Source organism: Polyangium jinanense, assembly GCF_028435265.1.
In the GTDB taxonomy this organism is placed as follows: domain Bacteria; phylum Myxococcota_A; class Polyangia; order Polyangiales; family Polyangiaceae; genus Polyangium; species Polyangium jinanense.
Genome location: NZ_JAGTJK010000005.1, coordinates 57,672 through 114,824, shown reverse-complemented (window position 1 = coordinate 114,824; position 57,153 = coordinate 57,672). Strand labels below are relative to the sequence as shown.

General features: G+C 67.9%; 49 protein-coding genes and 1 pseudogene (2 of these 50 running past the window's edge). 24 read left to right on the top strand and 26 right to left on the bottom strand.

The features are described 5' to 3' along the window. Together KEG38_RS13515 and KEG38_RS13510 are read left to right on the top strand one after the other, a co-directional pair. Window positions 1-595, top strand: the 3' end of a protein-coding gene (locus KEG38_RS13515; RefSeq protein WP_272419836.1) for a DUF1552 domain-containing protein. It extends 761 nt beyond the left edge of the window; the window shows 595 of its 1,356 coding nt (coding positions 762-1,356); its start codon lies off the left edge, out of view; the stop codon is at window positions 593-595. Between the two features lie 29 nt (window positions 596-624). Continuing rightward, window positions 625-1,623 (top strand): hypothetical protein, encoded by a 999-nt coding sequence (locus KEG38_RS13510; RefSeq protein ID WP_272419835.1) that lies wholly within the window; start codon window positions 625-627, stop codon window positions 1,621-1,623. 3 nt (window positions 1,624-1,626) lie between these two features. Here KEG38_RS13510 and KEG38_RS13505 read toward each other — a convergent pair whose 3' ends face one another. Together KEG38_RS13505 and KEG38_RS13500 are read right to left on the bottom strand one after the other, a co-directional pair. Beyond that, on the bottom strand, window positions 1,627-2,661 hold the full coding sequence (locus tag KEG38_RS13505; RefSeq protein WP_272419834.1) for a CapA family protein: 1,035 nt from the start codon (window positions 2,659-2,661) through the stop codon (window positions 1,627-1,629). A gap of 52 nt (window positions 2,662-2,713) precedes the next feature. Further along, window positions 2,714-3,781, bottom strand: a complete 1,068-nt coding sequence (locus KEG38_RS13500) for a hypothetical protein (protein ID WP_272419833.1) — start codon at window positions 3,779-3,781, stop codon at window positions 2,714-2,716. Between the two features lie 149 nt (window positions 3,782-3,930). Between KEG38_RS13500 and KEG38_RS13495 the strand changes: the two genes are divergently transcribed. Beyond that, a complete protein-coding gene (locus KEG38_RS13495; protein ID WP_272419832.1) occupies window positions 3,931-5,172 on the top strand; it encodes a hypothetical protein in 1,242 nt (413 codons plus the stop codon). 51 nt (window positions 5,173-5,223) lie between these two features. On the opposite strand, the gene KEG38_RS13490 is transcribed toward KEG38_RS13495, so the two are convergent. Then, a complete protein-coding gene (locus KEG38_RS13490) occupies window positions 5,224-5,772 on the bottom strand; it encodes an NUDIX hydrolase (protein ID WP_272419831.1) in 549 nt (182 codons plus the stop codon). Between the two features lie 407 nt (window positions 5,773-6,179). On the opposite strand from KEG38_RS13490, the gene KEG38_RS13485 reads away from it, so the two are divergent. The 4 genes from KEG38_RS13485 to KEG38_RS13470 all read left to right on the top strand — a co-directional run bounded on the left by KEG38_RS13485 (window position 6,180) and on the right by KEG38_RS13470 (window position 13,507). Further along, a complete protein-coding gene (locus tag KEG38_RS13485; protein ID WP_272419830.1) occupies window positions 6,180-7,385 on the top strand; it encodes a matrixin family metalloprotease in 1,206 nt (401 codons plus the stop codon). Between the two features lie 181 nt (window positions 7,386-7,566). Next, window positions 7,567-11,451, top strand: coding sequence for a hypothetical protein (locus tag KEG38_RS13480; RefSeq protein ID WP_272419829.1), 3,885 nt, complete (start codon window positions 7,567-7,569; stop codon window positions 11,449-11,451). Window positions 11,452-11,517: 66 nt separating this feature from the next. Then, on the top strand, window positions 11,518-12,270 hold the full coding sequence (locus KEG38_RS13475) for a hypothetical protein (RefSeq protein ID WP_272419828.1): 753 nt from the start codon (window positions 11,518-11,520) through the stop codon (window positions 12,268-12,270). Between the two features lie 28 nt (window positions 12,271-12,298). After that, complete coding sequence (locus KEG38_RS13470; protein ID WP_272419827.1) at window positions 12,299-13,507, top strand: acyltransferase family protein; 1,209 nt, start codon at window positions 12,299-12,301, stop codon at window positions 13,505-13,507. Between the two features lie 157 nt (window positions 13,508-13,664). Here KEG38_RS13470 and KEG38_RS13465 read toward each other — a convergent pair whose 3' ends face one another. Beyond that, a complete protein-coding gene (locus tag KEG38_RS13465) occupies window positions 13,665-15,473 on the bottom strand; it encodes a hypothetical protein (protein WP_272419826.1) in 1,809 nt (602 codons plus the stop codon). Window positions 15,474-15,533: 60 nt separating this feature from the next. Here KEG38_RS13465 and KEG38_RS13460 point away from each other — a divergent pair, with 60 nt between their 5' ends. Next, a complete protein-coding gene (locus KEG38_RS13460; protein ID WP_272419825.1) occupies window positions 15,534-15,926 on the top strand; it encodes a hypothetical protein in 393 nt (130 codons plus the stop codon). Window positions 15,927-15,979: 53 nt separating this feature from the next. Here the strand turns inward: KEG38_RS13460 and KEG38_RS13455 are convergent, their stop codons facing one another. The 4 genes from KEG38_RS13455 to KEG38_RS13440 all read right to left on the bottom strand — a co-directional run bounded on the left by KEG38_RS13455 (window position 15,980) and on the right by KEG38_RS13440 (window position 20,984). After that, entirely contained in the window at window positions 15,980-16,768 is a 789-nt protein-coding gene (locus KEG38_RS13455; protein WP_272419824.1) for a hypothetical protein, read from the bottom strand. After that, window positions 16,765-18,237: an alkaline phosphatase family protein gene (locus KEG38_RS13450; protein ID WP_272419823.1), complete on the bottom strand. Its 1,473-nt coding sequence runs from the start codon at window positions 18,235-18,237 to the stop codon at window positions 16,765-16,767. The genes KEG38_RS13455 and KEG38_RS13450 overlap by 4 nt, the downstream gene beginning before the upstream one ends. Before the next feature lie 200 nt (window positions 18,238-18,437). Then, window positions 18,438-19,562, bottom strand: a complete 1,125-nt coding sequence (gene glf, locus KEG38_RS13445) for a UDP-galactopyranose mutase (protein ID WP_272419822.1) — start codon at window positions 19,560-19,562, stop codon at window positions 18,438-18,440. 57 nt (window positions 19,563-19,619) lie between these two features. Beyond that, window positions 19,620-20,984 (bottom strand): erythromycin esterase family protein, encoded by a 1,365-nt coding sequence (locus KEG38_RS13440; RefSeq protein ID WP_272419821.1) that lies wholly within the window; start codon window positions 20,982-20,984, stop codon window positions 19,620-19,622. 192 nt (window positions 20,985-21,176) lie between these two features. Here KEG38_RS13440 and KEG38_RS13435 point away from each other — a divergent pair, with 192 nt between their 5' ends. Then, on the top strand, window positions 21,177-21,587 hold the full coding sequence (locus KEG38_RS13435) for a helix-turn-helix domain-containing protein (protein ID WP_308216882.1): 411 nt from the start codon (window positions 21,177-21,179) through the stop codon (window positions 21,585-21,587). Between the two features lie 401 nt (window positions 21,588-21,988). Here the strand turns inward: KEG38_RS13435 and KEG38_RS13430 are convergent, their stop codons facing one another. Beyond that, window positions 21,989-22,711 (bottom strand): SecDF P1 head subdomain-containing protein, encoded by a 723-nt coding sequence (locus KEG38_RS13430; RefSeq protein ID WP_272419819.1) that lies wholly within the window; start codon window positions 22,709-22,711, stop codon window positions 21,989-21,991. A gap of 95 nt (window positions 22,712-22,806) precedes the next feature. Between KEG38_RS13430 and KEG38_RS13425 the strand changes: the two genes are divergently transcribed. Together KEG38_RS13425 and KEG38_RS13420 are read left to right on the top strand one after the other, a co-directional pair. Next, window positions 22,807-23,667 (top strand): MBL fold metallo-hydrolase, encoded by an 861-nt coding sequence (locus KEG38_RS13425; RefSeq protein WP_272419818.1) that lies wholly within the window; start codon window positions 22,807-22,809, stop codon window positions 23,665-23,667. 171 nt (window positions 23,668-23,838) lie between these two features. After that, on the top strand, window positions 23,839-24,138 hold the full coding sequence (locus KEG38_RS13420) for a KTSC domain-containing protein (protein ID WP_272419817.1): 300 nt from the start codon (window positions 23,839-23,841) through the stop codon (window positions 24,136-24,138). A gap of 25 nt (window positions 24,139-24,163) precedes the next feature. Here KEG38_RS13420 and KEG38_RS13415 read toward each other — a convergent pair whose 3' ends face one another. Together KEG38_RS13415 and KEG38_RS13410 are read right to left on the bottom strand one after the other, a co-directional pair. Continuing rightward, the gene (locus tag KEG38_RS13415; RefSeq protein WP_272419816.1) at window positions 24,164-25,732 is read right to left on the bottom strand and encodes a hypothetical protein; all 1,569 of its coding nucleotides are present in this window, start codon (window positions 25,730-25,732) and stop codon (window positions 24,164-24,166) included. A 267-nt stretch (window positions 25,733-25,999) separates the two neighbouring features. Further along, a complete protein-coding gene (locus KEG38_RS13410) occupies window positions 26,000-28,984 on the bottom strand; it encodes a Kelch repeat-containing protein (protein ID WP_272419815.1) in 2,985 nt (994 codons plus the stop codon). 209 nt (window positions 28,985-29,193) lie between these two features. On the opposite strand from KEG38_RS13410, the gene KEG38_RS13405 reads away from it, so the two are divergent. Next, entirely contained in the window at window positions 29,194-31,014 is a 1,821-nt protein-coding gene (locus tag KEG38_RS13405; protein ID WP_272419814.1) for a right-handed parallel beta-helix repeat-containing protein, read from the top strand. A gap of 101 nt (window positions 31,015-31,115) precedes the next feature. Next, window positions 31,116-33,113, top strand: a complete 1,998-nt coding sequence (locus KEG38_RS13400) for a T9SS type B sorting domain-containing protein (RefSeq protein WP_272419813.1) — start codon at window positions 31,116-31,118, stop codon at window positions 33,111-33,113. A gap of 7 nt (window positions 33,114-33,120) precedes the next feature. Here KEG38_RS13400 and KEG38_RS13395 read toward each other — a convergent pair whose 3' ends face one another. After that, entirely contained in the window at window positions 33,121-34,203 is a 1,083-nt protein-coding gene (locus KEG38_RS13395) for a DHH family phosphoesterase (protein ID WP_272419812.1), read from the bottom strand. A gap of 76 nt (window positions 34,204-34,279) precedes the next feature. On the opposite strand from KEG38_RS13395, the gene uvsE reads away from it, so the two are divergent. The 5 genes and pseudogenes from uvsE to KEG38_RS56410 form a co-directional block, all read left to right on the top strand. Further along, the gene (gene uvsE, locus KEG38_RS13390; RefSeq protein ID WP_272419811.1) at window positions 34,280-35,209 is read left to right on the top strand and encodes a UV DNA damage repair endonuclease UvsE; all 930 of its coding nucleotides are present in this window, start codon (window positions 34,280-34,282) and stop codon (window positions 35,207-35,209) included. A 67-nt stretch (window positions 35,210-35,276) separates the two neighbouring features. Continuing rightward, entirely contained in the window at window positions 35,277-36,620 is a 1,344-nt protein-coding gene (locus KEG38_RS13385; RefSeq protein WP_272419810.1) for an NHL repeat-containing protein, read from the top strand. Window positions 36,621-36,724: 104 nt separating this feature from the next. Beyond that, window positions 36,725-38,092, top strand: a complete 1,368-nt coding sequence (locus KEG38_RS13380; RefSeq protein ID WP_272419809.1) for a hypothetical protein — start codon at window positions 36,725-36,727, stop codon at window positions 38,090-38,092. A gap of 48 nt (window positions 38,093-38,140) precedes the next feature. Then, window positions 38,141-39,517 carry a hypothetical protein gene (locus tag KEG38_RS13375; RefSeq protein ID WP_272419808.1) on the top strand — a complete coding sequence of 459 codons (1,377 nt, stop codon included), beginning with the start codon at window positions 38,141-38,143 and terminating at the stop codon, window positions 39,515-39,517. Between the two features lie 165 nt (window positions 39,518-39,682). Continuing rightward, window positions 39,683-39,970: pseudogene (locus KEG38_RS56410) on the top strand (DUF8740 domain-containing protein); the annotation flags it as partial. Here KEG38_RS56410 and KEG38_RS13370 read toward each other — a convergent pair. Further along, a complete protein-coding gene (locus KEG38_RS13370) occupies window positions 39,922-40,125 on the bottom strand; it encodes a hypothetical protein (RefSeq protein ID WP_272419807.1) in 204 nt (67 codons plus the stop codon). The pseudogene KEG38_RS56410 and the gene KEG38_RS13370 sit on opposite strands and share 49 nt — an antisense overlap. Before the next feature lie 1,102 nt (window positions 40,126-41,227). Between KEG38_RS13370 and KEG38_RS56405 the strand changes: the two genes are divergently transcribed. The 5 genes from KEG38_RS56405 (at window position 41,228) to KEG38_RS56400 (ending at window position 45,585) form a co-directional block, all read left to right on the top strand. After that, window positions 41,228-42,679, top strand: a complete 1,452-nt coding sequence (locus KEG38_RS56405; protein ID WP_272419806.1) for a hypothetical protein — start codon at window positions 41,228-41,230, stop codon at window positions 42,677-42,679. Further along, a complete protein-coding gene (locus KEG38_RS13360) occupies window positions 42,672-43,145 on the top strand; it encodes a hypothetical protein (RefSeq protein ID WP_272419805.1) in 474 nt (157 codons plus the stop codon). Before KEG38_RS56405 ends, KEG38_RS13360 begins: the two co-directional genes overlap by 8 nt. A gap of 58 nt (window positions 43,146-43,203) precedes the next feature. Beyond that, window positions 43,204-44,385, top strand: a complete 1,182-nt coding sequence (locus tag KEG38_RS13355) for a tetratricopeptide repeat protein (RefSeq protein ID WP_272419804.1) — start codon at window positions 43,204-43,206, stop codon at window positions 44,383-44,385. A gap of 121 nt (window positions 44,386-44,506) precedes the next feature. Then, entirely contained in the window at window positions 44,507-44,857 is a 351-nt protein-coding gene (locus tag KEG38_RS13350; RefSeq protein WP_272419803.1) for a VOC family protein, read from the top strand. 47 nt (window positions 44,858-44,904) lie between these two features. After that, window positions 44,905-45,585, top strand: a complete 681-nt coding sequence (locus KEG38_RS56400; protein WP_465251810.1) for a deiodinase-like protein — start codon at window positions 44,905-44,907, stop codon at window positions 45,583-45,585. Here KEG38_RS56400 and KEG38_RS13335 read toward each other — a convergent pair. The 5 genes from KEG38_RS13335 to KEG38_RS13315 form a co-directional block, all read right to left on the bottom strand. Next, entirely contained in the window at window positions 45,474-45,938 is a 465-nt protein-coding gene (locus tag KEG38_RS13335; RefSeq protein WP_272419800.1) for a response regulator, read from the bottom strand. The two genes, KEG38_RS56400 and KEG38_RS13335, sit on opposite strands and share 112 nt — an antisense overlap. Continuing rightward, on the bottom strand, window positions 45,935-47,212 hold the full coding sequence (locus KEG38_RS13330) for a GAF domain-containing sensor histidine kinase (RefSeq protein ID WP_272419799.1): 1,278 nt from the start codon (window positions 47,210-47,212) through the stop codon (window positions 45,935-45,937). Before KEG38_RS13330 ends, KEG38_RS13335 begins: the two co-directional genes overlap by 4 nt. A gap of 68 nt (window positions 47,213-47,280) precedes the next feature. Continuing rightward, window positions 47,281-48,780 (bottom strand): M14 family metallopeptidase, encoded by a 1,500-nt coding sequence (locus tag KEG38_RS13325; protein ID WP_272419798.1) that lies wholly within the window; start codon window positions 48,778-48,780, stop codon window positions 47,281-47,283. Window positions 48,781-48,846: 66 nt separating this feature from the next. Further along, a complete protein-coding gene (locus KEG38_RS13320) occupies window positions 48,847-48,969 on the bottom strand; it encodes a hypothetical protein (protein ID WP_272419797.1) in 123 nt (40 codons plus the stop codon). A 127-nt stretch (window positions 48,970-49,096) separates the two neighbouring features. Further along, window positions 49,097-49,423, bottom strand: coding sequence for a hypothetical protein (locus KEG38_RS13315; RefSeq protein ID WP_272419796.1), 327 nt, complete (start codon window positions 49,421-49,423; stop codon window positions 49,097-49,099). Window positions 49,424-49,549: 126 nt separating this feature from the next. Here KEG38_RS13315 and KEG38_RS13310 point away from each other — a divergent pair, with 126 nt between their 5' ends. Then, window positions 49,550-50,410 (top strand): phytanoyl-CoA dioxygenase family protein, encoded by an 861-nt coding sequence (locus KEG38_RS13310; RefSeq protein ID WP_272419795.1) that lies wholly within the window; start codon window positions 49,550-49,552, stop codon window positions 50,408-50,410. On the opposite strand, the gene KEG38_RS13305 is transcribed toward KEG38_RS13310, so the two are convergent. From KEG38_RS13305 to KEG38_RS13270, 8 genes are all read right to left on the bottom strand, one after another. Further along, the gene (locus KEG38_RS13305; protein ID WP_272419794.1) at window positions 50,392-51,612 is read right to left on the bottom strand and encodes a trans-sulfuration enzyme family protein; all 1,221 of its coding nucleotides are present in this window, start codon (window positions 51,610-51,612) and stop codon (window positions 50,392-50,394) included. The two genes, KEG38_RS13310 and KEG38_RS13305, sit on opposite strands and share 19 nt — an antisense overlap. Window positions 51,613-51,676: 64 nt before the next feature. Continuing rightward, window positions 51,677-52,903 carry a single stranded DNA-binding domain-containing protein gene (locus KEG38_RS13300; RefSeq protein WP_272419793.1) on the bottom strand — a complete coding sequence of 409 codons (1,227 nt, stop codon included), beginning with the start codon at window positions 52,901-52,903 and terminating at the stop codon, window positions 51,677-51,679. A gap of 93 nt (window positions 52,904-52,996) precedes the next feature. Continuing rightward, window positions 52,997-53,575, bottom strand: coding sequence for a hypothetical protein (locus KEG38_RS13295; RefSeq protein WP_272419792.1), 579 nt, complete (start codon window positions 53,573-53,575; stop codon window positions 52,997-52,999). Continuing rightward, complete coding sequence (locus KEG38_RS13290) at window positions 53,575-54,207, bottom strand: hypothetical protein (protein WP_272419791.1); 633 nt, start codon at window positions 54,205-54,207, stop codon at window positions 53,575-53,577. The genes KEG38_RS13295 and KEG38_RS13290 overlap by 1 nt, the downstream gene beginning before the upstream one ends. Window positions 54,208-54,251: 44 nt before the next feature. After that, on the bottom strand, window positions 54,252-55,085 hold the full coding sequence (locus KEG38_RS13285; protein ID WP_272419790.1) for an SIR2 family NAD-dependent protein deacylase: 834 nt from the start codon (window positions 55,083-55,085) through the stop codon (window positions 54,252-54,254). A 117-nt stretch (window positions 55,086-55,202) separates the two neighbouring features. Further along, entirely contained in the window at window positions 55,203-55,487 is a 285-nt protein-coding gene (locus tag KEG38_RS13280; RefSeq protein ID WP_272419789.1) for a helix-turn-helix domain-containing protein, read from the bottom strand. A 109-nt stretch (window positions 55,488-55,596) separates the two neighbouring features. Further along, window positions 55,597-56,736 (bottom strand): formylglycine-generating enzyme family protein, encoded by a 1,140-nt coding sequence (locus tag KEG38_RS13275; RefSeq protein ID WP_272419788.1) that lies wholly within the window; start codon window positions 56,734-56,736, stop codon window positions 55,597-55,599. Further along, window positions 56,733-57,153 carry the end of a radical SAM protein gene (locus KEG38_RS13270; RefSeq protein ID WP_272419787.1) on the bottom strand. The gene runs 899 nt beyond the window's last position, so 421 of the gene's 1,320 nt are visible here — the last part of the coding sequence; the start codon falls outside the window, past its right edge — the gene reads right to left on this strand; it ends in the stop codon at window positions 56,733-56,735. Before KEG38_RS13270 ends, KEG38_RS13275 begins: the two co-directional genes overlap by 4 nt.

The following is a 57,153-nucleotide window of genomic DNA, read 5'->3' as shown; positions in this document are numbered from 1 at the left end:
CGAACACCTGAATGCCGTCAAGAACCGCCTCGACTTCTCGGGCGAGGCTTGCGCGCCCCCGGGCAAACCCGCGCCGAACGAAGACCTCATTGCGAAGACCGAAATCATGGGCTCGCTCCTCGCCTCGGCGCTCGCCTGCAACATGACGCGCGTCTTCTCGTTCATGCTGAGCTCCCCCGCGACGACCCACGTCTTCTCGAACCTCGGCGTGCCCAACGATTTTCACGCCACGGTCCACGAGGGCACCTGGGAGCACGCGCGCGCGGGCATCCAGTATCAAATGCAGGCCTTCGCGGCGTTCCTCGGCCGGCTCCAGGCCGTCGTCGAGCCGACGGGCGGCACACTGCTCGATCGCGCGCTCGTCTTTGGCCTCTCCGAATACGGCGAAGGCTATCAGCACAGCGTCGCCGAGATGCCCTGCGTCCTCGCGGGCGGCGCCAATGGTAAGATTCGCCGCAACGTCCACGTCCGCGATCCCGGCGGCAATTACAGCAAGGCCCACGTCACCATGCTGCGCGGCGTCGGCCTGGAGACGCCGAGCTTCGGCTGGAACGGCGGCGAAACCTCCGAAGCCTTCGGCGACATCCTCGTGTGAGGCGCGTGCCATTGCGTTCCCATCACCCCTTGTCTCTCCAAACCCTCGGCGCCGCGGCGTCGCTCCTCGCGTGCTCGCTCCTCGTCCCGCGGTTGGCGGTCGCCGCCCAGCCCACGGGATACCTCGACAACGCGGGATGCGATTCCATCGCGGGCTGGGCCCAGGATCCCGACGTCCCGAACCAGCCCATCGACGTCCACGTCTATTACGGCGTCCCCGCGGGCACGCCTGGCGCGCCTGCCATTGCCGTCCGCGCGAACGTCCACCGCGACGATCTCTGCGCTGCGATCGGCTCGTGCGAGCACGGCTTCTTCGCCCCCTCCCCGCTCGCGCTGCACGACGGCAATGCTCGCGACGTCTACGCCTATGGCATCGACACCGGCGGCGAGGGCAATCCGGTGCTCGGCAACAGCCCCCGCACGCTCCAGTGCCCGCCCGCCGCGCAATCCGGCGTGCGCCGCAAGGTCGTCGGCGCCCCCACGTACGACGCCTGGCGATTCTCTTCGTTCTGGGACCTCTTGCCCCTGCCCGCCGCGGACGCCGACCTCCTTCCGGAGGGCCCGGATATCCCTGACAAACCCGAGCTCATCCAGGCCGACGACGGCACTGGACAAACCTGGCTCGTCGACGGCGGCGTGCGCCGGCTCGTCTCGCCGGGCGTCGCGGCGACCTGGCGCTTCGACCTCGGCAAGGCTTCCGTGCGCCCCGCGGCCGAGGTGGTTGCCCTCGTCGAGGGAACGCCGCTGCGCCCGCGGCCCGTGCTTTTTCTTCGTGGCGCGCTTTATCTCGTGGACGACCCGCAACCCGTCGTCCCCGGCGGCGCGAGCTCCTCGTCGTCGGGCGCCGGCGGCGCGGGCGGCGGCTGGGGCGAGGGCGGCGAAGGCGGCGCGGGCGGCGAATCGACACCGGACAAACCTTCCAGCGGCGCATGCACGATGGGCGCGCCCGGCGGCGCCGATGCCTCCGGGTTTTTCCTGCCCGTCCTCGGCGCCCTCGCATTCGCCGCGCGGCGCAGACGGCGAACGTAACGCCTACTCTCCGGCCATCGGCGGCAACGGCCGCGGACCCGGCGGATCGAGCGACGGCTCCTCGCTCGGCTCCCCCACGAAACGAGGCGCGCCGCGATCGTCGATCGCAACCCGCAAGAATCGATGTCCGGTGATCCCCTTCCGGGTCACGTCGAGCTCCACGAGCGTCCCCGTACGGCTCCCCGGCCGCGTCATCCCCGAAAACACGAAATTCCCGATCCCGTGCGCGATGAGCCGCCCGCGATATCGCTCCGCCGGCTGCACCACGTGCGCGTGCGCTGCGATGACCGCGTCCGCGCCGGCGTCGATGAGCGCGCGGCTCGCCTCGCGCTGATACTTCGAGGGCGTGAGCGCGTATTCGATCCCCCAGTGCACGAATACAATCACCACGTCGGCGCGCTCCCGCGCCCGCTCCACGTCCTGCCGCGACCGGGGCGCACCTCGATCCACGTGACCGATCAGCGCGATTCGCACCCCGGCGACCTCACGCACCACGAATGCTTCGCGCGCGGGGCTCGCCTGCGTCGTCCCGAAATGGCCCAAACCCGCGGAATCGAGGCGCTCGAGCATCTCGAAATACCCCGCCTCCGACATGTCGAGCGTGTGGTTGTTCGCCACCGACACCATATCGAAGCCCGCATCCAGAAGCAGACGCGGCGCCGAAAGCGGCGCCACCAGCGGCTCGGGGATCGCGGCCTCCCCCTGCGACGTGACCACGCATTCGAGGTTCCCCACGAGAAGATCGTACGACCGCAGCCGCTCGGCCACGTGCGCGAAAGGAAACCCCGACTCCTCACCTTTCTTGATCACCGCCGCGACCCCACCCGCCATCGACACGTCGCCCACGAAAGCGACGGTCGCGCGCGGCATGTCCGCTGCGGGCGGCGTTTCGAGGGAAACGGGCGGCGGCGCGGGCCGCGGCATCGCGCTCGCGAGGGGAACGGGACGACCCGGCGCCCCCGACGCGCCGCTCGAAAACCACGCCGCCGCGAGCACGAGCCCGAGGAGCGTCAGAGCCGAGGCGCGGCGCGCTTGCATTCAGGGGAAAGCCTACACCATCCCCCCGGTCGCGCGAAACATTCTGGAGCGCTCACACCGCGAGGACGTCCCGCAGATCGAGCCCCGGGATCACCTCCGCGTGCTCGTGCACGAGCCGCCGAACGCCCTCGGCCAGCACCTCCTCGATCTTGCTGCGCACGAGCCCCGGGACGATCGAGGCCTCGGACGCCGGATCCTTGGCCGCGAGCGCGATCCCCGCGTCGAGCGCCACCTCGTACCCGGCGAAACGCACGACCCCCGCGACCACGCGCACCAGCGATTCGAGCCCCGCGACTTCCTCGAGCGTCCCGCGCAACCTGAGCCGCGACAGCGTCACGGCCCCGCCGCGATCGATACGAATGCACCCGAGCTCCACGAGGGGGCTCCCGCCTTGAACGACCGAGAGCGCCTCGCTCGTGATCGTGATCGATTGCAGGTTCGCGGCGCGGACGCGCTCCGCGTTCGAGCTCCCGGCGGCGATCCGCGCGAGGTTTCCGCTCCCCTTGATTTCCACGTGGATCGCCCCGCCGGCCGCGACCGAGAGCCCCGTCCCGTTCTGTTCGTGCACGAACGGCTCGCGCAGCGCGAGCGTCGCCTCGGCCGCGGGATCGCCGAGATCCGCGACCGATACGTCCGACGCGCCGCTCGAAGGCGTTTTGCGGAAATTGTCGGCGATCGCTTCGAGCGTCGCGAGCGCGGCCTCGTCCCGCATCGGATCGTAACCTGGACTCGCCATCTTCGTGCCGGAGAGGCCCGCGGCGATGATCTCCACGATCTGCTTTTTGGCCTCGCCCGTGAAATCCAGGAGCCCCTCGCCGGGGCCATCGATCGGCGAGACCCACGCCTCGATGCGCGCGTCCGTAAACCGCACGTCCGCGCCCCCGAACAGCATGTTCTTCGCGGGCCACAATGCGTCGACCACGACCGGCGGATCACAGCGCAAGGTCAGCCGATCCTGCGCGATCTTGAGCCGCACGCGGCTCGCGAGCTCGGTCCGGAGCTCGCGGATCCACGTCCGGCTGAGGTTCTTGCCGCGGGGCAGCGTGAAGGACAAACCAATGTCACGCAGCTCCACCACCGGGGGAAGCTGCCCGAGCAGTGCACTCGTCGGGTCCGACATGTCGCCCCTCCCCATGCCCACGTACGATGTCGCGAGACCGATGAACTTTTTACCGCGACCGGGCACCGATGGCAAGCACCGTCTCGGGCAACAATTCTTCACGTTCCGGGAGTTGACTTTGTGACCGCCGGTCACTAACACGGACAGCCATGAATCTTCGCAACTTCTTATTGAGGACCGCCATCTCGTCCCTCACCCTCGCCGTGCCGGCCCTCGTGGGCTGTGGCGGCTCGGAGCCCGCGGAGCCCGCGGAGCCCGGGCAGGAAGAGCTGCTCGCGCCCCCGGAAGCGGGCAAGGGCGTCCAGTTCAAGATGGTGACGAAGCTCGACCCCGGCACCGAGGGCGAGCATTGCATGTTCGTGAAGGCGCCCGCCGAGGGGCTCTACGTGAACCGTGACGAGGTGCGTTTCACGAAGGGCAGCCACCACTTCCTGCTCTACCAGACGACCTACGAAGACATTCCGACCAAGAAAGACGACGGCACGGTCGTCGACACGAGCGGCGTGTTCGACTGCTCCGACGGCGCCACGAATGGCTGGGCCGTGGAGAAGCTCATCGGGGGCTCGCAGAACGGCGAGGGCGAGGCCTTCTTGAAGTTCCCCGAGGGGGTGGCCATGAAGGTGCGCCCCGGCGCGGTGCTCCTCATGAACGCGCATTACATCAACGCCACGATGAACGTCATCGAGCCCGAGGTCCGGATCAACCTCTACTCGGTCCCCGAGGCGGAGGTGACGACGGAGGGCGACGTCCTCTTCCTCTACAACCCCTTCATCCACGTCGCTCCCATGGGCGAGGGTCGCGCGCGCATGCGCTGTCCGGTGCACAAGGACATCACGATCGTGAACATCCAGTCCCACATGCACGCGCGTGGCGTCGACTATTCCGCGTCGCTCGTGGGGCAGGCGGAGCCCTTCTACACGAACACCGAGTGGGAAAAGGTCCCGGTCAAGGATTTCGGCGCGGGGCTCGAGGTCAAGGCCGGCTCGTGGTTCGATTATCATTGCGACTACTCGAACGGCGAGATGCGCGACGTCTACCAGGGGCCGCGCTCGACCGACGAGATGTGCATGCTCATCGGCTCGTATTACCCGGCCGAAGCGGCGACCGCGAACTGCCTCGCCGAGCCCTCCGTCCCCGGCCAGCCGAACTACCTCGGCGCCGAGTGGGTGGGCAATGGCAAGGCGACGTGCGCCGAGTCGTTCTCGTGCGTGCAGCAGGCCATCGGCTCGGGCACGGGCGGCATCGAGGCCTGGATGCCGTGCGTGACGAACTCCGACGAAGCGGTCGCGAAAGAGCTCTCGGACGCCTTGCGTTGCTTCATCAGGCTCGGCCCGGGCCAGAATCCGGCGGAGGTCTGCAAGACCGAGTTCGAAACCTGCCTCGCGAAGTGACCCTCCCCTGCCGGATCACGCTCCCCCGGGCGTGATCCGGCTCCCTTCCCCTCAATCGAGCGACAAGAGCCCGCGCCGCACCGCGAGCAGAATCGCGCCCACGTGCACGCCGTGGATGATCTGCCCCCGCTCGATCGCGGGCACGATCTCCTTCGGCTCCATCAGCGCCACGTGAATGTTCTCCGAGGGATCCATCCGTTGCTCGGAGACCTGTCGCGCGCCCGCGGCGAAAAAGAAATGGGCGCGGTTCGTGTGCCGGCTCGGCTCCGTGTTCGTCGAAAGGAGCGGCAGCCACGTCTCGGCGACGAACCCCGTCTCCTCCTCGAGCTCGCGCCGCGCAGCCTGCTCGGCCGTCTCGCCTGCGTCGATCACGCCTGCGGGTAGCTCCCGGCTCACGCGCGCGGCGCCGTGCCGGTACTGATCGACGAACACCACCTGCCCTTCCTCCGTCACCGCGAGCACCGAGGCCCAGTCGGGCGACTCGATCACGTGAAACTCGTCGATCTCGCCGCCGTGCGGCAGGGCGATGCGTTGCTCGTGCACGGTGAGCCATCGACGCGCGACGATCGGACGGCTCTGCATCACGGACCAGGGCTTCATGCGCCCTTCCCTAGCCTCCCTCCGCGGCCCCTGCAAGCTCGCCCTCGCCCACGGCGGCTTCACCCGAGGACGAGCACGCTACATGCACGATTGCATTGCGAGTACGACGCCGCCCGTTCACGCAATGCCTCCGCTCTCCCCACGGGTTTGTCAAGACAGGCACCACGCACCGCCAAGCATCGCGGTGCACCGGACAACGATCTTGCTTCATTCTACGTGTTTTCACGGATCTACGCGATTGCGACGAACCATGGGGTACCCAATGGAATCTCGTTGGCGTCAGCACGCTGACCGATGGAATCGTGCGCTTGGATTGACGCACGAGCGCGCGTCCTGCTTCCTTGCGTCTTCCACATTCAATGCCCCGATGGCTCGACCCCGGGTGCGGGGGCCATGGAGGAATTACGATGAGCGCTGGTACGAAGAAGCTCGGCCTCGTGGGCCGATCCGTGGTTGCTTTCGTCCTCGTCTCCGGCGCGCTCGGCGCCGGGTGCGCGGGAGCGCCGGGCGGCGACGAAGCCGTGGCCGATACGTATGAGAGCTTCGAGGCTTTCGAGGCCGTTACGTATCGTGAGCCCGACACGGGCATCTACATCGTCGATGGCGACACGCCGGTCGACGACATCAAGAAGCTGGAGGAGTTTTACGAGACGTACGTCCAGAAGGGCGCGCTCATCGTCCACCGCGCGGGCGGCCAGGACGCGAAGTGGAACGACACCCAGAAGCTCGACCTCACCTACTGCGTGAGCACGACCTTCGGCAATCGGTACGACGCCGCGGTCCAGGCCATCAAGGACGCGACGACCGCCTGGGAGGCCGTGGCAAACGTGAAATACAAGCACGTGGCCGCCCAGGATGGGAGCTGCAACGCGCAGAACAGTAACGTCCTCTTCGACGTGCGTCCCACGAATTCGAACGGCCAGTACCTCGCGCGCGCGTTCTTCCCCGGCGACAGCCGCAGCAGCCGCAACGTCCTCATCGACAGCGGCGCGTTCGGCAACAACGGGCCGACGACGCTCACCGGGATCCTGCGGCACGAGCTCGGCCACACCCTCGGCTTCCGCCACGAGCACACCCGCCCCGAGGCCGGCACGTGCTTCGAGGACAACGAGTGGCGTGCGCTCACCCCCTACGACGCCAAGTCCGTCATGCATTACCCGCAATGCAATGGAAAGGGCGACCAGACGCTGTCGCTCACCGACATGGACAAGCAGGGCGTGGTTGCCCTGTATGGCGCGCCCGGCGGCGCGCCGGCCCCGGAGCCCGGCGATCCCAGCGACCCCGGCAATCCCCCGGCTCCGGGCGGCGGCACGCCGTCCACGAAGAGCTTCAACGGCACCGTGAACAAGGCGCAGGTCGTGCAGCTCGCCCCGGTCTCCGTGGTCGAAGGGACGACGTTCGACGTCACGATGACCGGCAAGGGCGACCCCGATCTTTACGTGCATTTCGGCGCGCAGCCCGCGCCCGGCCAATGGACTTGCCGCCCGTACAAGACCGGCCCGAACGAGTCCTGCAGCCTGACCGTTCCGCCCGGCGAAACCGAGGCGTTCATCGCGGTGCGTGGATACAACTGGGGCCAGTATCAGATCTCCGTGACCTACACGGCTCCCTGATCGACGAGCCTTTGCGGCTCCGCGCGGCGCCCCTCCCGCCGCGCGGAGCTGCCGCTTTTCCTGGCGCCTCTTCCGCGCCGGTCTCGCCTCGCGGAATTATGGACGAAGCGGTTGAACGGAAACCAACGTTTCCGTACCATCCCGCCCGCACGTCCCATCTCTCCCCGTTCGAGGCGAATTCATGAAACGCTCGGGATCATTCTGGACCCTTGCCGGGGTCCTTTTCCTCGTCACGTTCTCCGCCGGCTGCGGCGACGACAGCCCGCCGACCCCGCCCACCGTGGACGCCGGCACCGACGCAGGCGGCGAATGCCCGCCCGCGCAGCACCCCGATGGACTCGGCGGCTGCACCTCCGATCCATGCACGCCGAACCCGTGCACCGATCCTCTTCGCACGCAGTGCAAAGACGAGGGCGGCGTGGCCACGTGCCAGTGTGACCCGGGCCATCACGACGAAAGTGGCGCGTGTGTCCCGGATACGACCTGCACGCCCACCACCTGCGGCGGACACGGATCCTGCGACACGACGAGCGGCACGCCGGTCTGCACCTGCGATCCCGGCTTCGCGGGAGATCATTGCGAGGACTGCGACACGCAAGGCGGATACATCCCCGACGGCCAGGGCGGCTGCACGGATACCCCTTGCGAGCCAAACCCCTGCTCCTCGGACAAACCCGCGTGTTCCGTGGAAGGCGGCATGATCGTGTGCGGCTGCGGCGCCGGGACCCACGAGGAAAATGGGTTCTGCGTGCCCGACGCGACGTGCATGCCCACGACCTGCGGCGGACACGGCACCTGCATCGACACGGGGAGCGGCAACCTGAGCTGCACCTGTGATCCGGGCTGGGCTCCGCCGAACTGCGGGACGTGCGACGACGCGATGGGGTACCACCCCGACGGCGCGGGCGGCTGCACGCAGGATCCTTGCTTGCCGAACCCCTGCAAAGACCCGCACCAGACCGTCTGCAGCGCGCCGAACGGAATGCCGGTGTGCGGCTGCGACCCCGGATATCACGACGAGGGCGGCACCTGCGTCGTCGACGAGGTCTGTGCGCCCGCGAGCTGCAGCGGGCACGGCACCTGCTCGGATGCGGACGGCATCGTCGTTTGCACGTGTGATGCGGGCTATGTCGGCGACGCGTGCGCGGACTGCGACACGAATGCCGGATATCACCCCGACGGCATGGGCGGCTGCACGCAAGACCCCTGCTTGCCGAACCCGTGCGTCGAGCCTCACGAGACCGTGTGCACGCCGAACGGCTCGCTCGCGGTATGCTCCTGCGATCCCGGCTATCACGACGACGGCCAGGGCGGCTGCACCGACGATCCTTGCAAGCCGAACCCGTGCCTCGCGCTGAACCAGGCGTGCAAGAACAACGGCGGCGTCGCCGAATGCTACACGCCCCCCTGCGACGACGGAAACCCCTGCACCACCGACACCGTCGTCAATGGCGCGTGCACCCACACGACGCTGCCGAACGGCGCGGCTTGCTCCACCACGCTCTGCTTGACGGGACAAACCTGCCAGGCCGGCACCTGCACGGGCGGCACGACCGTGACGTGCAACGACGCGAACCCCTGCACCGTGGACACCTGCAACGCGCTCACGGGCTGTGCGAACACGGTCGACAACACGATCATCCCCGACGACGGCATTGTCTGCACCACCGACGTCTGCCAGAACGGCGCGCCCAAGCACACGGCGACGAACGCCCTCTGCAACGACAACCTCTATTGCACGGGCACCGAGAGCTGCGCGCCCTCGAACCCGAGCGCGGACGCGAACGGCTGCATCCATACGAACGTCCCCGTCGCGCCGCCCGCGCCCGGCCCCTGCGCCTCCTACGGCGCGTGCAATGAGGCCACGCAGAGCTTCCCGCTGATCCCGAAACCTGCGGGGAGCTCCTGCAACGACGGCATCGCCTGCACACAAGGTGACACCTGCGACGCCGCCGGCCTCTGCAAGGGCGCGACGACCGCGAGCTGCGCGGGGAACCTCGATTGCGCGACGACCACGCCGATGCCCGGCGGCATCGACGTCCCGGTCGGCACCGTCTCCGGCACGATCACGCTCGCGGGCCAGCCGCTCCCCGCGACGAGCTACTACGCCGGCGCCACGTTCTATCTCAAGGCCCGGGATACGGGCGCGCAGCATTCCGTGGCGTATTTCAACTACAGCGGCAGCGGCTACATGCTCAATGGTCCCACCTGGACCGCCAGCTTCCTGCCCGGCGTCTACGACCTCTGGTACCGGAAGAACTGGGACAGCCAGTACGATACGGTCTCGGCGACCAGCGACGGCGATCCCAACCCGAACGGCATGCGAATCCTCCAGACGAACCTCGTCCTCGGCGCAGGCGCGAACACGCTGAACATCGACGTCCCGAGGTCCACGGTCTCGGGCAACATCACGCTCGGCGGACAGCCGCTCCCGTCGACGAGTTATTACGCCGGCGCCACGTTCTACCTCAAAGCGAAGGACACCGGCGCGCTCCATTCCGTCGCCTACTTCAACTACAGCGGCAGCGGCTACATGCTGAACGGCCCTACCTGGACCGCGAGCCTGCTGCCCGGCGATTACGAGCTCTGGTACCGCAAGAACTGGGACAGCCAGTACGACACGGTCACCGCCACCTCCATCGGCGATCCCAATCCGAACGGCATGCGGATCCTGAACAAGAACGTCACCATGGCCCCCGGGGCAAACACGCTGAACATCGATGTCCCGACGGCCACGGTCTCGGGCAACATCACGCTCGGCGGACAGCCGCTCCCCGCGACGAGCTATTACGCCGGCGCCACGTTCTACCTCAAAGCGAAGGACACCGGCGCGCTCCATTCCGTCGCCTACTTCAACTACAGCGGCAGCGGCTACATGCTGAACGGCCCTACCTGGACCGCGAGCCTCCTGCCCGGTGAATACGAGCTCTGGTACCGGAAAAACTACGACAGCCAGTACAACACCGTCACCGCCACCAGCGTCGGTGATCCCAACCCGAACGGCATGCGCATCCTGAGCAAGAGCGTGACGATTGCTCCCGGCGCGAACACGCTGAACATCGATGTCCCGACGGCCACGGTCTCGGGTAACATCACGCTCGGCGGACAGCCGCTCCCCGCGACGAGCTACTACGCCGGCGCCACGTTCTACCTCAAAGCGAAGGACACCGGCGCCCTGCATTCCGTCGCCTACTTCAACTACAGCGGCAGCGGCTACATGCTCAATGGCCCCACCTGGACCGCGAGCCTCCTGCCCGGTGACTACGAGCTCTGGTACCGGAAAAACTACGACAGCCAGTACAACACCGTCACCGCTACCAGCATCGGTGATCCCAATCCGAACGGCATGCGTCGTTTGAACTCCAATGTCACGATCACGCCCGGGGCGAACACGCTGAACATCAACGTCCCGACGGCCACGGTCTCGGGCACGATCACCCTCGAGGGACAACCGCTCCCCGCGACGAGTTACTACGCCGGCGCAACGTTCTATCTCAAATCGAAAGACACGGGCGCCCTGCATTCCGTCGCGTACTTCAACTACAGCGGCAGCGGCTACGTGCTCAATGGTCCCACCTGGACCGCGAGCCTCCTGCCTGGCGATTACGAGCTCTGGTACCGGAAAAACTACGACAGCCAGTACAACACCGTCACCGCCACCAGCGTCGGTGATCCCAACCCGAACGGCATGCGGATCCTCGATCTCGACGTCACGATCACGCCCGGAAGCAACACGCTCGACATCGACGTGCCCATGACCACCGTCTCGGCCCCGATCACGCTCGCCGGCCAGCCGATCCCGCCGACGAGTTATTACGCCGGCGCCACGTTCTACTTCCGCGCCATCGATACGGGCGCCCTGCATTCCGTGGCGTACTTCAACTACAGCGGCAGCGGCTACATGCTCAATGGTCCCACCTGGACCGCGAGCCTCCTGCCCGGCGTCTACGATCTCCTTTATCGAAAGAACTGGGACATCACCTACGACACGGTCACCGCGACGAGCGTCGGTGATCCCAACCCGAACGGCTTCCGCAGGCTCGGCGCCTGCATCGCCGTGCCCTGAACCTCTCGCCGACGCCCGCCCGCTCCCGCGGTTGACCGCGCCTCGGGGCTAGGATATCCCCGCGCGATGCGAACGCGCTCGGGCCTCGTCCTCGCCCCCTTCTTCTTCCTCCTCGTCGCCTGTGGCGGCGGGGCCGCCCAAGATCCGAAGACGTCCGCCGACGCGAACAGCGGCGAAGACAAGGCCCGGCCGGCCGAGTGCGAGGCCGTCGGCAAGCACCTCGTCGCCCTCAAAGATCGGCCGAAAGGCCAGGGCCCTGCCGATGAAATGCGCTCGCTCACGGGCGCCTTCCTCCGCCTCGCCGACGATCTCAAAAAACAGCCCATCGAGACGCCCGACTTCAAGGAGGCCGTCGCCGAGCTCGCCGACGAGGCCGAGAGCTTTGGCAACCAGCTCAAGTCGATGGGCCCGATCGTCGACGAGATGGAGCAGATCAAGGGGCAGCTCAGCGCCTGGGAAAAGAAGGTCACGTCCACGGCGAACGCGTTCGACGCGACGTGTAACAACGGGCCACAAGCCGAGTGCGAGGCCCTCGGCGTCGAGCTCCAGAAGGTCCCCAACATCGAGGGCGAGAAGTTCGCCGAGCACGCCGCCGCGATCGAGAAGTTCATCGCGGCGATGGAGAAGCTCCAGGTCAAGGACGCGAAGGTGAAGTCGAGCCTCACGTCCATGCTCGGCGCGCTCAAGTCGGGCGTTCCGCTCATGCGTCGGTTCGCGGTGCTGCTCGCCGAGTCGAAGAAGGTCGACCCCGCGGGCGAGGAGTTCAAGGCGAAGGTGAACCGCGTCGCGGAGATGTGCGGCGTGAAGCCGGAGGAGTGAGCCTCCCAGAGCTCGCCATCGCCTCTCGATGTCCGCGCCTGCCCAAGCCCTCGGCGCGCCCGCGAAACCCTCCGGGCTCCGCGCCTTTTTCGCCCTCGATCTCCTCGACAACCGTTATCCCGCGCTCCACGGCCTGCGGGTCCTCGCGATCGTCAGCGTCGTCCAGTACCACGTCACGTGGATCTTCTGGGGCGAGCAGGGCATCCCGCTCGATCGCGGCTTCGTCGACCGATCCCTCTCGATCTTCTTCGGGATGGATCTCTTTTTCCTCCTGAGCGGCTTCCTCATCGGCTCGATCCTGCTCCGCTCCCTGCAGAAGAGCGGCACCCAGGACCTGCGCCGCTTCTACCTGCGCCGCGTCCTCCGCACGTTCCCCTCGTACTACGTGGTGCTCACGATCCTCGCGCTCGCGCTCCCGCTCACGGCGACGCAACGCGCGCACCTGCCCTACGAGTACACATACCTCACGAACTTCGTCTCCCTGCACCGGCCCGACATCATCATGTTCTGGGGCTGGTCGCTCTCTCTCGAGGAGCAGTTTTACCTGACGGTCCCGCTCCTCTTTTTCGTGCTCCACCGCCTTCGCAGCGAGCGAGCGCGCTTCGCCCTGCTCGGCGCGCTCTTCTTCGCGGCGCTCGTCGTGCGGCTCGTCATCTACTTCCGCTACCGCCCGTGGAACGATTTCATCCTCTACGGCGCGCTCTACTTCCGCACGCACACGCGCTTCGACACGCTCATCGCGGGGATCCTCCTCGCCTTCGTGCACCAGCGCCACGGCGAGGCTGTCGGCCGCTTTCTTTCGCGGCCGTTCCACCGCGCGCTCCTCGCGATCCCGGCGCTCACGTGCCTCTGGCTCCTCTTGAACCCTGCGATGTTCGGCGAGGAGCACGTCCAGCTCGTGCACGTCTTCTGCTGGGGCACCGTGACGAGCCTCATGTACCTCTGCGCCTTGCCACTCCTGCTCCACGGCGACGGCTTCATCCATCGCGGCCTCTCGGCGCCCTTCTTCCGCCGCGCCGCGACGCTCGGGTACGGCGTCTACCTCGTGCACATCCCGATCATCGACCACGTCGTCCTGCCCGCCGCGAAGTTCCTCCACGGAAAGCGCGTCTCGCTCCTCCTCGTCTGGCCCGCGTCCCTCGCGGCCACGATGCTCATCTCGTTCGTGATCGGCTACGCGATGCACGTGCTCATCGAAAAGCCGTCGCTCTGGCTGCGCGAGCGATTCGCGGCCTAGAACATCGATCGGTTTGACAACCGCTCGATGTTCTAGGCTTCTTTCGTCCCGAGGGGGACGCCTCGCGTCCCCCTCTCGTCCGGGCAAAGCCCGGACGATTCACCCCCCGAGGCGAGCTCGCTTCGCGATCTCGCAGAGCGCCGAACTGTTCGGCGCTCTAGGGATCGAAGGGTTTTCCGAACCCGCGCGGCGGCAGCTCCGCGAAGGAAAAACCCCCCCGGCCCTCGGTGATCCACGTGAGCGAGGACGAATCGAGATCACGATCGAGCTCGAAGCGCGCCGATCGCGGGCCACGCGGGCCGACGTCGAGCACCGTCACGCGGACGCCCGGCACCGTGAAGACCTCGCCCGGCGCGATCAGGGCATCGTAGCTGCGGAAGAGCGCGCCTGGGCCCATCGGAAAGAGGCTGTGCTCCGGGGGCACGCGGACGTCGAGCGTGCGCGCGTCGCGCCGGAGCACGAGCGCGTGACCCGTCTGCGCGAGGATCCGCCAGCGCGCGGGCAAACGGCCGCGATCGTCGAGCGCGAACGGCAAGAAAAACGCGCTCGCCATGCAGCGGATCACGACCACCTCGGCGTTCTCCGGCGCCTCGATCTGCCCGCGCAGCTCGGCCGAGTGCTTCGTGAAATCGTCGGCGGATCTCTGCTGCCTCCGCGCCATGAGCCACGCGGTCCCGGGGCCGTGCACGAGGTGCGCGAAGCCGAGCGCCACCGCGGCGAGCGCCGTGAGCTGCACGGCCACGTTCCTCGGACGGCGCGCGTCCTCGTCGCTCGCCGCGGAGAACCACGCGTATTCGAGGAGCATGCCGACCGCGGGCGTGATGCCGAGCAAGCTCGCGCCGAGCACACGCGGCGAGGGCACCACGGGCAGCACCGGCACGAGCGCGAGCACGGATCCGAGGAGGAGCCACGCGATCTTCGGGCGGCGCGCCTCGTCCTGCGCCGCGTACGCGCGCCGCAGCGGCACGTAGAGCAGCGCCGCGGTGCCGACCGCGAGGAGCACGGGCAGGACGATCGAGGTGTTGTTCGGCAGCAGCGTCTCGTCGTCGAGCGCGAGCCATCCATCCGCGAGGAGCGTGAAGAACCTGCGCGGCACGGCGCGCAAAAACGAGCCCGTCTCGCGGAACGGATCCGTGTAGAAGCCCGAGCCGAACGAGCCATATCCGCCCCGGTGCCGCGCGTAGAGGTACGCGGCCGTGGGCAAAACGAACGTCGAGACGAACCCGATGCGCCGGAGCAGGCTCTCGCGTTTGCCCACGATCTCCAGGGCGAGCACGTAGCCGCCGAAGCACACGGCGTACTCGCCGGAAAGCAGCGAAAGCGTGAAGAGCACCGTCGCGAGCGCCGCGTCTCCGAGCCTTCGTTCCTCGCGGAAACGCGCATGCGCGGCGAGGCCTGCGATACCGAACGTGAGCGAGAGCAGCGCCTCGCGGTTGGCGAGCCAGGCGAGGGGAATCGCGTGGGCGGGCGCGAGCGCGAACGCGACCGTCGCGATCGCCGCGGCCCGCGCCGAGAGCGCGCGCCGGAAGAGAGAGCGCGCGCCGAGCACCATCGCCGCCCACCAGGCGAACGAGTGCAGGTGCATGAGGAGCGGCACGCCGCGGAACGCTTGGTGCTCAAAATAACGGAGCGCGCTCGCGAGTGGCCGGAAGAAGCGGATCTGGAGATCGGGGTGTGCCCACCAGGGGAGCATGCCGCGCTCGACGAGGGCCCCGCGATCGGTGTCGTTGATGAAGTCGTAGAGGTCGAACGGACCCCGCTTTCCGGGGAACGTGCCCTCGATCATCGAGGCCTGGAGGTAATCGTCGAGCAGGAAGGGCGTTCGGATCGCCGGCAGGTAGACGATGACGCCGAGCAGCAAAATGAGCGCGAGGCCGATCCAGGGGCGGCGACCTTCTGATAGCGCTGCAATTGTCGCGCGGAGTTGCGGCGCGCGGGAGGAGCGAGGGGCCGCGTCGTTCGTCATTGTCGACAAGGAGGTGGTTGTGGAGAGCGCGGCATTCGGGTACTCTCAGACCACAAACTCGTGAAATACGCTAGCGTCACCTGGTTGGTCCTTGGTCTCTTCGCCGCGAGCTTCACCGCCTGCGCGACCTCCGAGCGGCCGGAGTTCGGCAACCAGCCTTCCGGCGGCGAAGGCGGTGAAGGCGGAGAAGGCGGAAACGGCGGCAGCGGCGGCATCGGCGGCGCTGGCGGCGCCGGGGGCACGGCGTCGAGCTCGAGCTCGAGCAGCACCACGGGCGGCGGTCCGGTCTGCGTCGAAGACTGCTTCGCGGACGCGGACTGCCAGAATAGCTGTCCCGCGGCCCCGCAAGGCGGCGCGAACTGCTGCGACGTCCCGACCAAGTCCTGCTACGTCGTCGGCTCGACCTCCTGCCCGACCGGGCAGGGCGGCACCGGCGGCACGCCCATGTATTGACGGTTCTTGCCCAACGTGGGGGGTGCCCCCCCACGCCCCCCGGCAACGCGGCTTCAGAATCTCCGATCGACCCGAACGGCAATCGTCGGCCCGAGGCCCCAGGCGGCCCCGCGGCAGGGGTCGATGTCGCCATACTGACAGGGAAATCGATCGACCACCCACGCGGCCCCCACGGACGCTCCGATCGCGAGCGAGCCCGGCTCGCCGCGCCCCGTGATCCATTGCCGCGCGCCCAGGGTCGCATACGCCCAGAGGTCGAGCCCATACCCGCCGTCCAGGGTGAGCGCCAATCGTCGCGTCACCGGGACGTCGAGGCCGCCCGTCACGTGCGACAGCGCGAACTGCGTCTGCCGCGTGTAATAGTTGCGGATCAGCGAATACCCCATCTCCGCCCGTAGATTCAAGCCGTCCAGGCTGCCGAGCCGCATCGCCGGCGCCACGGAGAGGCCACTCGGGCCGAAATACTGCATTCGCCCCCCGATTCCGAGGCCGACCTCGACGTAATCGGAGGAGAACGCTCCGCGCACGCGGGCATGCACGATCGTGCCCGGCCCCTCGGGGACGAGGACGAACGCGAAAGGAGAGAGCTCGAAGCCGAGCTTGAAGGGTCGCTGGAAGTAATATTCGACCGAGAGATCCCCGATCGCGCCCCCGCCCGGCCCGATCAGGTTGAAGAAGGGACGCACGGTGCCCTGCACGCGCACCATGTTCCGCGCGAGCGGCGGGAGCATCAGGGGCCGCTTGGCCTCGGGCGCGGCCGCTTCCTCGGCGGCCTCGGCCCGCGCCGCCCCCGCGACGAGGGCCATCACGAGCGCGGCAGCGTGGAGCAACGTGTGCCTCATTCGGAGACCCTCGCGACCTCGAACTCCTGTGCGTGACGCAGCAAAGAGCCGAGGCGCTCCTCGTGCGAGCGCGGGTCGATCCGATCGAGGGGAATGGCGCCCGCGCGGAGCGCCGCCTCGATACCCGGTTGGCTGGTAAAACGGAAGCTCACCTCCTCCACGCGCCTCCGATCGATGTCGATGCGGGGCAGCCTGCCCATGGGCCCCGGGGGCAAACCCACCTTCGCCGGGTCGATGCACGACGAGAGATCCGCGGCCGCATCCATGCGCGGCCCGAGGCTCTCGATGCCGAACCGCGTGGCCAGCGAGGCCGCGATCGAGACGTGCTCGAGCTGCGTGGAGACGACCTCGCCCGCGCGAACGGACGGGCCGATCACCAGCGAGGGGACACGAAAACCGAGCTGCCGGAACGCCGGGCGTGGATCCTCCGTGGTCGGCGGGGGCACGTGGTCGTAAAACCCGCCGTATTCGTCGAACGTGATGATGAGGAGCGAGCGCCCCCATTGCGGGCTCTCCTGCATCGAACGCACGATGCTGCCGACCAGGGCCTCGCCGAGGGCCAGGCTGTGCGGCGGGTGGAGGTCGGAGGACCAGAAATCAGGGTCGATGACGGAGAAATTCGGCAGGTTGCCGGTGCGCGCGTCGTGGAAAAACGTCTCGACCCGCGTGCAGACCATCGGATCGTTCCCCCCGAGCGTACGCCCCCGGAAGCCCGCGTGATACCAGTGCGCAGGCCCGGCGGCGTACGCTTTCGAGGACCAGCAGCCCTTCCCGAGCTTTTCCCAGATCGTCGCCGGCCCGTCCGTGATCGGATCATTCGTGGTGATGCCCTGGGACGTCGTGGCGTGCAGGAAAAACCGATTCGGCCAGGTCGGCCCGAGCACGGACGAGAACCATCGGTCACAGACCACGTATTGATCGGCCAGCGCATAAAACAGGGGGATCTGGCTCCGATCGTGGTACGTCATCGCGTCCCGCTGCCGCCACAGGACACCCTTGTTCGCCCGCAAAAACCCGTCGTTTCGACCTTCGGCGAACGCCGTGTGCGCCGCATCCCAGGTGTGCAGCGGACCGTGGTGATCACAAGCCACCTCGGCCCGATGCATGGCCATCGTGGTGCCGTCGTCGTCCTCGTTCGCCTCGCCGCCTTCGAGCCCGTCGACGGCGTCCCGCGCGGGGTAATCGGGATCAAACGCGAGCGCGCCGAAGAAGTGGTCGAAGGAGCGGTTCTCCATCATGACGACCACGAACGTGTCGATCCCAGCAAGCAATCGCCTCGGCGTCGGCGCGCCATGGGCATCGAAGTCGGGGCCCACGGCCGGCGCGGTGGGTCCGGCCTCGCAACGATCCGGCCCCGTCGCGCACCCGCTCCCGAGCGCCGCGGCGCCGATCCCGGCCCCGAGCCCTTTCAGCGCCGCGCGACGCGACACCTGTCCCGCAAGCCCTCGCAATGAATTTCGTCGTGCCATGCCTAAGCTCGGCACATCAGCACGACTTCGAGGACGAGCAAGCTCGATCGTCCCCGCAGGAGGCTTTCTGCCGCCGGGAATACGAGGATCTCACGTTATGGAGTGATATCGAGGCAGGGGGCGTCGAACGCCCGATCCGGTGGAGCCGCAGATTCCCGGAACGCCCGATATACCGTCGGGACCGCTCGCTCGAAGTTCCGTCAGGCCGCGGCCGCGAGGGTCGTCTGCTTGCGCGGCAGGCCGGTGAGCTTCGCGTAGAGCTTGAGCGCCTGCGCGACCACCTGATCCATGTTGTAATATCGGTACGTCGCGAGCCTGCCGATGAAATGAACGCCGGGCGTGGCCGCGGCGAGCGCCTCGTACTTCCGGTAGAGCACCACGTTCTCGGGCCGCGGGATCGGGTAGTAGGGCTCGCCCTCGGCGCGCGGGTATTCGTACACGAGGGTCGTCTTCGGGTGCTCCTGCCCCGTGAGGTACTTGCATTCGGTCACGCGCGTGTAGGGGTGCTCGTTCGGGTGGTTCACCACGGGCGCGGGCTGGAAGATCGGGGCGTTCTTCGTCTCGAACCGGAACTCGAGCGAGCGGTACGGGAGCGGGCCGTAACGATGATCGAAATAGGCGTCGATCGACCCGGTGTAGATGACCTGATCGTGCGGAATCGATCTCTCCACTTCGCGGAAGTCCACGCCGAGCATGACCTTGATGTTCGGGTGGTCGAGCATGCGCTCGAACATCCGCGTGTAGCCGCGGAGCGGCATCGCCTGGTACGTGTCCGTGAAATACCGGTCGTCGCGGCTCGTCCGGACCGGGATGTGCGTGGTCACCGAGGCGTCGAGCTCGGAGGGATCGAGCCCCCATTGCTTGCGGGCGTAGTTCCGGAAGAACTTCTCGTAGAGCTCGCGCCCGATCTTGCCGACGATGACGTCCTCGCTCGTCCGCGCGTGCGCGATCCTCTCGGCGCGCTCCGCGAAGAACGCCTCGAGCTCGAGTGACGTCAGGCGGAGGTTGTACAGGTAATTGATGGTGTCGAGGTTGATCGGAATCGGGACGAGCTGCCCGTCCACGGACGCGAGCACGCGGTGCTGGTACGGCCGCCACGCGGTGAACTGCGAGAGGTAATCGAAGACCTCCTTCGAGTTCGTGTGGAAGACGTGCGGCCCGTACGCGTGGACGAGGAGGCCCTCGTCGTCGTAATGGTCGTACGCGTTGCCTCCGATGTGGCGCCGCTTGTCGAGGAGGAGGACCCGCTTGCCGGATCCGCGCGCGAGCCGCTCTGCCAGTACGCTGCCAGCGAACCCAGCGCCCACGATCAGCCAGTCGAACATGGAACCCTCCTAGGGCTCGCTGCGCGAGCGGGAAGCCCCTTCGTCGAGCGAGGCGGCTCAGAGCCCGGTCGGGTACGTCTCCGGTGCCTCGCCTGCTTCCCAGCGCGCCGTCTTTTCGAGGGGCTCGACCGCGCGTGTCAGATCGAAATGAATGACCGCGTCGAACTGGGAGGCGAGGTCCGCGTAGAAGTAATGACTCGCCCGCTCGGTCGCCGGCATGTACACGACCCCGATCGCCCGCTCGAGCCGCTGCGTATGGAGCGACGAGAGCCTCGGATCATGCAAGAGGAGCGCGAATCTTTCGATGCCCGTGGCGTGCATGATCGCCTCGTAGCTGTCGGGACGCGCGGGACGCACGCGTTTTTGCTCGACCTCGGCGCCCCAGCCCGACGCGGCGGAGACCATCCCCGCATACGTGGTGAACCCGATCGAAAAAACGTCCGGGTGACGCTCCTTCACGAGCTGGCCGACGTTGAGCTCGCCCTCGCGGGCCATTTCGGTCGCCCGCGCGTCGCCGAGGTGCGAGTTGTGCGCCCACACGACGACCTTGGCGGGCGAGCCGCGCCGACGCTCGAGGTGCGCCCGCAGCGCATCGAGCGTTTCGGCCATGTGCTCGTCGCGCAGGTTCCAGGAGGCGGCCCCGCCGCGGAACATCGCGCGATAATAACGCTCCGCGTTCTTCACGAGGCGCGCGTTCTGCTCGGCGAAGAACGCCTCGTCCTCGCCCTCCTCGTCCGGGCCGCGGCGGGCATATTCGGGCGCGCGCCGCTGGATCTCCAGGAGCTGCCGGACCACTTCGTCCTCGCACGACTCCGCCATCCCGACGCTCGTCGCATACCCGTACGCCTGCGTATCGTGGCCGAAGACCTCGAAGCACCCGTATCGCTCCCTCGCTCGCTTGGCGCCCTCGGGATCGATCCGGTCGAGATACGCGAGCACGGCCTCGATCGACGTGTTCATGCTGTAGAGATCGAGCCCGTAGAACCCGGCGGCGCGGTGGGGGTGCGCGTCGTTGTGCTGCCGGAGCCATTTCACGAAATCGAGCACGTCCGTGTTTCGCCACATCCACGCGGGGAAGCGCTCGAATCCGCCGAGCGCTTCGAGCGGCCCGGGGTCCGGGCCCCTGCCTCGGACGAAACGATTGATGCGATAGGCGTCCGGCCAGTCGGCCTCGACGGCGACCGCGCAGAACCCCTTCTCCTTGATGAGCCGGCGCGTCAGGCGCGCGCGCTCGTCGTAGAACTCGTGCGTCCCGTGCGACGCCTCCCCGAGCAGGACGAGCGTCGAATCCCCGATGGCATGGAGCAATGCATCATGGTCGTGCCGGGCCCCCTCGAGCGGGAAGGCGCACGCCGCCACGGTGCGAGGCAGAGCGGCTTGGAGCGGCGCATGCGTAGCCATGTGCGCGTCATGGTACGTCATGGTCGGAATCACAAGCTGCCATTGATGTCTCGCGTGTGCGGAGTCCGCGCGGGCGTCGGGCGTTCCCGACACTGCTCGCGCGCCCGCCGGCGCGGTCCGCGCGCCCGCGATCCAGGCTTTGGATGCGGCGCATCTCCGCGTCAGAACAGTAGAATGTTCGCCTAAGTAAAACTTCTTGCGAATGACGAAATCATGTTTGGCTGGGCTCTTGGTTGTGGCATAGTCTCGAACATGCCTAGAAGAAAGACTGCTGCTCCCTTCACTTCCAAGATTGGTGCCCGTATCCGCGCGCTCCGCGTCGAGCGGAACATGTCCCTGGCCCAGCTCGCGGACGCGGGTGGTCTATCCAAAGGCCATCTTTCCAGCGTCGAGCACGGGCTCGCGGCGATCACGGTCGAGACGCTGGAGCGCATCGCGCTCGCGCTCGAAGCGCTCCCCATGGATCTCGTGACGTTCCCCGAAGAGGACGATCGAGGCCGGATCGCGGACATCGTGCGCAGGTTGCCGAAGAAGGAGCTGCCGAAGCTGCGTCGCGAGATGCAGGCGCGCGCTCCGGTCGAGGCGCAAGCGCCCACGCGTCGCCGCACGAGCGCCCGCGCTTAGACTCAGCGGTCTCCGGGCAGCTTGGGTATTTTTTCGTAATGTCTCGGATCCGAGGGCTGCGTCTCCGGGGGCGTCGGCGTATGCAGGGCGTTCGGGGGAATGTTGCCCTCGGCATCGGCCTCCGGCGCCCGAGGCGGGCCGCTCGGGGGCACCTCGGGCTCGCTTCGATCGTCAGGTCTCGATTTCTGCTTCACCTTCGTACTCCTGTATGCCGCGGACGCGCCCTCTCGCGCCCGGACGTGCCTCGGTATGCAGAGGCCATGCCGAAAACGCTCGCGTCCGTTCGCCTCGCCGCGGTGCGCCGTGATTGCCTGCTCGGCCATACACGAGCCGCCCCGTGATGCGTTACGACGCCATTCGCACTTTGGAATGAGCCCCGAGCCGCGGCCTCACGCCCCGCGTCACTTCGCTTTGCCGCGCAGCCCCGCGGCGAGCCGCTGGGCCTCGGCCACCGCCTGCTCGTCGTACCCCTGCATCGAGATCGATACCCGCCCGCCGGGAATGGGCGACTGGACCACGGGCAGGCTCATCGCTTTGCCATCCACGACGATGGCGATTCGCTCCTTCACGTGCTCACGCGTCGCCTCGTGGAACCGCTCGCCGCCCGCGGCGTCGAACGTGACCATCACGACCGGCTGCCGCATCGGCCCCTTTCCGTCGTCCACGAGCACGCTCGCGTCGATCACGTTCGCCTGCGTGACGATCGCCTCTCCCGTGAGCACGTACGTGCGAAGACCGATCGGCGAGAGCTCCCCTGTCTCGTTTTCCTCGACCACGTCGCCGACGATGAACCTGCGCCCGGCCGGGAGAGGTTGCGCCGAGAGCCACGGCGAGAAGCGCTCCTTCGCCTGGGCGTCGGTCTCGCCCGGTTTCTTGACGAGCATCGCGTAATGCTGTGTCACAAGCCCACGCGCCCTGATCGCTGTTTCGAGGCGTATCGATACGCCGTCGGGCAACGCGCCCACGGGCTCCGTGAATGGATCGAAGTCATCGTCGACCACGACGACCTCCATCGTCACGGGCCGCGTGCCCGAGCGGTCCACGGCGTCGTCCTTCTTCACGCAACCGGACGGCGACAGGGCGAGCGCGAGGATCAACATCATTCGAGCGCGAGCGGAGACCATGACCGTTTTTGTATCCCGGGAGCCCGGGCGTCGTCAACCGTGGTCCCCCGTCATCCCTGATTTGACCCCGGGACGAACGCCCCCAGGGATCTCGGATGAAACCGATACCAACGAAGCGCCTCGTCCTGCCGCCCGGCCCCGAGAATCCCGGGGGCGCGGGCTCCATCTTTTTCGTCGGCACGGCGACCGTGCTCTTGCGTTATGCCGGCTTCACGATCCTCACGGATCCGAACTTCTTGCACGCCGGCGATCACGTTCATCTGGGTTATGGCCTGACCTCGGAACGAAAAACCAATCCGGCGATCGACCTCGCCGACCTGCCGCCGGTGGACCTCGTCTTGCTCTCCCATTTGCACGAGGACCACTTCGACCGGCGCGTGGCGCGCGAGCTCGATCGGTCCTTGCCAATCGTCACCACCGAGCAGGCCGCGGCGTCCCTGCGCGGCATGGGGTTCGGGCGGGCCGAGGGACTCGATCGCTGGGGATCGATCGTGGTGGAGAAAGGCGCGTCGCGCGTCCGCATCACGGCCATGCCGGCGCGCCACGGTCCGCCCGTGGTATCGCGCTTCTTGCCCGACACGATGGGCTCGATGCTCGATTTCGAGTCCCCCGCGCTCCGGCTCTACATTTCCGGCGACACGCTCGTCCACGAGGACCTCCGCGCCATTCCGCGCAGGTATCCCGGCATCGACCTCGCGCTCGTCCACCTCGGCGGCACGAGGATCCTCGGCGTGCTCGTCACGATGGACGCGGCGCAGGGCGTCGAAGCGCTCCAGATCCTCGATCCGCGCAAGGCCATTCCCATTCATTACGACGACTACACGGTCTTCCGCTCGCCGCTCGAGGATTTCGTCAAGGCCGTACGCGAAGCCGGCCTCGAAGATCGCGTCGTGTATCTCGCGCGGGGCGAGACGTTCACCTTCGACGTGAAGGAACCCGGTCGCCGAGCGGCCTGAGCCCTCCCGCCATCGATCCCACCAAAAAGCCGTGATTCCCTGGGGCATGCTCGCTTGCCCCTGCGAACCGCTTCCTTCCGCTGACGAACCCCGTTTGCCAGAGAGCCGCCGACAAACGGAGCAGGCAAGTTCGTCCCGGAACGGGCACGTTGGTCGCGGAACGTGGTCTGCATGCAGAACCGCCGCTCCAGCATGGGTGATCAGGGTTTGCCCGCGGACTGGGTTCGTCCGTGCGAAACCGAGGCAGCCGAGGACTTCCCGCCGCGCGTCCCGGTGACGTCGACGAGCCTGCGCAGCGTCGGGTACAACCCCGAAGCGCACGAGCTCGACCTCGAATTCAAGGATGGCAGGCTCTACCGCTACAGCGGCGTGCCCCCCGAGGTGCACGACGAGCTGCTCCACGCACCTTCGCTGGGAAGGTATTTCCTGGCGAACGTGCGTGGACAGTACCCGTGCGAGCGGCTCTGCTGAAGCGGCAGCGCCGGAAGGGACGAGCTCAGCGCGCGTCGAGACGGAGCAGGGGCGCGCTCGCGATGGGATTCCAGGTGAAATCACCACCGAGCGAGTACACGAGCGCGACCGGGATCTCGTATCGCTCGAGGGTGTAGGTGATCGTCACCTCGAGGTCGTCGCTGCCCGTCACGAGCGCCTTGCAGGCCTCGCCCACGGCCTTTCCATTGGACGGGCTCTTCGTCCCGCGGTTCGTCGCGATCTTCACCTCGGGGCACGCGAAGGCCTTCGCGAGCTTCTCGCGCTCGCCCTTCATGCCGTTCTTGTATTTCGTCTCGGCGGCGCTCTTCGCGGCCTTCGCCTTCGCCTCGGCCCCCTTCGCCTCCGCCACCGCCGCGGCGTCCCCGCCGTCGACCTTCTGGAGGTCCGCGGCCGCCTTCTCGTATTCGCTCGACGCGATGTCGAACGGAACACGCAGGCGCCTATCGATGCCGTCGCCCTGCAGGTGCAGATTCCACGTCACGCTGAGCTTGCGTTGCCCTTTCGAAAGCGCCGAGTCGTCCACGTGATCGGTGAGCGTCGCGCTCTTCACGGAGCCGGAGAGCTCGTTCTTCGTGAACGTCACCGCCGGCATCGACCCCGGCACGTCCTCGCGGGTGACACCGAGCAGGCTGAGCTTTGCCTTCGCCATGTCCTGGTAGACGACCTTGTTTTCCTTGACGTACACGAGGACGTTGCCCGAGGCGTGCACCATTTCCCCGGACGGGAGTTTGACCATTTGCATGGTCATCGACTGCGGCGGCAGATCGAATTCGAGCGGCGAGCTCTCGAGGATGTCCGCCCGCGTGTACCGGATCGGATACCGCAGCTCGAGGTGCGAGAGCGGAACCGACGGGGCGTCCTTCGAGGCGTCCTTGGCCGCCGTCATCGTGAGGACGTTGTACCGCGCGCTCCGATTGCCCTCCGCCTCCTCGCGAACGGGCACGAAGGCGACGTGCCCGGACGCCTTGTCGCGAATGCGCACGGAATCTCCGACGAGCGCCAGATCGAACGCGCCCTCGTCGAACACGGACGCGTACGATTTCACGAACACCTTGTTCGCCTTGACCACGATGCGGCCTCGAATCTGCGAGGGCGGCATGTCCGCGAGCACGACCGATTCGCACTCGTTCTTGCGCGACACGAGCCGGATCTTCTCCCCCGGCCGCCAGACGCCCTCGTTCGTCGAGCTCGACTCGTTCCGCCACGCCGAGGGCTTCTCGCCGGTGAACGGATCGGCCTTCGCGTCGTCGGGGACGTTGTTGAAATGGAGCGTGTAGGTCGTGTTGTAGAGGTCGCCCACCGAATCGGGGCTGAACTTGCACTCGACCTCGCGATCGCCATTGACGAAGCGCAAGCTGCCCTCGAACCAGGCGTCGGAGAGGACCTCGCCTGTGTCGTTCGTCGCCTCGATGATGACGCCGAGGCCATACGCCGAGCTCTGGTCGCGCGTGCTGAAGCTGCCGTTGTCGCGCACGCTCGGCATCGCCCGCTCGGACGAGTACGGGTGGAAGAACTGCAGGTCCTTGATGCTGACCTGGATGCTCTTCGTCGAGGGAGGCGTGGTCGGCTGCACGGCCGCCCCCTCGCTTCCCCCCGCGGCAGCTGCCGCGCCCGTCGACGCCGGCGCGGCGGCCGACGGAGCGCCGGAAGCACCCGGCGCAGCGCCCCCCGAGGCGCCCTCCTTGTTCCCACACCCCCCCACGCCGGCCCCGAGAAGGGCGGCAAGGAGAACCCACCTTGTAAAATGATTGTCCGGACGCATTGCGGGCCACCGTCTGCGATGTGACCCGCCCTTGTCAAGGAATTTGCGCCGGGACACTACCCTATCATACCCAAGGGTCTACCTCGCCCGCCCGCGTCGTCGCCGCAGGGCAAACCCGAGGAGGACCGCCGCCGCTGCCGCCGGAAGACCGGGCTCCGTGGTTTCGCTCGTCGTGCAGCTGCAGCCGCCGCCGCTCACGCGCACGTTGCTCCCGCCCGCGCCGGTGCCCGCACCGCCGCTGCCGCCCGCGCCTTCGCTGCCGCTGCCTTCGCTTGCGCCTCCGCGGCCGCCTGCGCCTCCGCCGCCTCCGCCGCTACCGGCCGCGCCCCCGCTGCCGCCCGCGCCCTCGCTACCGCCCACGCTTCCGCCTCCGCCCGCGCCGTCCGGTTTGCACTCGCCGCCCTGGCACGCGCCGCCAGGACAGGAAACGCCGTCGGGTTTGGCCGGGTACGAGCACGCGCCGCTCGCAGGATTGCAGGCGCCCGGTTCGTGGCAATCGTCGGGCGGCGCGCACGTGATCGGGGTCGAGCCATGGCATGCGCCGGCCTGGCACGTGTCCATCTGCGTGCAGGCATTGCCGTCGTCGCAGGAGACGCCCTCCGGCATGACCTTCGCGGAGCATTGCCCGGTGACCGGGTTGCAGACGTTGACCTCATGGCAAGCATCGCTCGGCGGGCAGACGACCGGGTTCTTCCCGACACACGTGCCCGAGAGGCAGACGTCCGTCTGGCTGCAAGCATCGTCATCGTTGCACGAGGCGCCGTCGGGCTTCGCGGGGTTCGAGCAGCCGGCCACTGGATCACACACGCCGGCCTCGTGGCAATCGTCCGACGGGGCGCAGACGACGGGGCTCCCGCCCATACACGTCCCTGCTTGGCAAGCCTCTCCCGTGGTGCAGGCGTTCTGATCGCTGCAAGGCGTGCCGTCCGAGGCGATGGGATTCGAGCAGATGCCGGTCTGCGGATTGCAGGTGCCCTGCACGTGACAGACGTCGCTCGGTGGGACACAGACGACGGGGTCAATCCCGACGCACACGCCGTTCTGACAAACATCTTTCTGGCTGCAAGCATTGCCGTCATTGCACAGGGGGCCGGTGAACAGCGCGCAGGTGCCGTTCGTGGCGGCGCCGGCGGCGATGGAGCAGGCGTCGCAGGTGCCGGCATTACACGCCGTGTCGCAGCAGACGCCGTCGACGCAGTAGCCGCTCTGGCAATCGAGGGCGGCGGCGCAGGAAGCGCCGAGCAGCTTGCCTCCATTGAAGAGCTCGGCGGTGCCGATGTACACGAGGTTATGCTGCCCGCCCGTGACGAGGACCGCGCCATTGCCGAGAGGCGCCGCCCCGTGGCGATGACGCGAGCTGACGAGAGAGGCCGCCGGGGTCCAGGTGTTCGCCTCAACCTGGTAGATGTCCGCGGTGTCCGACGACGTATTGTCCGGGAGCAACCCGCCCACCACGAGCACCTGGTTGCCCGGGAGCAACGTGGCCGTGTGGAGGCGCCGCGCATTGCTCATCACGCCCGCCGACGTCCAGGTGTCCAGCGCCGGATCATAAAGCTCCGCGGAGGCGAGGGCCCCATTCGAGGTGCTCGTCCCGCCCGCGACGAGGACCTTGCCCGACGGCAGGAGTGTCGACGTGTGGTGCGCGCGCGCCACATCCATGGGCGCGACGGCGGTCCAGGCGTTCGTCGTCGGATCGTAGATCTCCACGGAAACATAGGTCGACGAACTCGTGGTCGGCGCGCCGCCGATGGCGAGCACCCTTCCATTCGGGAGCGCCTGAAGCGCATGATTGACGCGCGGCACGGTCATGGGGCCGGTCGGCGACCAGGTGTTCGTGTTCGGATCGTAGACCTCCGCCGACCCGAGCGCCACTTGGCTGTAGTTGAGGCCGCCCGAGGCCATCACCTTGCCATTGGCCATCAGCGCGAGCGAGACGATGCAACGCGCGACGCCGAGCGGAGCCACATTGGACCAGGTATTCGTCGTGGGCGTATAGATCTCGGTGACCTTGAGGCAATCCGAGCCGCCGTCCCAGCCTCCGGTGAGGAGCACCCGGCCGGTCGGGAGGACGACGGATTGATGCCCGGAACGGCCGTAGGTCACGGGCCCCGCGTACGTCCAGGTCCCGGCGGCGGGATCGTAAAGCTCGGTGGAGGTCAGGTAATTCATCCCATTGTGCCCCGAGGCCACGAGAACCTTGCCACTCGGGAGCAGGCTCGTCGTGTGATAGGCCCGAATCGCATTGAGGGCCGTGGCCGGCGTCCAGACCGGATCGACGAGCACCTCCTCACCGTTCGCGTCGACCCAAAGCTCGATCGTCTCGCCGCGCGCGACGAGCCGCGCCGCGACGGGCTTCCCCGAAGCCGCAAACGCTTCCGGCGCCGTCACGCGAATTCGCGTGATGCCGCGTCCATCGACGAGATTCACCGCGTCTCCCGCCTGCCGCACCTCGGCGCCCTCGATCGTCCACGCGACCGCCGCTCGCTCCGTCGTCGCGACGCCCCGTTCGAGCCACAACCATTCCTCGTATCCCGTCGCCGTCACCGTCCAGAACGAAGTCCCGTCCGCCCGCCCGTATGCGACCGCGTGCGCGGCGATCGATCCCTCGCCGCCCGCGCCGATCTCGCGCACGTGCACCGAAACATCGCCGGACAACACGAAGCGCACAGGATCCTCGGCGCGACGCGGCAGGTGCATGGAAAGCCCGCTCGGCAAAGGTCTGGGCTCCGCGTGCGTCCCCTCGATCGGGGCCTCGCCGGGCACGGCCGGCGAGCGTATCAGGCGCGCCTTTTGCGCGCCGCTCGGCGCCGGGGAAAAACCCTCCTCGCTGCCGACGAAGAGCGCGTCCGCGTCGAGGATCCGCGCCGCCTGTGCCGGGAAACGCTCGCGCAGCGCCGCGGCCTCGCGGAGGATCACGCCGGGCGTGAATTCGGCGCTCCCGGCCCTCCCCGACGCATCGATCGGCTCCTCGCCGCCGCACCCCGCGCCGCCCCAGGCAACGCCGAACGGGAGCAGGAGGAGCGGCACGGCGAGAGCGCGCCGGTAGGGGCGAATCGATTGCATGGCGGTGGATCTCCTGAAGCGAGGCGGAAAGCTTGCATCGAAGACCCGGGGACGCGCGGCGTCAAGCCCTTGCCGCGTCAATAGCGGGCGAGCAGCGCTTTCGTATCGCACGGAAACGACCTCGACGGAGCTTGACGATCCACGCGAAACTCCGTGAGATGAATGCCTTCCCCCGCCATGCCGGCGAGGGGCGCGCGCTGGAGATACTCATGCTTTCGAAGATCTCTCGTTCGACTTCATTCGCCGTGGCCCCCGTGCTCCTGGGGCTCCTCGGGGCGCTCGCGCTCACGCAGGGCTGCGGCACGGATCCCGGCCCGGGCGCGAGCGGATCGTCCTCCTCGGGGACCAACGTGGGCGGCGTCGGCGGCGCGGGCGGCAGCGGGGGCACGGGCGGCGTCGGCGGCGCCGGCGGGACCGGCGGCATGGATGCCGGTCCGCCCTGGGATCCGACCGTCGGATGGACCCACTTCGAGGAGAGCGCCGACACCCAAAAGATCTACGTATCGAGCTCGGACGGGGACGACAACAACGACGGCCTTTCGCCGGAGAAAGCTGTCAAGACGATCGCCAAGGGCAAGCAGCTCCTGCGCGATGGCTTCCCGGATTGGTTGCTCCTGAAGCGCGGCGACGCCTGGAACGAGGGGCTCGGCACGTGGACGCTGTCGGGCCGGGGTACGACGGAGCCGATGCTCGTCTCGACGTACGGCGACGCCGTGGCGCGTCCGCTGCTCGAGACGGGCGCGAAACGCGGGCTTTACGCGGATCCGGGCGTCACGCTCCAGCACCTCGCGTTCGTGGGCATCCATTTCCACGCGAACACCCGCGACCCCGCGAGCCCCGATTTCGTGGGCCCGGCAGGCGACGAGGGCGTCATGTGGCTTGCCAAGGGCGGCGACCTGCTCTTCGAGGATCTGATGATCCAGTCCTACACGGGCAACATCAGCATCCAGGGGATTCAAGGGAAAATCAACAATGTCCGGGTGCGCCGCTCGGTCATCGTCGACGCATACGACATCGAAGATCCGGATCCGAACGAGACCCTCGACGACTCCGAGGGCCTCTATGCGATGAACGTCGACGTGCTCGTGCTCGAAGGAAACGTCTTCGACCATAACGGCTGGAATGCGGACGTGCCCGGCGCGAACGCGACGCTCTACAACCACAATGTCTACATCCAGTCGTCGTGCTCGAAGGTGACGATCCGCGGCAACATCACGACGCGCGCGGCGAGCCACGGCATCCAGGCGCGCGCGGGCGGCGTCGTGGACAAGAACCTCGTCATCGACAATCCCATCGGCTTCTCGTACGGCCTGACAAACGGCTCGGCGACCCCGGTCCCGGGCGGCGTCACGGGCACGGTGACCGGCAACGTGGTGGGCGACGCGGGCGATATCACGGCGGCCGAGGCACGCGGGATCGGGATCCAGATCGGGAACATCAAGTCGGCGGTCGTCGAGAACAACATCCTCGCGCACGACAAGACTGCGGGCGGCAATCACATCGCGTTCGAGCTCACGCGCAAATACGACCCGATGCAGGTGCCGGACGAGGCGATCTCGGACCTCACGATCCGGAACAACGTCGTCTACGACTGGCGCGGCGGGATTCGCTTCTCCACGACGGCGCTCACGAACGTGAAGGTCGAGGCCAACGATGTTCAGTCGCCGCTCCGGGGCGAGGAGCTCGTGCGGTTCTTCAACCAGGACTTCAATGCGGGCGTGACGTTCGGCCAGAACCGTTGGTTCTCGAGCGTGCCCGACAAGAGCTGGTTCGAATTCGGGCCGGAGGCGACGGGCATCTCGTTCACCGAGTGGGTCTCGAAGTCCAAGGAGACGGAATCGACGAACACGGCGGTCTCGTACCCGGATCCGGAGCGCAAGCTCGGCACGTACCACGCGTCGCTCGGCAAGGAGGCCACGTTCGAGGCCTACATCGCCGAGGCGCGCAAGCAATCGCGCTACAACTATCGATACGAATACACGGCGGAAGGGCCCATCACGTACATCCGCGCGGGATTCGGCAAGGACTGACGCATGGACGGGGAGGAGCGCGCTCCGCCGCGGGCGCGCTCGCTCCTCCCCTGCCCCGGGACACGCTTGACATGCCGGGCAGAATTTGTCTTGCTGCCCGTATGCCGCGCTCGTTCTCTTCCCTCCTCCTCGCGCTCACGCTTTCGCTCGCGGGCTGCACGGGCGCCGTGCGCGGCACGCCGCTTTCGGAGGTACCAAAGCCCGCCGCGGTGACCGCCCGCGCCACGACCGCTGAGCCCGACGGCTTGCGCGTGCTCGTCACTGCCAGGCAAAAGCGAATCGCTGAGGAGGGCGTGTGGCTCGCGGCCGACGAGGACGAGCTGCGCTCGCTCTGGAATACCGTCGGCGCGGACGGGCCTCCTCCGCGCGTCGATTTCGATACCCACGTGGTACTCGGGTCTTCGTATTTGGGCGGCGCCTGCGAGCCGGAGATTGACACGGTCGAGGTCGACGCCGCGGGCACGTTGAGGCTCCGCACCCATCTTTTGAGCGACTGGTGTATTGCGCTCGCCGTGTACGTCGCGCAGGCCATCGCGGTGCCTCGACGGATCTTGCCCTCGCGTTTCGTGTTCGTCGCGCCGCACTCGCGCACGCCGTACGCCTTCGATTTGCCGGCGGCGGCACCGAAGGCATCGGCCGCCTCCCGTGTGGTGCCTCCGATTTCTTCTCTCGAACGCCCGTCCCTTTCCGCCCCGCTCGGCGTGGTCGCGCTCCCTCCGCATGGCCATATCGCGCTCCGCACGCTCGACGATGGGCGGGCCGTGTGGGTGGTGGCTCATCGATCGGGTGCCATCTCGGTCCTTTCCGCCGACGAACCCGCGTTCAGCGATTCTCCCTGGCTCCGCAAAAAGGTGGAATGGCTCTCCAGGATCGGTCGATTCGGGTCGGGGCACGATGCGGCCGGGCGCTCGGTTCACGGCGCCTCGCCGCTCGAAACACGCGTCTTCGCGCGGCAGGGCGACGGGCGTATCGCCATCGGTGAGCCCGCCCCGCTCGCGCCGGGCCCCATCGAGCCCCGCGCCGAGGCCCCGACGCTGAAAGGTTCGTCTGATCCATACACAGACCTGCCGCTCCTCCCGCTCGACGCAATGCCCGAAGGCCGCATGGCGCGGGTGGACAGTGCGCTCGTCTTCGGACTCTCCGGCCCCGCGCGCCTCTGCAACCTGCCGACCGTGGACAAGCTCTTGGATCACTTCCCGGGTTGTCCCGAACATGCGCCCGCGGTCCTGGGTTCGCCCTCGGAGCCACGCCGCGGGGTGACGTTCATGGTAGCGCCCGTGATCGTGCGGCGGCGCGGGGGCGCGGTGGATCTCGCCATCTTGGGATCCGACGGGACCGGAGGCCTCGCGTCAAGACCCCTTTTCCCACCCGCCCCGCGGGGCGATTCGCGCGCGCGGGGCGCGTTGACGATGGGCGCCCCCGTGCGCGGAACCACGAGCGGCGCGAAAGACGGCGTGTCCCCTGCCTGTGTGGCCGTGGGCGGCGCGCCGGACGAGACCTGGACATTCACGGCGCCGCGCGCCGGGCTTTATGCTCTTCAGCTCGACAGCGATTACGACGGCGCGCTCGCGGTTTACGACGCGGACGGGGCGCTCCTCGCTTGTAATGACGACCGGCACAGCTTGGTGAGCTCGTCGCTCGTGCACATTTCCCTCGCGCAAGGTGCGCGGGTAAAGGTCGTCGTCGATGGGTTCGGCGGTCATGCGGGGGCGTACACGCTCCGGGTCCAGGAGGAGGCGCCACTCGCGCATGGAGGTGTGCTCGTGCTCGGGCGCGAGGTCGCGGGGGATACGTCGAAATCCACCGACGACCACGCCGCGTACTGCGCGTCCTACGGCAACGACGACGAATGGCTCTTCGACGTCACGGAGGACACCACGTACGTTTTCCGCCTCGAGACGCCCGGCTGGACGACCGTGCTGTCCGTCCTCGCCGAGGGCGCATCGATGCCGCACCTCTGCACCCGGGAGCGCTCGCCGTCTTCTCCGCTGGTCACCGATGCGGCTCTCGCGCCGGGGAAATACAAGATCATCGTCGACGGGCCCAACGAAAAGGATGCGGGTCCCTATCGGCTGCGGGTGGAACGAAAAACCCCGTGAACGTTCTTCAAGGGCGCGGCGGCGCCTTGAAGCCCATCGCGGCGAGCAGGCGCTCGAAATCGTCGAACGGCATGCTCCCGCCCGTCGCGCCCGGGTGCCCGTGGCCCGAGTCTCCGGTGAGCGGCACGCCGAGGCCGTGCAGGTAACGTAACAGGTCCGGCTCGGCGCGGCTCCGCATCGCGAAGTTCACCCGGCCCGGCAAATAATCGTAATTGGCGGCGATCACGATACGATCGGAAAACCGCGCGGCCGCGCGCTGGGCCACGAGCGGGTGCACGCGCGCCCCCGAGCGAAAAGGCAGGAGCACGACGTTGCCCGCGAAATACGGCCTCGAACGCGCGCACCTTTGCACCTCCGCCGCGACCTCGGCGCGTACCTCGCGGAGTTTGTCCACGCCCGGCACGCGCCCCTTCGCCACGTCCGCCGGCTCCCGCGCCCGGAGCAGCACCTCCCACGCCGCCGCGATGTCGTGCGCGGCCGAGCGCCGCGGCGCATTCAAGAGCACGATCGCCTCCCGAAGGCTCGTGCGTGGAATGCCGCCCATCATTCCCTTCACCACGTCGGGCAAAGGCGCGGCCCCGAGGTCCGCCATCGCCCCAAGCAGCCCGAGCCAAGCAGAATCCCGCACATCCGCGACTTCACGAAACAGGTGCCACGCGAGCAGGCTCGTCGAGGCCACGGGCGGATGGCCGAACGCGCTCACGACCGTCGCGCCCGGAGGAAAACCGCTCGTGGGCGCGTGGTGATCCACGAGCAAGGTCGAAAGGCCCGGGAGGATCGGCTCGCCGCGGCTGCCCATGTCGAGCACCACGAGCGCGTCCGGCTTCGCGGCGACAATGCGCGCTCGCAGCGCGTCCATGTGCACGTGCTCCCCCTTGCCTGGCAGGACGGGCACCACCTCGGCCCCCAGCCGTTCGAGCGCTCGGAATGCGAGCGCCCCCGCGGACAAACCGTCGACGTCTCCATCGGGCACGAGCACGAAGCGCCCGCGCGCGTGGGCCCGGACGAGCTCCCTTCCGGCCTCCATCGCCGCGGGATCCGCGGGCCACGCCTCGGCTTGCTCGATCCGCTTCTCCGCCGCCGCTCCCATGAAAAACGTATCGGGCTCGAAATGGATGTACGGGAGGGCTCCCGGATTCGGGGGTCGGCCCTATTGGCTCGCTTCCATGGAAAAGCATCGCCTCGGCTACGTGGCCCAGTGTTTGTCCTTGAAGATCGGCGCGAGTCACACCTGCCGCGTCGCCAATGCCACGCCCGCCCGCCTTCTCGACCTCATCGCGCAAAACCTCGCGGAGCTCGAACAAATTCTTCTGTTCAACGAGAAGCACGGTATCCAAGTCTTCCGCATCGGCTCCGGGCTCGTCCCGCTCGCCTCGCACCCCGTGAACGAGCTCCACTGGTGGAAACACTTCGCGCGCGATTTCGACAAGATCGGCGCGATCGCCAGGCGCTCGGGGCAACGGCTGTCCATGCACCCCTCGCCCGCCGGCGCCTCGCTCGCCTCGGCGCGCCCCGAGGTCCGCCTGGCCGCCGAAAAGGAATTGCTTTATTCGACGCGCGTCCTCGACATGCTCGGCCAGGGCCCCGAGGCGCGCGTCGTACTCCACGTCGGCGGGGCCGCGCCCGATCGGATGACCGCAATGGCTGCCGCGCATCGGATGCTCGACGCCCTGCCCGACGACGCGCGCCGCCGCATCGCCGTCGAGCACGACGACCGCACCTGGAGCGCCCGCGAGGTCTTTCCGCTTGCCCGCGCGCACCGCCTGCCGTTCCTCGCCGATCCGCTGCACAACGCCGTCTTGCCCTCGGATCCCGTGGTCCCCATCGACGAGCTCTTCCGCATGGCGAACACGACCTGGCTTCCGCTCGGGTTGCGGCCCAAGCACCACCTCGCCAGCCAGAGGAAGGACGGCCCTCCCGGCGCGCACGCCGATTTCATCGATCCCAAGGATTACCGCGAGGCCGTGGCCGCGCTCGAGGTGCCGAGCGATTTCATGATCGAGGCCAAGCAGAAGGACCTCGCGCTCTTCAAGCTCCAGCGCACGCGCCTCGAACCGGCAAAGCCGAAGCGCGCCGCGGTCGTATCGCGCGCCTGAACGGGAAAACGCGGTAGACCTGGATGCGGCTTTGACGTGCCCGCCACGCGACCCGAGGTTCCCGGGCATGAGGCTGTCGCGCAGCGCGATTTCCCGTCTGGTCGTTTCGTCCCTCGTAACGCTCGCCGGATGCACCGCGGATTCCGCGCCCACCGAACGCAACGAGACCTCCCTCGTCGGCAGTGATATCGAGCCCTCGTGCCCCGCGCCCAGCGTTTACGCGGGCAGGCTCGATGACACCTTCGGCGTGAACGGAATGGCCCGCGTGGGCCTCTCGGGCGACGACGGTGGCTATTTCGGGCTGGATGTCGCGGGAGATCGAATCCTCGCCGCTGGCTGGGGCGAGGCGCTCGGGGCCCTTCGTTTCCACCTGGCCCGATTGACCATGTCCGGAAGGCTCGATCCCGCGTTCGGAGACGATGGCACGGCCACCGCGGGATTCGCGCCGTCGACCAACGACCAGGCCCGCGCCGTCGCCGTCGGGCACCAGCACGACGGCGGGATCGTCGCCATGGGATGGCGGGACGAGTTCCGTGACGAATCCGCGAATATCGCGCTCGTCCATTTCCTTCCGGACGGGTCGATCGGGGGCGCGGGCTTCGGCACCGAGGGGAAAAGCCTGATCGACCTCGGCGGCGACGAATTCGTCCTGGATGGCCTGGTTCTTCCGGACGACAAGATCCTCGTGGTCGGTCGGCGCGATGCGGAGCTTTTCGTCGCGCGCGCCACCTCGAATGGCGCGCTCGATCCGACGTTCGCTTCCCCCAAGGGATACTTCACCGTCGCCGTGGGCTCCTCCCTGGAGGCCCGCTCGGTCGCCCTCGACGCGAGCGGCCGCATCCTCGTGGCCGGCACCGCGGACGTGGGCCAGGAAAAACGCATGGTCGTGATCCGCGCGACGGCGGACGGCGTGCTCGATCCCTCGTTCGGCCGCGAAGGCGTGGTCGTCGGCGAGAACGGGAGAGACGAGCGCGCGGTGTCCGTCGCGCTCTCTCGCGACGGCGCCATCGTGGTCGCCGGCGACACCGGCGGGAGCCCGGAATTCGTGGTCCGCCGCTTCCTCGCGGATGGCAGCCCCGACCCCGCGTTCGGCAACCGAGGCCGCTCGGCATGGCTCCGCGGGGCGGGCGAGATGCGAGCCGAAGACATGGTCGTATTGCCTGGTGGAGGCATCCTCGTCGTCGGCAACGCGGTCGAAGGCGCCGCGCCCGTGCTCGTGCGGTACACGTGTGACGGCCAGGTCGACAGCGCGTTCGGCGTGCACGGCATCCTGCGGGTTTACCTGGGTGAGGCAGGCGTCCTGCATACGGTCCGGCTTCACACGGGAAACCGCATTCTCCTCGGCGGCGCCGACGTCGGGGGGAGCCCGGGGCCGGGAACCTATGGAGTGGTCGTTCGCATGTGGATGTGACGAAAGAACGGTTCCCACGCGCAGGGACACGTGTGTCATGGGAAAACGCGGTAGACCTGAATGCGGCTTTGACGTGCCCGCCAAGCGGCCCGAGGTTCCCGGGCATGAGGCTGTCGCGCAGCGCGATTTCCGGTCTGGTCGTTTCGTCCCTCGTAACGCTCGCCGGATGCGGAGCGAATTCCGCGCCCACCGAACGCAACGAGACCTCCCTCGTCGGGAATGATGTCGAGCCCTCGTGCCCCGCGCCCAGCGCTTACGCGGGCAGGCTCGACGACACCTTCGGCGTGAACGGAATGGCCCGGGTGAGCTTTGGCGCCGCCGACGACGGAGCGTTTTTTGGGCTCGATGTCGCGGGCGATCGAATCCTTGCGGCGGGCTGGGCCGCGGGAGGGCTCGGGGGCGTTCGTTTCCGCCTGGCGCGGCTCACCACGTCCGGGAGGCTCGATCCGACGTTTGGTGGCAGTGGCACGCTCGGCACAGGATTCTCGCCGGCGATCTCCGACACCTCCTTTGCCGTCGCCGTCGGTCACCAGAGCGACGGCGGAATCGTCGCGATGGGCCACCGTGACAAGTTCCACGGCGAATCCGCGAACATCGCGCTCATGCGTTTCGAGCCGGACGGGTCGATCGGGGGCTCCGGGTTCGGCACCGACGGGAAGAGCCTGATCGACCTCGGCGGCGAGGAGTCCGTCGCGGATGGCCTGGTTCTTCCGAACGACAAGATCCTCGTGGTCGGTGGGCGCGGCAGCCAGGAGATTCTCATTGCCCGCGCCACCCGGACCGGCGCGCTCGATACCACGTTCGCTGCACCGAAGGGATACGTGACCGTCCCCGTGGGCGTCTCCGCGCACGCCCGATCGGTCGCCCTCGACGCGAGCGGCCGCATTCTCGTGGCCGGCACCGCGGACCTCGACCAGGGAACCATCATGGTCGTGCTTCGCCTGACGGCGGACGGCGTGCTCGATCCCTCGTTCGGCGGCGATGGCGTGATCGAAGCCGGCCGTGACACGAACCGCGAGCGCGCGGAGTCCGTCGCGCCTTCTGCCGACGGCACCATTGTCGTGGCCGGCGACACCGGAGGGGACAACCCAGATTTCGTGGTCCGCCGCTTCCTCGCGGACGGCAGCCCCGACCTCTCGTTCGGCTCCGAGGGCCGCGCGGAAGGGCCACGCCACGCGGGCAACATGCGAGCCGAGGACATGGTGGTATTGCCCGGGGGGGGTATCCTCGTCGTCGGCAATTCACCAGAAAACGAAACAATCGTCTCGCCCGTCCTCGTGCGGTACACATGCGACGGCCGCGTCGACACCACGTTCGGCGTTCACGGCATCCTGCGCGTATACCTCGGGGAGAACGGGGTCCTGCATACGGTCCGGCTCCACCCGGGCAATCGGGTTCTCCTCGGCGGCGCCGATGTGGGGATGACCCCGGGGCCGGGGACGTATGGAGTGGTCGTTCGCATGTGGATGTGACGAAAAGAAACGGGCTCACGCGAAGAGACACATGTGATAAGGAACGGCATGCTCCCTCTGCCGACCGTGGATGCGGCGCTCCCCACGATCCACCGGCTCCTCGTCCGGTTCGACGAGGCGCTCACACGGCTCGGCGGTCGTCCGAGCGCGCTCGAGCTCGAGCGGCCGACGTTCCTGGTCCACGAGGCCCTGTCGGGGCAGTCCCGCGAATTCCACAGCCACGCGCACGTGCTCACGCTCACGGAGGGGATGGGCCCGATCGAGACGCTCGCGGGCATCTTCCACGACGTCGTGTACGTGCAGGTGGATCAGGGTTTTCCCCGGATGGTGAGCGACATCCTCCGCCCGCTGCTCGCGTCCGTGGACGGGACCGGTTACCGGATCGGCCTCGGCGTGCTGGAGGACCCGGCCACGGCCCTCGTGGCCCGCATCTTCGGCCGCGAGCCCGGCGACGAGCTCACGCCGCTGACCGGCCTGAACGAGCTCGCGAGCGCCTTCGTCGCCGTCAAATGCCTGTCGCCGTTCCTGCCGCATCGCCACCTCGCCGAGATCGCCGCGGGCATCGAGGCGACGATCCCGTTCCGCGAGACGGCCGCGTTCGATCGCCTGGTCGGGCGCCTGCGGGAGCTCGGGATCCCCGGGCTCGACGCGAATGCGTGCGAGGACGCGGTGCGCGCGTCGGTGCGGCTCGCGAACCGCGACGTCGAGAACTTCGCCGAGGCCGATCCGGCACGTTTCCTCGACAATACCTGGCGGCTGCTCCCCGAGACGAACCCCGCGCTCCACATGCCGAACGTCTATCGAAACGGCGAGTATCGGCTCGCGCTGCAGCGCATGGAGGCCTTTCTCTCGACCCTCGCCGCCGAGCGCGTCTTTCACGCGTTCCGCGGCGAACCCTCGCCCGAGGTGCATGCAAGGCGAATCGCCCAGGCCCGCCGCAACATCTCGCTCGCGGTGCGATATCTGCGGGCGAAGCTTTATACGATCGCGCTCGTCGAGGCCTTCGCCTGCGCGACGGGCGGCGACGCGCCCATCGAGCTCTTCCTCGGGGGCATTCCGGACGAGAACAACACGAACCCCGTGCGGGCCGAGCTCTTCCTCGAGCGGGCGCCCGATTCCTCGGCGGACCTCGATCCCGTCCTGCTCCGCCTGCTCGAACAGGGCCGTGCGAGCCCTTCGAGCTTCGATCTCGGCGCCTCGCCGTACACCGCGTTCCTTTACCGATCGTTCGGCGAGCGCACGCTGATGGAGCGGCTCGAATCGACGCGGCCATGGATCCGCGGACGGGTGCCGGCGCGCGATTGGCTGGCCACACAGGCTTGCCCGCCGGTCGCCGCGCTCGCCCGCGCCATCGCCCGCGTGACAATGACGAGGCGCGAGGCGCTCGAAAAGCTCGCGGACGGGATGAGCCCACGGGTGGGCTGAACGAGGACGCCAGGCCTCCGGCGGCTGACTGACGCGAGGCGTCGTTCTCAGCGGGGCGCGATGGCATTGACGTGACTCCCTGGACACGCGTAGCCTAAAAATGCCAAGCGGGATCTCGCGCGGGTTTTTCCCCGGCGGCGGCCCCCGCGAGGACGAGACGTCCCCATGAGGTTTCGCACGATTCGACGCCTGCTCGCGGCTACGGTTCTGGTGGGTGGCCTCTTTGCCATCTCCAGCGCGGACGCGGCCGTTCCCCTGACGATCACCAACCAGGGACGGCTCTTCGAAGCGGACGACACGCCGATCAGCGGCGAGCTCACCGTGACCTTCGCGATCTACGACGCGACGGACGCGCAAACGCCGCTCTGGAGCGAAGAGCACAAGGTCGCCTTCGACGAGGGGTTCTACTCGGTCTCGCTCGGCTCGATCGTTCCGTTTGGGGACAAAGTGTTCAACGGCTCGGTCCGGTACCTGGGGATCACGATCGACAGCGAGCCGGAGCTCCAGCCGCGCGCGCCCATCCAGAGCGTGCCGTATGCGCTGCTCGCGAACGACGTGAACGGGGACATCCACCCGACGAGCGTCACGATCAACGGGACCGAGGTCATCAACAACAACGGCGAGTGGGTCGGTCCGCCGACGGGGCTCATGGGGCCGACGGGTGCGACGGGTCCGCAAGGTCCGGTCGGCGCGGATGGCGCGATAGGCCCCGCGGGTCCGACGGGCGCCATGGGGCCGGTGGGTCCGGTAGGTTCGACGGGCGCGCAGGGTCCCGTGGGTCCGATTGGACCTATGGGACCGATGGGTCCGGCGGGCGCGATGGGTCCGGCCGGTCCGATAGGACCGATGGGCCCGGTAGGCCCGACGGGCGCGACCGGCGCGACCGGCGCGGTGGGTCCTGTGGGTCCGATGGGGCCGACCGGCGCGATGGGTCCGCAAGGGAATGTAGGTCCCACCGGCCCAGTTGGACCTATCGGTCCGCAGGGTGCGACTGGTCCTCAGGGTGACGTCGGACCCATGGGACCGACAGGCGTAATGGGTCCGCAGGGAGATGTGGGTCCCACCGGCCCAGTTGGACCTATCGGTCCGCAGGGTGCCACCGGTCCTCAGGGTGACGTCGGACCCATGGGACCGACAGGCGCAATGGGTCCGCAGGGAGACGTAGGTCCCACCGGCCCAGTTGGACCTATCGGTCCGCAGGGTGCCACCGGTCCTCAAGGTGACGTCGGACCCATGGGACCGACAGGTGCGATAGGTCCGCAGGGAGACGTAGGTCCCACCGGCCCAGTTGGACCTATCGGTCCACAGGGTGCGACCGGTCCTCAGGGTGACGTCGGACCCATGGGACCGACAGGCGCGATGGGTCCGCAGGGAGATGTAGGTCCCACCGGCCCAGTTGGACCTATCGGTCCGCAGGGTGCGACCGGTCCTCAAGGTGATATCGGACCCATGGGACCGACGGGTGCGATGGGTCCGCAGGGAAGCGTGGGTCCCACCGGCGCCACCGGCGCGATGGGCCCGCAAGGTCCCGCGGGTGCGACGGGCGCGACCGGTGCTGTAGGCCCGCAAGGTCCCATCGGTCCGACGGGCGCAACCGGCGCCGTCGGTCCTGTCGGCCCGCAAGGTCCCGCAGGTGCCACCGGCGCGACGGGAGCCATCGGTCCTCAAGGCCCCATCGGCCCCACCGGCGCCCAAGGCCCGCAAGGCCCCGTGGGCGCCACCGGCGCACAAGGCGCGCAAGGTCCGGCGGGCCCCGCCGGCGCCACCGGCGCCCAAGGCCCTCAGGGCATTCAGGGCCCGATCGGCCCGACCGGCGCGCAAGGCCCCGCAGGCCCGGCCGGCGCCACCGGCGCACAAGGGCCGCAAGGTCCGCAAGGCGCCCAGGGTCCGATCGGCCCGCAAGGTCCTGCCGGCTCCGCCAACATCAATGGCACGGTCAATACCGTCATCAAATTCACCGGCGCCACGACCGGCGGAAACTCGAGCATCACCGACGACGCCACCACGGTGACCACCACCGGCCGGTTCGACGTCACGGGCGGCGCGGGCACGGTCTACGACACGGCGTCCATCGAGGTCCGCACGACCGCGACGCCGCGCATCTCCTTCCACTGGCCTGGCGTCGTCGCCTCGCAGCTCGGCATGGGCAGCGACGGCATTATTCGCACCTACAATAACCCCGGCACGGGCTACGAGCAGTTCGCCGCGTCGAACATCCACGCGAACGGTTATCTGCGCATCGCCTCCAATGCCGACGGCGCTGGCAACATCCGGTTCACCGCGGCGAACCCGTACATCGTCGCGAGCTCGTACGTCATCGTCCCCGGCGGCGCCTATTTCAACTCCGGCACGGTCTACTTCACGGCACAGGCGCAGTTCCGCGGCGGCATCCACAACGACACGGCCCCGTATCTGCAGTACGACGGCGGCACGTCGGGCATCAACTACTTCCCCGGCACCCTCGGCATCGGCACGGCGGGCCCGGCCGAGCAGGTCCACGCGACCGGCAACATCCGGGCCGACGGAATCGTCTACTGGGGCAATGGCCTCACGCGGACGGAGACGAAGGACAACGCCGACGCGACGGGCTCGCGCAGCGGCTTTTTCGAGACCTCCGCGCCGTCGAACTACTATCCGAATGCGTCGGGCTGGCAGCACCTCATCGACGTGCGGCATTCGAATAACGGCAACAACTACGCCATGCAGATCGGCGGCAGCTTCTTCGACCAGGATCTCTGGTTCCGCAAGACGAACAACGCCGGCAACACCACGTGGTCGCAGCTCATCGGCGCGGGTCCGAGGCCGTGCACGGCGCCGTTCAACGCCTACGGTGTCACCACCAGCACGACCCTCGGAGGCATCGCGCGCTCGAACACGATCTGCGTGACGCCGTTCTTCTCCCCGCAGACCTTCAACAACGCGCAGAACGTCTGCGCCGCGCTCGGCGGGCACATCGCGACCTACAACGACACCTACAGGATCTTGCAGGTGTATGGCGCGGCGGGCCAGCTCTACAACGGCGATTGGCTCGGGAACCGCGCCGGCGACGACGACGCCTATTGCGTCAACAATACGAGCAACATCAGCAACTTCGAGGGCGAGTGCGACAAGAACGACAGCCGCTTTTTCCGTTGCGCCAACAGCTCCAACTACAATGAATGACAAGGCCGGGCGCGCGAGGATCGTCTCCATCGTCGCGCTCGCGGGCCTCCTCGTCGGGGCCGCTCTGTTCGTCCGTTCGCGCTTCGCCGAGGCGCCGGAGACGCGAGATCCGGCGGCGAGCCCCGTGGGCGTCGAGCAGGCGCCCGTCGCGTCGCCGGTGACGACGAGACCAACGGCGATGGGGGCGACGAACGTGACGATCCCGGAGCCCGCGAGCGCTTTGCCTGGAGAAACACGGAAGCCGCTCGAGCCGGACGATTACGTGCGAAACGGCTCCAAGGAGCCCCTCATGCCGCGCGAGCTCCGCGTCGATGTCGAGCTCTCCCCGCGCGGCCCGCTGACGGCGGAGCCACTCGTCCCGCACGTCCTCGAGGCGAACGCCGAGCTCTCTCCCCGCGGCGCCATGACCACGGAGCCGCTCCCACCTCGCGTCCTGGAAGTCCAAGCTGCGCCCGCCGAGCGCTGAAACAACCGTGTCGAGTGGTCTTTTCTCCCGACCGCCTCGGGCGTAGAACGGCCCTCCGATGATCCCGAGGCCCCTCGCCCGCGCCTTCCGGCTGCCTTCGCTCCTCCTTTGCACCGCGATGCTCTGGGCCTGCGATCGCACCCCCGAGCTCGCGCGGCAGCACCTCGCGCAAGGCGACGTCGCCCTCGAAGCCGGCCGTTACCCGCAGGCCCTCGCGGCGTACGGCCACGCGCGCGAGCTCGCGCCCACGGACCCGGACGTGCAACGCGCCCTCATGCGCGCGCGCGTCCACCTCATCGCCGAGAGCGCCGCGCGTATCGCCCCCGAGGCCATCGACGACGCTCGTTATGAGGCCCAACTCTTGCTCGACACGGACAAACCACGCGCGGCCGTGTATCTGACCGCGCTCGGTAACATCCTGGCTCGACAGGGCGACGCCGAGGGGGCCAAGGCGAAGTTTATCGAGGCGCTCGCGATCGATCCGGCCTCGCCGCTCGCGCATACCGCGCTCGGGCTCGTTTTGATGAGCCGCAAAGAAGACGCGGCGCGCGCGAAATCGGAATTTCAGCTCGCGCTGAAGGTGAAGCCTGCCGATGCCGGAGCGCTCGTGGGGCTCGGGCAGATCGAGCTTGCCGAGGGGGACATCGCGGGCGCGGCCGAGCACCTCGAAGCGGCGCTCCGAATCGCGGAGAGCTTCGACGCGCGTTTGGCCCTCGGGCGCGCGCGGGCGAAGCAGCAGAAGAACGTCGACGCGATCTTGCATTTCCAGCGCGCGGCGGAGCTCGATCCGAAAAGCGCCGACGCCATGGGTTCGCTCGGCCAGGCGCTGCTCGGCGCGGGCAAACTCGAGGACGCGGAGCGCGCGCTCCGGGCCGCGATGCAGATGCGCCCCGTTCCGGAGACGGGAAATGCGCTCGGCTTTGCGCTCGTGCGGCAAAAAAAGGCCGCGGCCGCGCTCGACGTCTTCCGCGGCGTGCTCGCGAGCGACGCGACCTCGGCGCCCGCGCTCCTCGGGGCCGGCATCGCGAGCGAGGATCTCGGGGAAAAGGAGCAAGCGCTCGGCTCTTACCAAAAACTGCTCGCGCTCACACCGAGCGGCCCCGACGGGCGTTTGGTCGCGGATCTGCAACGACAAGCGCAAAGCCGCGTCACGGCGCTCTCGGCGGCGCCGGCCGCGTCCGCGTCGGCCTCGGCGGGCCCGGCTCCTGCGCCGCGCCCGAACGAAAAGCGAAGCCCTTGACCGCCGACAAACGGTTGACGCGACAACCCGGAACGCGCCGAGGTTTGTCGTTTCGGATTCCTCCGCTCCGCGTGAGCTGCTAGCGTTCGTCGCTGCGCCGAACGGCGCGAGGGAGGTCTCCGTGATCAAGGGCGTTCACGCGATGTTTTACAGCAGCGAGGCCGAGGCGATGCGCGCGTTCCTTCGCGACAAGCTCGGCCTCCCGCATACCGACGTCGGCGAAGGCTGGCTCATCTTCGACCTCCCGGAGGCGGACATCGGCTGCCACCCGACCGAGGGCCGCCCGCCCACGGGCACGCACAACGTCTCGTTTTATTGCGACGACATCCACGCAACGGTGGCCGAGCTGCGCGGCCGCGGCGTGGAGTTCAAGGACGAAATCACGGATCGTGGGTATGGCTTCGTGATTCACTTCGTCATGCCGGGCGGCGTGGAGGTCGAGCTCTACCAGCCCCGGTACCAGAAGCGTTAGTTCGTGACCCTTCCAACCTCTTCGCGGACATGGTAAACGAAGAGGCCATGACGCGGACGAAGAAGGCTCTGGTCGCGGTGGCCGCGCTCCTCGTGGCGGGGGGCGCGGCATTCGTGGGGTGGATGGGCCCGCGCAACGTGATCGGCATGTTGCGGTACGATCAGCGGGAGGAAGGGCGGCTCAAGGTCGGCGACGCGGCGCCGGACGTGGAGCTCGTCGCGCTCGCGGAGGGGCGGCGGGAGAAGCTCGCGGCGTACATCGGGGAAAAGCCGCTCGTTTTGATCTTTGGCAGCTTCACATGACCGCCGTTCCGGCGCTCGGTCGAGCGTCTGAAGGCGATGTCCGGGCGTTATGGCAAGAGCGCCCGTTTCCTCACCATTTACATCAAGGAGGCCCACCCGACCGATGAATGGCAGATGGATGTGAACGAGCAGCACAACGTCTGCTACCCGCAGCCGCGGAGCACGGAGGCGCGCGTCGCCATCGCCGCCGATTTCGTGAAGCGATTCCAGTACGACATCCCGCTCCTCGTGGATCCGATCGAGAACCCCGCGAACGCGGCGTATGCGGCCTGGCCGGAGCGGCTTTACGTGATCGACGAGAAGGGGCAGGTCGTTTACAAGGGCGGCATGGGCCCGTTCGGGTTCCACCCGGAAGAGGTGGAGGCCTGGCTCGCGCAAAGGTTTCCGGGGGACGCACAGGGCTCGTCCGCTCCGGTCTTGCAGTAGCACCCCACCTTCGAGAGCAATGTGGAGAGGTCGACCGGCTTCTCCAAAAGGCAGGCGGCGCCGAGGGACTCCGCACTCCGGGCGCCCCTGCCAGCCCCCGTGACGATGATGACCGGAATGCCGGCGAGCCCGGGATCGCGCACCTGCTCGGCCCGGAACGCCCAGCCGTCCATCACCGGCATCATGAGATCGAGGAGGATCACGCACGGCGCTGCCTCGCAATGCAGGCGGCTCAACGCCTCGTTGCCGTTTGCGGCCGTCGAGACCTGATAACCGGCGCTCTCCAGGACGAAACGCGTCGTCTCGAGGATATCGGGGTCGTCGTCGACGACGAGGACGTTGCTGGTGCTCAAGGTAAGGGTCCTCCTACGTTGCAAGGGAGCTCCACGGTGAAGGTCGACCCGCTGCCGAGCAGGCTATCGGCCCGGACGGTGCCTCCCAGCGCCTCGACGATACTGCGGACGATGTAGAGCCCGAGCCCCAGCCCGCCGTATGCCTGCGCGGACACGGCGCGCTCGAAGCGCTCGAAAATGCGCGGGAGGCACTCGGGAGGAATCCCGATTCCGTGGTCGGTGACGACGATCCGGCCGGTCCCGATCGGCGCCTCCTCGACGGAGATCTCGATGGGCTTGCCCGCGCCGAACTTCAGCGCGTTGGAGAGGATGTTCGTCACGACCTGCTCGAGCTTGCTCCGATCCCAGAGGCCCATGACAGGCTGCTCCGAGTGAAACGACAGGGGGGAGCGGACGCGGGCAGATTCGACCTCGAAGCGCTGCACCACCTCACGGACCAAGGCCACGAGATCGAGCCGCTCGAACTGGAACGAGAGGCGCCCCGCCTGGATCCGCGAGACCTCGAGGAGCTCCTCGATGAGCCGGGTCAGCCTCGTGATCTGCCGCTCCGCCAGGCCGAAGGCGCGGAGCGTGGCCTCGGGCGTGGGCGACACGACGCCTCGGGTCAACGCCTGCACCATGAGCTGGAGCGAGGCAATGGGCGTGCGGAGCTCGTGCGATGCAATGGAGAGGAACTCGTCCCGCAGCCGGACGGCCTCTTGAAGTTGACGCTCGCTGGCCTGCAGCCCCTCGATTCTCGCGCGGGCTTCTCGGGCGAGCCGAGCGTCGAAGTCGCACAAGACCCGGAGGTCTGCCTCGACCACGTCACGGAACTGCAAGAGGAGGCGCTCGTAGAGCTCGCTGTAAGCGTTTTCCTTGGTATCCAGGACGCAGATCGTGCCGAAGACCTCCCCGCTCGGCCAGGTGATGGGAAAACCGAGATACGAGACCATTCCCAGCTTGATGTCGGGATTGCACTTCCATTTCTCGTCGACCAGGGCGTTGGGAACGAGCAGCCGCTCTTTTGTCGACATCACGGTCTCGCAGTAGAGCCCGGTGTCGAGCGCCGCCTTCTCGCCATGTTCGTAGGGATTTCCCTTGGATTCGCTGGCGACGAGGACGCCGATCTCCGGCGGCTCGACCTTCATGATCAGGGAGGCAGGGACCCGTACGATGTCGGCGACGAGATTGACGACCCCTTGCCACTTTTGAATGAGCTCGGACGGTATTCGGGTATCGCCGAAGCAGGCAGGCGAGCGCATGGGGTCATCGGGCGGCTCGATGGAACTTTTCACCAACCCTTCTCCTGAACCAGGTGGCTCATGTCTGCTTCGGAGAGGCGGTTGTCAACCCGCGCGAGCGCTCAGCGGACGCGCAGCGCCGGGTGCTCGTCGCCGACGGCGGGCACCGGCAAAATCCCGTTTTCGACCGCGCCATCGTCACTTTCGGGCTCGCAAAGATACACCGCGATGGCGCCGAGCGGCTGGTGCGTATCGACCCGCGACCATCCCGCGGGCACGGTTCGTCGATCCTCCTGCCACTCCACCGCGACCTCACCGACGGCCGCAGCCTCCAGGATCCCGCGCCCTCCCTCCGTGCCGAGCGAGGTGACACGCGCGACCTCGACGTCGTGCGCGCCCTCGGCCGCCTCGACGCGCAATCCGTGGCGGCGCAGGTGCTCGGCGAGCGCGGGCGGGACGAGGTAAGCGCGGGGTCGATCGACGACGACCGTGCCCACGAATCGCCCCAGATAAGGGATCTTCACGGAGACGGGCGCGCCGTCGAGCGTGCGAGGCGAACGCGTGAGGACCAAGGCCGGCGCTTCCATGCGATCGAGGCGATACCGCACGGCGACCTTCTCCGGCGGCGCGGCGCTCGAGGCAATGACCTGGCGAATGTCGTCAGCATGCTTGGCGGCCCAGGAGAGCGTCTCGATCTGCCACGCGGTCGCGGTACGGACACGCTCCTCGAACGGCAGGTAGCTATAACATTCGAGCAGCAGATCGAGCCGGTTCGTGAGGCCGCGGTAATTCGAGCCGAACCGCGGGTGGTGCGGGTACGTCATCCAGCCGAGGCCCACGGCCGATGCCGCGTCGACCTCACCGCCTGCGTCGAGCACGCGCTCGTCCTCGACGAAATTGCCATACCAGCCGCTCTCGAACCCGCGCGCGCGCACGGCGGCGATGACCTCCGGGACGAGCCGCTGGCGCATGAAATCGATCGGCTCGCGCCGGCCCGATTCGACGGTGTGGGGCACGTCGACGGTCATGTGGAAGCGGTGCACCGAGCCGTTCGTCGCGTGGTTGTCGATCGTGAGGTCGGGCGCCCACGGAATGCAGACGTTATTTTGCAAGGCCCGCATCTCGGACGCGGCCTGGCGCATGTAATCGCGGTTCAGGTTGATGCCCTGGCTCTGCGTGCGGGTCCCGACCACGGGGCCGAGTTGGCCGGTGAGCTTTTTCAGATCGAGCCGTCGATTGGCGGGATCGAGCGCGTCGTTGCCGTCCGGGTTGAAGAGCGGGACGACGAGCAGCGTGATTGTGTCGAGCCAATCGGGGTGGCGGCCGTCGAGCAGGTCGCGCACGAGCGCGAGGCTCGCCTCCTTGCCCTCGACCTCGCCGGGATGGATGCCGTCGAGCATGAGAACGACGGGGCGCTCGCTGCGCCGGGCCTCCTCGGGCGTGCGGACGTGGTCCTTCGAGAGGATCAAGAGGGGCATCTCGCGGCCGCCGGGCGAGGTGCCGAACGTCGTGACGTGGAGGCGCGGGTCGTTCCGCGCTTCGAGCGCGCGCACGAAGCGCATCACGTCGGCGTGGAGGGAGGTCTCGCGGAAGGAGGTGGACTCGGCGCGGGTGAGCAGCATGCGGCGTGAGGTAGCACAGAACGCCGGGCGCGTGGATGCGGCCCGTCGTTATGCCGCCGCGAGAAACTAGAGCTCGGCGAGCTTTTTTCCGCCCGAAGCCTGCTCCTCGATCGGCGGAGGTGGAGGCGGGGGCGGGGGCGGCATCCCGGGGAACATGGCCGAGCCGAGCAAAAGGCCAATTCGGCCCATCGAACGAAACGAATGGAGCAGGCGACGGACGAAGCGCCGCCAGGCTCTCCTTCGAGGGCGTTCAGCCAAAGGCGACATCGCTTTCTCCTTGCTGTGGAATTGAAGGCCGCGGAAAAGGCCGTCGAATTCAGCAAAGGAGAGCGCAATGAAGGAGCCAGCGATCCGCGGGGACGAACGGGACGCTCGGATCGGCCGGGAGAGGCGCCGTGGCCCGGACGAACGAGGCCGCCTTCGCGGGCCGGGTCTCGATCCCAGCGCGCGGCGCCTCGGCGTTTTCCGGCGCGACCTCGTGCGCCGCCGCGGCGACCTGCAGCGCGGTCGCGGCATACGCGACGAAGACCACCGTGTCCGGAACGACCTGCGCATGACGCGCCGGTGCGGCCGGCAGCATCAGCATGAGGCAGGCGAAAAGCACGCGGAGCGCGCGCACGATTCGCCAGGGGTGCCGATGCATGGGGGCATCGTAAGCCTCGATTCGCCCCCACGCAACACTTGCCGCGCACGACGGCTCGGCATGCCGCAAGAACCTCTCCGCCACGCCATGGACAGCCGGGTCTGGGAGGACTACGAGAATCGAACCATGCCCCGGCCCATCGCCCTGTCCGAGCGCCGCGACGCCTTCCAGCGCGACGGTTTCCTCGTCCTGTCCGGATTCGTCTCGGTCGAAGCGTGCCTCGCGCTGAAGCGCCGCGCCGAGGAGCTCGTCGCCGCCTTCGACCCGGAGGCGCACCGCTCGATCTTCACCACGCACGAGCAGACGCGCACCTCCGACGACTATTTCCTCGAATCAGGCGACAAGATCCGTTTCTTCCTCGAGGAGGGCGCGATCGGGCCGGATGGCCGCCTGCGCGTGCCCAAGGAGCGCGCGCTCAACAAGATCGGCCACGCGATGCACGACCTCGATCCGGTCTTCGATCGATTCTCGCGCACGCCCGAGCTCGCGGCGCTGGCGACCGAGCTCGGCCTGTCCCGACCGGTCTTGCTTCAATCGATGTACATCTTCAAGCAGCCCCACATCGGCGGTGAGGTCGTTTGCCACCAGGACGCCACGTTCCTCTACACGGAGCCCGTGACCGTGACGGGCCTGTGGTTCGCGCTGGAGGACGCCACGATCGAGAATGGTTGCTTGTGGGCGGTGCCCGGCGGCCATCGGCAGGGGCTCAAGAAGCGTTTTTTGCGGGACGGGCGCGGGGGCACGCGCTTCGAGGTGCTGGACGAGGCGCCCCTCGTCGAGGACGGCGCCATTCCCCTCGAGGTCCCGGCCGGGACGCTGGTCGTGCTGCATGGGCTCTTGCCGCATCGAAGCGCGGAAAACCGCTCGGATCGCTCGAGGCATGCCTATACGATGCACGTCGTCGAGGCGGACGCGTATTACCCCGCGGACAACTGGCTCCAGCGGCCGGACCTGCCTTTGCGCGGGTTTCAGCCCCCGAGCGCCTGATCGAGATCGGCGATGAGATCGTCCGGGTCTTCGAGGCCCACCGACAATCGAAAGACCCCCTCGCCCGCCGCGGCCCGATACGCGGCCTCCTGCGCCCCGGCGAGGCGAAACGACGTGCGAAGGATGTCGTCCGTCGGGATGTAGAAAAGCAGGCTCTTCGTTTTTCCGAGCGAAACGGCATACGAGATGACCCGCAGCCGTTCGGCGAACTGTTTCGCGAGCGCCGGGCTGCCGTCCTTCACCGTGAACGCGAGCAGACCCGACGCATTTTGCATCTGCCTCTCGGCGAGCGCGCGTTGCGGGTGGCTCGGCAAGCCCGGCCAGTGGACCGCGGCGACCCGTGGATGCGCGGTGAGCCAGGTCGCCACGCGCCGAGCGTTCTCCTCGTGGATCCGCATACGCGCGGGAAGCGTCTCCAGCCCGCGCAAGACGAGCCAGGCCGCGAACGGGTGCAGCGCGGCGCCGTAATGGATCAACGCCTCCTTGCGCAACGCTGCCATCCGCTCCGCGCTCCGCCCAACGACCGCGCCGGCGATCGTATCGCCGTGGCCGCAGATGTACTTCGTCAGCGAATGCACCACGTAATCGGCGCCCAGCGCGAGGGGCCGAGTCGCGATGGGGGTCGCGATCGTCGAATCGACCGACAGCTCGGCCCCGGCCGCATGCGCGACCTCCGCAATCGCTGCGATGTCCGAGAGCTTCAAAATGGGGTTCGCCGGCGTCTCGATGTGCACGAGGCGCGTCGCGCCGGGCCGGATCGCGGCTGCGACGCATTCGGGATCGGCCGTGTTCGTCGTCGTCACCTCGATCCCGAAGCGCGGGAGGGTCTCGTGCGCGAGTTCCGCGACGCCGGCATAACACACGTCGGACAGGACGAGATGCGCGCCCGCGCCAAGCCTTGCGAAGAAGAGCGCCGAGACCGCCCCCATTCCGCTCGCGAAGCAGACGGCTGCCGCGCCTTCTTCGAGCGCGGCGAGCCGCCCCTCTAGAAGCTCGATCGTGGGATTGCCCCAGCGCGTATAGAAATGCGGCGCAGCCTCCTGGAGATCGGCCGCGGAAAAACCGACGGCGTCCGGGGCCGTGTGGAAGCTCGTCGTGGTCGTGATGGGGGGCGAAATGGGAGCGCCCACGGCACGCGGGGCGCCCTCGGGCAAACCTGCATGGAGCGCGAGGGTGGCGGGACGATGCGGCGACGATTTCATGGTTCTCTCCTGGCATCCGTGACGAACGCGCTCTCGGGGAGCCCAGCCACCCCCGGCGGTGGCTTTACGGATCCGGCCACAACTTCAACTGCGGATCCGGCCAGCGGAAGGGGTTCTGCTCCGCGTTCGCGTTCGCGAAATCCGCCTGGCAGGGGGCGACCTGGCCGGGCTCGTTGAGCAAGGTCCAGAACGTGGCGCAGACGTTCTGCGAGATGAACGTCCTGCATTCCTCCATCGTATGTTCGCCCGGCGTCGGCTGGCTGTAATAGGCGCGCACGAAGTCCCAGGCGATCTTCTGCATGTCGGCCGCCGGCTCGGCATTGATCTCCGCGGGGACGGCCGCGCCGACCGGCGAGGCGCGGAAGATCGATGCGTACGTGACCAGTGCCAGGTAATACGCGCCGAGCGGCGTCATGTGGACGTTGTCGCTGAAGATCATGTCGAGCTTCTGCGACGTCGTGCCCGTGATGCCTTGTACCTCGTCGTTCAAGATGTGCTCCACGAGATCGACGAGCGCCGCGCCCGCGGGGAGCGCCTCCACCCGGTCGGTCCGCCCCTCGGCCGCGAGCGAAAGGTTCACCTTGCTCGCCACGCATTCCCACGCGTAAAGCGCGTTCTTCTCGTGGTCGATCCACGTCTTCGGGGCATTCTTGTCGACGTCGAGCCAGCTATGGTAAAATAGCGTATGCCCGGCCGGGTTTCCGTCGATCAATCGGTCGTGGTAATGGCGCAGGAAGCCGAACGTATCCTCCCACCAGATCGTGCCCAGGATGTCGTGCCGCTCCGTAATCACGAGCGTATCGTAGAGCTCGCCGGGCCCGAGCGTCTTCGGGGAGAGCAGCTCTTCGATCACGTTCATGTCGCTGCCTTCGCGGTTCTTCCCGGTGCTGTATCCAGGCCAGTCCGGCGCGTCGAAGCTCCCGCCTTTGGTCCTCACCCGGATCGGCGAGCCGATGCCGATCTGCTCGTTGAAATTGAAATCCTTCCCGAGGCTCTGCGCGATGGTCAGGACGTGGTCCGGCAATGGATTGTCGGTGAGGCTGTGCCCGGACAGGAACATACGCGCCGACGCGCGCTCCGCGAGCCCACCACCCGCGCCGCCGGTGCCGCCCGCGCCGCCCGCGCCGCCCGTGCCGCCGCCAGCGCCGCCATTCCCTCCCGCGCCGGTCCCGCCAGCGCCGCCCGTATTCGACGACGACGGGTCATCCGAGCATCCGGACGCCGCGACCACGGCAGCCACGCCTGCCAGAACGAGCGGAATCCACCGGCCCCGAAAACCACGATGATTCATGACTTCCTCCAGGAAAAGCAAGCGCCGTAGCGACCCATACGAGTCCTATCGCCCAATGCCATTCCCTGTCAAGGAGCGCCGGTGGTTCCGCGGCTACCGCTTCTTTTTCCGCTTCTCGCCGAGCACCGCGCGTTTCGTGGCGAGGTACGCCCCCGCATCCGGCTTCTCGCCGTGCGCCCAGTTCTTCATGAGCGGCACGACCTCGTCGTCCCAGGGATCCGCGAGGCGCATGCGCACGAAGTCCGCATAGAGCGCCGAGAGCGAGGTTTCGAGTTCCTCGAGCAGCATCATGCGCTCGTAAAACACCTCGTGTTTCTCGTCGTTCTTCTTGAGCTGCGTGGGCAATTTGAGGCCCGAGAGCCCCAGCGAATCGGCCTTGAGCGTCCAGGCATACTCGCGCTCCCCGCGCACGAGGCGCATCTTCGCCTCTTTCGGGAGCTTGCCCTGCCGGAGCGCCTCCTTCGCCTCCGGCGACGAGGCCGGAATCGCGCCCTTGAGCCGGCTCTCCTCTTTCTCCAGCACCAGCGTGATCTGCGCCTCCAGCCACATCGAGACCGGATCGCCGCCCGTCGGGTGCAGGTTCGTCTCCTGCATCTCGCTCTCGAACCAGAGCCAAACCACGAATTCGCGCCCCATGAAGCGACGCCCCTCGATGAGATCCAAGAGCTCCATCAGCGCGCCTCCTCTTCCAATCGGGCAAGCGTCATCGGCTCGAGCCCAGCGAAGGACCGCACTTCCGTGGCGTCGAGACCCAGGCGATCGGCGGCCGTGCCCGGGCTCTCAGGCACGAGGTCGACCTTGAACGTGCGCTTGAAGAGGTCATCGAGCAGGGCCGCGATGCGCTCGGATTGGCTGTACAGATGGAGCACGTTCGTTCGCAAATTCCACACCATGTCGTAACTCTTCATCGAAGGCACGAGCTGGCGCCGGAGCTTGCGTACGACCATCGTCTTCAAATCGGCCTTCGCCTGTCGGCCGAGGCGCTCGAGCCCCCTCTTGGCCAGGAGCGCCTGCTCGGCCTCGCGCAGATGGGCCTTGAGCAGCGGCCCGGGGATAACCCAGCGATCGAGGCGCAGGCCCAGACAAACGTACTCGTTGTAAAAGACTTTCTCGTGATCGAGGTCCGTGTCGAAGGGCTCCTCGATGTTGGCCCAGCCCGCGCCCTCGTTCTTCTCGTCGTCGGGCGAGAGAGGCTGGAAAGCGTTGGCACGGATGCGCTTCAGCGTCGTTCCGGGAACATCGTCGGGGATATCACCGGTAACGTAGAAGCGCGAGAACGTGAGGCTACCGCGGAGTGCACCCAAGGTCGCGCCCATCTACGAGCTTCGCGGCGCGGAGGCAAGAAAGTTCAGGCCCACCCCGCCGCATCGGCCACGCCGAGCCGCTTGCAAACCTCGACGAGCGCCACCTCCGCGCCGGCGGCGATGGACATGATGCCCCGCTCGTGGACGCGGGGCGTGGGGTCGATGTTGAAGACGGGCACGCGCCGCCGGAGCGCGAGTTTCGTCACGAGATCGGTCACGCCAACCGAAAAGGACGTGCCCGCGAAGATCACGAGCTGCGCCTGCACCTGCGCGGCGAAGCCCACCCGCCTCCAGTGGTAATCGTGGTGGCCGGCATACGTCTCGTCGAACCAGAGGACGTGCATCCGCAGAAAGGAGCCGCACGAAGGGCAACGAGGCACGTTCGCCTCCACAGGGTTTGCCCGGAACGCCGCGAGATCGACCTCACTCGCCGCGATCGATCCCGCCGGGGCGCCGAGCTCGCAGTCGACCCGCGAACACCGATACCGATCACTCGTCCCGTGGACCTTGATCATGCGCTGCGACCCGGCCTGCTCGTGCAGCGTGTCGATGTTCTGCGTGATGAGGAGGAACTCGCCGCCCCTTTCGATCTGGAATCGCTCGAGCGCCGCGATGGCGTGATGCCCCGGGTTCGGCTTTTTGCCTTCGAGGTTCTCGAATCGCGAAAGATACCATTGCCACGAGCCCGCCGGGTCCTCGCAGAAAAACGCGTGGGTGCCGAGCTCGGTGACGTCGCGCTTCCAGATGGCGTCGGGATCGCTGCCGCGGAACGTGGGGATCCCGCTGGCGTGGCTGACGCCAGCGCCCGTGACGATCAAGATCTGGTCGGCTTGCGTGGACCGCACGGCGTCCGTGAGCGCAGCGAGAGCGTCCTGCATGGACAGGATGGTAGCACGGAAGGCGTGGCGTGGAGAACGGAGCGACCCCCCCCCGGGGCGATCTCAGGCCTTGCCCGCGCCGCGCGCCGAGAGCTCACGCCGGAGCTTCGGCAGCTCTTATTTTCCGATCTTGGTGCGGATGATGTCGGCGATGCGACCGCGCTCGTCGTCCTCCGGGAACGTGAGCAGATCCATCGGCAATAGGTCGAGCCCTTGCGCGATGCGCACGAGCGTCTCGATGGTGATCGCCGCGAGGCCGTGCTCGATGCTGGAGAGATGCCCCTTCGACAGTTGTCCGACATCGGCAACGTGCTGGAGGGACAGACCTCGCTCGAGGCGAAGCGCGCGGATGCGCGCGCCGACCTTGGCGGCTGCGGGAGAAGGTATGGTTCGTCTGGGCATGATGTTACGATGCCACAACCTTGCTCCGGCGACAAACGAAAGTTTGGCGGCGGGTAGCGCGGACCACGCGCGGGGCAGGCCCGCACCGCCCGGTCCGCGCGTGCAGAGGTCAGCGCCGCGTCGTCCCTCGGACCGTCCGGCACAGGCGAAATCCAATCGTCGGATCACTCGCCTTGTTGGGGTCGAGGCCCATGCGGAAGGAGACACGCACCGCCCACGCGCAATCGGCCCACGAGCCTCCGCGGAGCACGCGCTGCTTCCGCCTCGCCGTCGCGGGTCCCGTGGGGCGCGCGCGCGGGCTCTCGGCGTAGTACGCGGCGTCGTATCCGTCGGCCGTCCATTCCCGCACGCCGCCGCTCATCCCGCGAAGGCCGTACCCGTTCGGCGGGAGGGCCTGGGGCGGACGGATCGAGAACGCGTCGAATCGACCGAAGTCGCAAAGCTCGGGCGTGGGCGGATCGTTGCCCCACGGATAACGACGGCCGACAAACCCGCCACGGGCGGCCTTCTCCCACTCGGCCTCGGTGGGCAAACGGTAGATCACGCGCTCGTTCGACAGGGCCGTTCCGAGCGCGTTCGCCTGCGCCCACGAGACCGCGACCATCGGCTTCTGGTCGTACGTCCAGGGGCGTGTCGCGTCGTTCCGCGGGACGTCGCCGAACAACTCTTTGGAGGTCGTCACGTGCTCGCCGTCGCGGCCGCTTCGCCACGCTTGCTCGGGGGCGTGTGCGTGCCAGTCGCGGGCCTGGATCGTCTCGCTCTCGCAATACTGGCGGCGAATCTTGTGGTCGTTGTGAAGGGAAAACAGCTCGTTGTCGTACTTCCCCGTCTTCGGGTCCCGCATCGGTTTGTGCTGGGGCAAGCCGGAAGGCGGCGGCGGCCAGCCGAGGAGGGCGTGATACGCGGACCACGTGATGGGGACTTCGGTGATCCAGAATGGGTCGAGCTCGACCGCGTGCACGGGCCGCTCGTCGGGGTCGCCGTCCTCCGCGCCCATGAGAAAGGGCCCCGCGGGCACGTATCGAAAGACGAGGCCGTGCTCCTCGAGGCGCAGCCGATCGAGCAGGAGCGCACGCGCGGAGGTGACGTCGGGATCGTCCGGGGCGACGTTGAATGCGGCGTCGCAGGCGGTCGCGGCCTTTTCGAGCTCTCCTTGCGCGGCGAGGTTCGCGGCGAGGTTCAAGAGCTCCGCGGCCGAGGGCAAAACGCGCTCGGCCGAGAGGAGCCATTCCGTGTCGAAAGGTTTCATGCGAGCCTCCGCTGCGCCCGAAGCACAGTGAGCGGATTGCGGCGGGCCGGTACGCGCTCATGCTCGGCGAGCCAGGGATCAGGGGCATTGACGTCTCCGGCAATGACGAGCGAGCGCGCGCGGCAACCGCCGCCGAACGTCGCTGTGCCCGTGCCGTCGCCGGGCAGCCCGCGGATTCTGCGAAATCGTTCGCCCTCGCTCCAGATGCGATCGAACGGGGTGCGACGGATGTTGCCTTCGACGAACGTGGGCCCGAGGAAGCTGCAGGGGTTCACGTCGCCGCCGACGGAGATGGAGCAGACCGTATTGCCCGCGCCGCACCCCCAGTTGTCGTGGACGACGGCCTGCGAATCGTGGCGGCTCTTCGGGGAGAACGGATCGATCGCGCGCACCGCGGCGGAGCGGCCCGCCTCGTCT

What these genes read in the sequence shown, in the direction of transcription:
- KEG38_RS13280 (WP_272419789.1), bottom strand. Translation starts at nt 55,487, where the DNA reads ATGCCCAGACGAACCATACCTTCTCCCGCAGCCGCCAAGGTCGGCGCG.
- KEG38_RS13295 (WP_272419792.1), bottom strand. Translation starts at nt 53,575, where the DNA reads ATGGAGCTCTTGGATCTCATCGAGGGGCGTCGCTTCATGGGGCGCGAA.
- KEG38_RS13475 (WP_272419828.1), top strand. Translation starts at nt 11,518, where the DNA reads ATGCGAACGCGCTCGGGCCTCGTCCTCGCCCCCTTCTTCTTCCTCCTC.
- KEG38_RS13300 (WP_272419793.1), bottom strand. Translation starts at nt 52,903, where the DNA reads ATGAATCATCGTGGTTTTCGGGGCCGGTGGATTCCGCTCGTTCTGGCA.
- KEG38_RS13320 (WP_272419797.1), bottom strand. Translation starts at nt 48,969, where the DNA reads ATGGGCCGAATTGGCCTTTTGCTCGGCTCGGCCATGTTCCCCGGGATG.
- KEG38_RS13480 (WP_272419829.1), top strand. Translation starts at nt 7,567, where the DNA reads ATGAAACGCTCGGGATCATTCTGGACCCTTGCCGGGGTCCTTTTCCTC.
- KEG38_RS13305 (WP_272419794.1), bottom strand. Translation starts at nt 51,612, where the DNA reads ATGAAATCGTCGCCGCATCGTCCCGCCACCCTCGCGCTCCATGCAGGT.
- KEG38_RS13380 (WP_272419809.1), top strand. Translation starts at nt 36,725, where the DNA reads ATGAGGCTGTCGCGCAGCGCGATTTCCGGTCTGGTCGTTTCGTCCCTC.
- KEG38_RS13410 (WP_272419815.1), bottom strand. Translation starts at nt 28,984, where the DNA reads ATGCAATCGATTCGCCCCTACCGGCGCGCTCTCGCCGTGCCGCTCCTC.
- KEG38_RS13405 (WP_272419814.1), top strand. Translation starts at nt 29,194, where the DNA reads ATGCTTTCGAAGATCTCTCGTTCGACTTCATTCGCCGTGGCCCCCGTG.
- KEG38_RS13450 (WP_272419823.1), bottom strand. Translation starts at nt 18,237, where the DNA reads ATGGCACGACGAAATTCATTGCGAGGGCTTGCGGGACAGGTGTCGCGT.
- KEG38_RS13385 (WP_272419810.1), top strand. Translation starts at nt 35,277, where the DNA reads ATGAGGCTGTCGCGCAGCGCGATTTCCCGTCTGGTCGTTTCGTCCCTC.
- KEG38_RS13360 (WP_272419805.1), top strand. Translation starts at nt 42,672, where the DNA reads ATGAATGACAAGGCCGGGCGCGCGAGGATCGTCTCCATCGTCGCGCTC.
- KEG38_RS13430 (WP_272419819.1), bottom strand. Translation starts at nt 22,711, where the DNA reads ATGGTCTCCGCTCGCGCTCGAATGATGTTGATCCTCGCGCTCGCCCTG.
- glf (WP_272419822.1), bottom strand. Translation starts at nt 19,562, where the DNA reads ATGTTCGACTGGCTGATCGTGGGCGCTGGGTTCGCTGGCAGCGTACTG.
- KEG38_RS13375 (WP_272419808.1), top strand. Translation starts at nt 38,141, where the DNA reads ATGCTCCCTCTGCCGACCGTGGATGCGGCGCTCCCCACGATCCACCGG.
- KEG38_RS13275 (WP_272419788.1), bottom strand. Translation starts at nt 56,736, where the DNA reads ATGAAACCTTTCGACACGGAATGGCTCCTCTCGGCCGAGCGCGTTTTG.
- KEG38_RS13310 (WP_272419795.1), top strand. Translation starts at nt 49,550, where the DNA reads ATGCCCCGGCCCATCGCCCTGTCCGAGCGCCGCGACGCCTTCCAGCGC.
- KEG38_RS13485 (WP_272419830.1), top strand. Translation starts at nt 6,180, where the DNA reads ATGAGCGCTGGTACGAAGAAGCTCGGCCTCGTGGGCCGATCCGTGGTT.
- KEG38_RS13495 (WP_272419832.1), top strand. Translation starts at nt 3,931, where the DNA reads ATGAATCTTCGCAACTTCTTATTGAGGACCGCCATCTCGTCCCTCACC.
- KEG38_RS13355 (WP_272419804.1), top strand. Translation starts at nt 43,204, where the DNA reads ATGATCCCGAGGCCCCTCGCCCGCGCCTTCCGGCTGCCTTCGCTCCTC.
- KEG38_RS13500 (WP_272419833.1), bottom strand. Translation starts at nt 3,781, where the DNA reads ATGTCGGACCCGACGAGTGCACTGCTCGGGCAGCTTCCCCCGGTGGTG.
- KEG38_RS13370 (WP_272419807.1), bottom strand. Translation starts at nt 40,125, where the DNA reads ATGACCTCGGTCCCGTTGATCGTGACGCTCGTCGGGTGGATGTCCCCG.
- KEG38_RS13455 (WP_272419824.1), bottom strand. Translation starts at nt 16,768, where the DNA reads ATGAGGCACACGTTGCTCCACGCTGCCGCGCTCGTGATGGCCCTCGTC.
- KEG38_RS13490 (WP_272419831.1), bottom strand. Translation starts at nt 5,772, where the DNA reads ATGAAGCCCTGGTCCGTGATGCAGAGCCGTCCGATCGTCGCGCGTCGA.
- uvsE (WP_272419811.1), top strand. Translation starts at nt 34,280, where the DNA reads ATGGAAAAGCATCGCCTCGGCTACGTGGCCCAGTGTTTGTCCTTGAAG.
- KEG38_RS13440 (WP_272419821.1), bottom strand. Translation starts at nt 20,984, where the DNA reads ATGACGTACCATGACGCGCACATGGCTACGCATGCGCCGCTCCAAGCC.
- KEG38_RS13505 (WP_272419834.1), bottom strand. Translation starts at nt 2,661, where the DNA reads ATGCAAGCGCGCCGCGCCTCGGCTCTGACGCTCCTCGGGCTCGTGCTC.
- KEG38_RS13315 (WP_272419796.1), bottom strand. Translation starts at nt 49,423, where the DNA reads ATGCATCGGCACCCCTGGCGAATCGTGCGCGCGCTCCGCGTGCTTTTC.
- KEG38_RS13285 (WP_272419790.1), bottom strand. Translation starts at nt 55,085, where the DNA reads ATGCAGGACGCTCTCGCTGCGCTCACGGACGCCGTGCGGTCCACGCAA.
- KEG38_RS13470 (WP_272419827.1), top strand. Translation starts at nt 12,299, where the DNA reads ATGTCCGCGCCTGCCCAAGCCCTCGGCGCGCCCGCGAAACCCTCCGGG.
- KEG38_RS13435 (WP_308216882.1), top strand. Translation starts at nt 21,177, where the DNA reads ATGTTTGGCTGGGCTCTTGGTTGTGGCATAGTCTCGAACATGCCTAGA.
- KEG38_RS13395 (WP_272419812.1), bottom strand. Translation starts at nt 34,203, where the DNA reads ATGGGAGCGGCGGCGGAGAAGCGGATCGAGCAAGCCGAGGCGTGGCCC.
- KEG38_RS13400 (WP_272419813.1), top strand. Translation starts at nt 31,116, where the DNA reads ATGCCGCGCTCGTTCTCTTCCCTCCTCCTCGCGCTCACGCTTTCGCTC.
- KEG38_RS13325 (WP_272419798.1), bottom strand. Translation starts at nt 48,780, where the DNA reads ATGCTGCTCACCCGCGCCGAGTCCACCTCCTTCCGCGAGACCTCCCTC.
- KEG38_RS13465 (WP_272419826.1), bottom strand. Translation starts at nt 15,473, where the DNA reads ATGACGAACGACGCGGCCCCTCGCTCCTCCCGCGCGCCGCAACTCCGC.
- KEG38_RS13420 (WP_272419817.1), top strand. Translation starts at nt 23,839, where the DNA reads ATGCAGAACCGCCGCTCCAGCATGGGTGATCAGGGTTTGCCCGCGGAC.
- KEG38_RS13425 (WP_272419818.1), top strand. Translation starts at nt 22,807, where the DNA reads ATGAAACCGATACCAACGAAGCGCCTCGTCCTGCCGCCCGGCCCCGAG.